At 55.8% G+C, this 56925-nt stretch carries 52 protein-coding genes, 7 tRNA genes and 1 rRNA gene (1 of these 60 only partly in view); 43 read left to right on the forward strand and 17 right to left on the reverse strand.

Going from position 1 to position 56925, the window contains the following annotated elements:
• The first annotated feature begins 229 nt into the window (after positions 1-229).
• A 5S ribosomal RNA gene (rrf, locus tag CJ260_RS07050) occupies positions 230-346 on the forward strand.
• 738 nt (positions 347-1084) lie between these two features.
• On the opposite strand, the gene CJ260_RS07055 is transcribed toward rrf, so the two are convergent.
• Complete coding sequence (locus CJ260_RS07055; protein ID WP_087478780.1) at positions 1085-2533, reverse strand: cell wall metabolism sensor histidine kinase WalK; 1449 nt, start codon at positions 2531-2533, stop codon at positions 1085-1087.
• A complete protein-coding gene (locus CJ260_RS07060) occupies positions 2517-3200 on the reverse strand; it encodes a response regulator transcription factor (RefSeq protein ID WP_087478781.1) in 684 nt (227 codons plus the stop codon). Before CJ260_RS07060 ends, CJ260_RS07055 begins: the two co-directional genes overlap by 17 nt.
• A gap of 267 nt (positions 3201-3467) precedes the next feature.
• Here CJ260_RS07060 and CJ260_RS07065 point away from each other — a divergent pair, with 267 nt between their 5' ends.
• From CJ260_RS07065 to CJ260_RS07075, 3 genes are read left to right on the forward strand one after another with little or no spacing between them, the layout of a single operon-like run.
• Complete coding sequence (locus tag CJ260_RS07065) at positions 3468-4166, forward strand: MBL fold metallo-hydrolase (protein WP_095629686.1); 699 nt, start codon at positions 3468-3470, stop codon at positions 4164-4166.
• 44 nt (positions 4167-4210) lie between these two features.
• Positions 4211-5485 (forward strand): DUF445 domain-containing protein, encoded by a 1275-nt coding sequence (locus CJ260_RS07070; RefSeq protein WP_087478783.1) that lies wholly within the window; start codon positions 4211-4213, stop codon positions 5483-5485.
• Between the two features lies 1 nt (position 5486).
• Positions 5487-6770, forward strand: coding sequence for a DUF445 domain-containing protein (locus tag CJ260_RS07075; protein WP_095629687.1), 1284 nt, complete (start codon positions 5487-5489; stop codon positions 6768-6770).
• Positions 6771-6891: 121 nt separating this feature from the next.
• Here the strand turns inward: CJ260_RS07075 and CJ260_RS07080 are convergent, their stop codons facing one another.
• Positions 6892-7149, reverse strand: a complete 258-nt coding sequence (locus tag CJ260_RS07080) for an MGMT family protein (protein WP_233127917.1) — start codon at positions 7147-7149, stop codon at positions 6892-6894.
• A 112-nt stretch (positions 7150-7261) separates the two neighbouring features.
• On the opposite strand from CJ260_RS07080, the gene CJ260_RS07085 reads away from it, so the two are divergent.
• Complete coding sequence (locus CJ260_RS07085; RefSeq protein WP_087478786.1) at positions 7262-8671, forward strand: FAD-binding oxidoreductase; 1410 nt, start codon at positions 7262-7264, stop codon at positions 8669-8671.
• Positions 8672-9091: 420 nt separating this feature from the next.
• Here the strand turns inward: CJ260_RS07085 and CJ260_RS07090 are convergent, their stop codons facing one another.
• The gene (locus CJ260_RS07090) at positions 9092-10012 is read right to left on the reverse strand and encodes a radical SAM protein (RefSeq protein WP_095629688.1); all 921 of its coding nucleotides are present in this window, start codon (positions 10010-10012) and stop codon (positions 9092-9094) included.
• 136 nt (positions 10013-10148) lie between these two features.
• Positions 10149-12038, reverse strand: coding sequence for a carbon starvation protein A (locus CJ260_RS07095; RefSeq protein ID WP_087478788.1), 1890 nt, complete (start codon positions 12036-12038; stop codon positions 10149-10151).
• 461 nt (positions 12039-12499) lie between these two features.
• Between CJ260_RS07095 and CJ260_RS07100 the strand changes: the two genes are divergently transcribed.
• The 10 genes from CJ260_RS07100 (at position 12500) to pta (ending at position 17863) form a co-directional block, all read left to right on the forward strand.
• Positions 12500-13600, forward strand: a complete 1101-nt coding sequence (locus CJ260_RS07100) for an iron-containing alcohol dehydrogenase family protein (protein ID WP_087478789.1) — start codon at positions 12500-12502, stop codon at positions 13598-13600.
• A gap of 93 nt (positions 13601-13693) precedes the next feature.
• Positions 13694-14695 carry a nicotinate-nucleotide--dimethylbenzimidazole phosphoribosyltransferase gene (locus CJ260_RS07105; RefSeq protein ID WP_095629689.1) on the forward strand — a complete coding sequence of 334 codons (1002 nt, stop codon included), beginning with the start codon at positions 13694-13696 and terminating at the stop codon, positions 14693-14695.
• Positions 14696-14736: 41 nt separating this feature from the next.
• On the forward strand, positions 14737-15579 hold the full coding sequence (locus CJ260_RS07110) for a LarC family nickel insertion protein (protein ID WP_087478791.1): 843 nt from the start codon (positions 14737-14739) through the stop codon (positions 15577-15579).
• Between the two features lie 352 nt (positions 15580-15931).
• Positions 15932-16006 (forward strand) — tRNA-Gly (locus CJ260_RS07115).
• Between the two features lie 25 nt (positions 16007-16031).
• A tRNA-Asn gene (locus tag CJ260_RS07120) sits at positions 16032-16107 on the forward strand.
• Between the two features lie 4 nt (positions 16108-16111).
• Positions 16112-16185, forward strand: a tRNA-Gln gene (locus CJ260_RS07125).
• 7 nt (positions 16186-16192) lie between these two features.
• Positions 16193-16268 (forward strand) — tRNA-Lys (locus tag CJ260_RS07130).
• A 16-nt stretch (positions 16269-16284) separates the two neighbouring features.
• Positions 16285-16360, forward strand: a tRNA-Glu gene (locus CJ260_RS07135).
• Positions 16361-16366: 6 nt separating this feature from the next.
• Positions 16367-16442: transfer RNA gene (locus tag CJ260_RS07140), tRNA-Val, on the forward strand.
• A 377-nt stretch (positions 16443-16819) separates the two neighbouring features.
• Complete coding sequence (pta, locus tag CJ260_RS07145) at positions 16820-17863, forward strand: phosphate acetyltransferase (protein ID WP_087478869.1); 1044 nt, start codon at positions 16820-16822, stop codon at positions 17861-17863.
• Positions 17864-18021: 158 nt separating this feature from the next.
• On the opposite strand, the gene CJ260_RS07150 is transcribed toward pta, so the two are convergent.
• Positions 18022-18462, reverse strand: a complete 441-nt coding sequence (locus CJ260_RS07150) for a hypothetical protein (protein ID WP_095629690.1) — start codon at positions 18460-18462, stop codon at positions 18022-18024.
• Between the two features lie 183 nt (positions 18463-18645).
• Here CJ260_RS07150 and CJ260_RS07155 point away from each other — a divergent pair, with 183 nt between their 5' ends.
• The 8 genes from CJ260_RS07155 (at position 18646) to selA (ending at position 28076) form a co-directional block, all read left to right on the forward strand.
• Complete coding sequence (locus CJ260_RS07155) at positions 18646-20034, forward strand: NAD(P)/FAD-dependent oxidoreductase (protein ID WP_087478867.1); 1389 nt, start codon at positions 18646-18648, stop codon at positions 20032-20034.
• A 47-nt stretch (positions 20035-20081) separates the two neighbouring features.
• Positions 20082-21119: a selenide, water dikinase SelD gene (selD, locus tag CJ260_RS07160; protein WP_095629691.1), complete on the forward strand. Its 1038-nt coding sequence runs from the start codon at positions 20082-20084 to the stop codon at positions 21117-21119.
• Between the two features lie 176 nt (positions 21120-21295).
• A complete protein-coding gene (gene purB, locus CJ260_RS07165) occupies positions 21296-22588 on the forward strand; it encodes an adenylosuccinate lyase (RefSeq protein WP_095629692.1) in 1293 nt (430 codons plus the stop codon).
• A 96-nt stretch (positions 22589-22684) separates the two neighbouring features.
• Positions 22685-23833 carry an aminotransferase class V-fold PLP-dependent enzyme gene (locus CJ260_RS07170; protein WP_095629693.1) on the forward strand — a complete coding sequence of 383 codons (1149 nt, stop codon included), beginning with the start codon at positions 22685-22687 and terminating at the stop codon, positions 23831-23833.
• 52 nt (positions 23834-23885) lie between these two features.
• Positions 23886-24476, forward strand: a complete 591-nt coding sequence (yedF, locus tag CJ260_RS07175) for a sulfurtransferase-like selenium metabolism protein YedF (RefSeq protein WP_095629694.1) — start codon at positions 23886-23888, stop codon at positions 24474-24476.
• A gap of 8 nt (positions 24477-24484) precedes the next feature.
• The gene (locus CJ260_RS07180) at positions 24485-24754 is read left to right on the forward strand and encodes a DUF3343 domain-containing protein (RefSeq protein ID WP_095629695.1); all 270 of its coding nucleotides are present in this window, start codon (positions 24485-24487) and stop codon (positions 24752-24754) included.
• The gene (gene selB / locus CJ260_RS07185) at positions 24755-26668 is read left to right on the forward strand and encodes a selenocysteine-specific translation elongation factor (protein ID WP_095629696.1); all 1914 of its coding nucleotides are present in this window, start codon (positions 24755-24757) and stop codon (positions 26666-26668) included.
• Positions 26669-26672: 4 nt separating this feature from the next.
• Positions 26673-28076, forward strand: coding sequence for an L-seryl-tRNA(Sec) selenium transferase (gene selA / locus CJ260_RS07190; RefSeq protein ID WP_095629697.1), 1404 nt, complete (start codon positions 26673-26675; stop codon positions 28074-28076).
• A gap of 130 nt (positions 28077-28206) precedes the next feature.
• Here selA and CJ260_RS12810 read toward each other — a convergent pair.
• Together CJ260_RS12810 and CJ260_RS07195 are read right to left on the reverse strand one after the other, a co-directional pair.
• Positions 28207-28303 (reverse strand) — tRNA-Sec (locus CJ260_RS12810).
• 68 nt (positions 28304-28371) lie between these two features.
• Positions 28372-29388 carry a LacI family DNA-binding transcriptional regulator gene (locus CJ260_RS07195; protein WP_087478161.1) on the reverse strand — a complete coding sequence of 339 codons (1017 nt, stop codon included), beginning with the start codon at positions 29386-29388 and terminating at the stop codon, positions 28372-28374.
• A gap of 128 nt (positions 29389-29516) precedes the next feature.
• Between CJ260_RS07195 and CJ260_RS07200 the strand changes: the two genes are divergently transcribed.
• From CJ260_RS07200 to CJ260_RS07215, 4 genes are all read left to right on the forward strand, one after another.
• Positions 29517-29957, forward strand: coding sequence for an acyl-CoA thioesterase (locus CJ260_RS07200; RefSeq protein WP_158221381.1), 441 nt, complete (start codon positions 29517-29519; stop codon positions 29955-29957).
• A complete protein-coding gene (locus tag CJ260_RS07205) occupies positions 29957-31015 on the forward strand; it encodes a nicotinate-nucleotide--dimethylbenzimidazole phosphoribosyltransferase (RefSeq protein WP_095629699.1) in 1059 nt (352 codons plus the stop codon). Before CJ260_RS07200 ends, CJ260_RS07205 begins: the two co-directional genes overlap by 1 nt.
• Entirely contained in the window at positions 31005-31208 is a 204-nt protein-coding gene (locus tag CJ260_RS07210) for a type II toxin-antitoxin system RelB/DinJ family antitoxin (RefSeq protein ID WP_233127918.1), read from the forward strand. Before CJ260_RS07205 ends, CJ260_RS07210 begins: the two co-directional genes overlap by 11 nt.
• Before the next feature lie 85 nt (positions 31209-31293).
• Positions 31294-31569 carry a GNAT family N-acetyltransferase gene (locus CJ260_RS07215; RefSeq protein WP_095629700.1) on the forward strand — a complete coding sequence of 92 codons (276 nt, stop codon included), beginning with the start codon at positions 31294-31296 and terminating at the stop codon, positions 31567-31569.
• Between the two features lie 385 nt (positions 31570-31954).
• Here the strand turns inward: CJ260_RS07215 and panB are convergent, their stop codons facing one another.
• Together panB and CJ260_RS07225 are read right to left on the reverse strand one after the other, a co-directional pair.
• Entirely contained in the window at positions 31955-32785 is an 831-nt protein-coding gene (panB, locus tag CJ260_RS07220; protein WP_095629701.1) for a 3-methyl-2-oxobutanoate hydroxymethyltransferase, read from the reverse strand.
• Between the two features lie 177 nt (positions 32786-32962).
• Positions 32963-33496, reverse strand: coding sequence for a GrpB family protein (locus CJ260_RS07225; protein WP_095629702.1), 534 nt, complete (start codon positions 33494-33496; stop codon positions 32963-32965).
• A gap of 197 nt (positions 33497-33693) precedes the next feature.
• On the opposite strand from CJ260_RS07225, the gene CJ260_RS07230 reads away from it, so the two are divergent.
• From CJ260_RS07230 to CJ260_RS07275, 10 genes are all read left to right on the forward strand, one after another.
• Positions 33694-34515 carry a methyltransferase domain-containing protein gene (locus tag CJ260_RS07230; protein WP_095629703.1) on the forward strand — a complete coding sequence of 274 codons (822 nt, stop codon included), beginning with the start codon at positions 33694-33696 and terminating at the stop codon, positions 34513-34515.
• Positions 34516-34559: 44 nt separating this feature from the next.
• A complete protein-coding gene (locus CJ260_RS07235) occupies positions 34560-35213 on the forward strand; it encodes a CatA-like O-acetyltransferase (RefSeq protein ID WP_095629704.1) in 654 nt (217 codons plus the stop codon).
• Between the two features lie 100 nt (positions 35214-35313).
• Positions 35314-36201, forward strand: a complete 888-nt coding sequence (locus CJ260_RS07240) for a MaoC/PaaZ C-terminal domain-containing protein (RefSeq protein WP_087478150.1) — start codon at positions 35314-35316, stop codon at positions 36199-36201.
• 295 nt (positions 36202-36496) lie between these two features.
• Complete coding sequence (locus CJ260_RS07245) at positions 36497-37261, forward strand: LamB/YcsF family protein (RefSeq protein ID WP_095629705.1); 765 nt, start codon at positions 36497-36499, stop codon at positions 37259-37261.
• 35 nt (positions 37262-37296) lie between these two features.
• Positions 37297-38493 carry an NRAMP family divalent metal transporter gene (locus CJ260_RS07250; RefSeq protein WP_095629706.1) on the forward strand — a complete coding sequence of 399 codons (1197 nt, stop codon included), beginning with the start codon at positions 37297-37299 and terminating at the stop codon, positions 38491-38493.
• A 17-nt stretch (positions 38494-38510) separates the two neighbouring features.
• Positions 38511-39248: a 5-oxoprolinase subunit PxpB gene (pxpB, locus tag CJ260_RS07255; RefSeq protein ID WP_198643501.1), complete on the forward strand. Its 738-nt coding sequence runs from the start codon at positions 38511-38513 to the stop codon at positions 39246-39248.
• The gene (locus CJ260_RS07260; protein ID WP_095629707.1) at positions 39238-40236 is read left to right on the forward strand and encodes a biotin-dependent carboxyltransferase family protein; all 999 of its coding nucleotides are present in this window, start codon (positions 39238-39240) and stop codon (positions 40234-40236) included. Before pxpB ends, CJ260_RS07260 begins: the two co-directional genes overlap by 11 nt.
• A gap of 15 nt (positions 40237-40251) precedes the next feature.
• Positions 40252-40704 carry an acetyl-CoA carboxylase biotin carboxyl carrier protein gene (gene accB / locus CJ260_RS07265; RefSeq protein WP_095629708.1) on the forward strand — a complete coding sequence of 151 codons (453 nt, stop codon included), beginning with the start codon at positions 40252-40254 and terminating at the stop codon, positions 40702-40704.
• Positions 40705-40719: 15 nt separating this feature from the next.
• Positions 40720-42075, forward strand: coding sequence for an acetyl-CoA carboxylase biotin carboxylase subunit (gene accC / locus CJ260_RS07270; RefSeq protein WP_095629709.1), 1356 nt, complete (start codon positions 40720-40722; stop codon positions 42073-42075).
• A 16-nt stretch (positions 42076-42091) separates the two neighbouring features.
• On the forward strand, positions 42092-42880 hold the full coding sequence (locus tag CJ260_RS07275) for a putative hydro-lyase (RefSeq protein WP_087478144.1): 789 nt from the start codon (positions 42092-42094) through the stop codon (positions 42878-42880).
• 66 nt (positions 42881-42946) lie between these two features.
• Here the strand turns inward: CJ260_RS07275 and CJ260_RS07280 are convergent, their stop codons facing one another.
• The 4 genes from CJ260_RS07280 to CJ260_RS07295 form a co-directional block, all read right to left on the reverse strand.
• Positions 42947-43762, reverse strand: a complete 816-nt coding sequence (locus CJ260_RS07280) for a DUF368 domain-containing protein (protein WP_095629728.1) — start codon at positions 43760-43762, stop codon at positions 42947-42949.
• Positions 43763-43819: 57 nt separating this feature from the next.
• Positions 43820-44905: a hypothetical protein gene (locus CJ260_RS07285; RefSeq protein WP_233127919.1), complete on the reverse strand. Its 1086-nt coding sequence runs from the start codon at positions 44903-44905 to the stop codon at positions 43820-43822.
• Between the two features lie 99 nt (positions 44906-45004).
• Positions 45005-45844, reverse strand: a complete 840-nt coding sequence (locus CJ260_RS07290; protein ID WP_087478143.1) for an NYN domain-containing protein — start codon at positions 45842-45844, stop codon at positions 45005-45007.
• A 70-nt stretch (positions 45845-45914) separates the two neighbouring features.
• Positions 45915-47000, reverse strand: a complete 1086-nt coding sequence (locus CJ260_RS07295) for a M48 family metallopeptidase (protein ID WP_095629710.1) — start codon at positions 46998-47000, stop codon at positions 45915-45917.
• 207 nt (positions 47001-47207) lie between these two features.
• Here CJ260_RS07295 and CJ260_RS07300 point away from each other — a divergent pair, with 207 nt between their 5' ends.
• A complete protein-coding gene (locus CJ260_RS07300) occupies positions 47208-48086 on the forward strand; it encodes a DMT family transporter (RefSeq protein WP_233127920.1) in 879 nt (292 codons plus the stop codon).
• Here CJ260_RS07300 and CJ260_RS07305 read toward each other — a convergent pair whose 3' ends face one another.
• The 3 genes from CJ260_RS07305 to murQ are packed head-to-tail and all read right to left on the reverse strand — an operon-like array spanning position 48087 to position 51464.
• The gene (locus tag CJ260_RS07305; protein ID WP_095629711.1) at positions 48087-49169 is read right to left on the reverse strand and encodes a MupG family TIM beta-alpha barrel fold protein; all 1083 of its coding nucleotides are present in this window, start codon (positions 49167-49169) and stop codon (positions 48087-48089) included.
• Positions 49170-49183: 14 nt separating this feature from the next.
• The gene (locus CJ260_RS07310) at positions 49184-50563 is read right to left on the reverse strand and encodes a PTS transporter subunit EIIC (protein ID WP_095629712.1); all 1380 of its coding nucleotides are present in this window, start codon (positions 50561-50563) and stop codon (positions 49184-49186) included.
• Positions 50553-51464: an N-acetylmuramic acid 6-phosphate etherase gene (gene murQ, locus CJ260_RS07315; protein ID WP_095629713.1), complete on the reverse strand. Its 912-nt coding sequence runs from the start codon at positions 51462-51464 to the stop codon at positions 50553-50555. The genes CJ260_RS07310 and murQ overlap by 11 nt, the downstream gene beginning before the upstream one ends.
• A 313-nt stretch (positions 51465-51777) precedes the next feature.
• Here murQ and CJ260_RS07320 point away from each other — a divergent pair, with 313 nt between their 5' ends.
• The 5 genes in view from CJ260_RS07320 to CJ260_RS07340 are tightly spaced (at most 45 nt apart) and all read left to right on the forward strand, a layout consistent with a single transcriptional unit that may run on beyond the window.
• The gene (locus CJ260_RS07320) at positions 51778-52938 is read left to right on the forward strand and encodes an amidohydrolase (protein ID WP_369831725.1); all 1161 of its coding nucleotides are present in this window, start codon (positions 51778-51780) and stop codon (positions 52936-52938) included.
• Positions 52939-52983: 45 nt separating this feature from the next.
• On the forward strand, positions 52984-53184 hold the full coding sequence (locus CJ260_RS07325; protein WP_095629715.1) for a DUF3311 domain-containing protein: 201 nt from the start codon (positions 52984-52986) through the stop codon (positions 53182-53184).
• 1 nt (position 53185) lies between these two features.
• Entirely contained in the window at positions 53186-54046 is an 861-nt protein-coding gene (locus CJ260_RS07330; RefSeq protein ID WP_095629716.1) for a S9 family peptidase, read from the forward strand.
• Between the two features lie 30 nt (positions 54047-54076).
• Complete coding sequence (locus CJ260_RS07335) at positions 54077-55540, forward strand: sodium:solute symporter (RefSeq protein ID WP_107196165.1); 1464 nt, start codon at positions 54077-54079, stop codon at positions 55538-55540.
• 40 nt (positions 55541-55580) lie between these two features.
• A protein-coding gene (locus tag CJ260_RS07340; RefSeq protein ID WP_095629718.1) for an aspartate ammonia-lyase crosses the window boundary here: on the forward strand, positions 55581-56925 show its 5' portion. The gene runs 89 nt beyond the window's last position; the window shows 1345 of its 1434 coding nt (coding positions 1-1345); it begins with the start codon at positions 55581-55583; its stop codon lies beyond the right edge, outside the window.

Consider the following 56925-nt stretch of genomic DNA (forward strand, 5'->3'; position numbering starts at 1 on the left):
AGACCGAGGGCTTGACTTAAGTAGAGAAGCGGTTTTAAAGGAGCGAAAGCGACGCGTAAAACCGACTGAATCACTTATCCTTTAGGGTAAGCAGAGAAGCGCTTACTCCCGAAGGGAGTGGGTGAGGAAATCTGGAAGCAGGTTCTGAAAAAGGAAGACCGTAACAGAGCGGAGGCTCGTTAAGGAAGTTCGTTTTATGCAGTTGTAAGGGCACGGGCCCTTAGGAAAATTCAGTGGCGATAGCTACGGGGATCCACCTGTTCCCATGCCGAACACAGCAGTTAAGCCCGCAAACGCCGAAAGTACTTGGGGGGAGGCCCCCTGGGAGGATAGGAAGCCGCTGATTACAAAAAGAGAGCAGTGCATTGGCACTGCTCTCTTTTTGCATACAACAACCTCCCATCTACCCAGGGCAAGCCCTGGGATAAGTAGCGAACCTCGTTTGAAGGAGCGAAAGCGACGCGCAAACGAGTGTGAGTCACTTATGTCGGGTCCGTGCGTAAGCAGCACATGTCATGAAGAAGTATTCATGTGTGCAGACCCGACTGATAGGTGCGACGACCGCCAGGAGGAGACGTATACGACATGTATGCGTTCTTTTTTTGTATATGTGCGGCTTTCTATCCTTCTAGGTTCCTGGGATAAGCAGAGAGCCAAGTTTGAAGGAGTGCGAAGCACGACGCGCAAACTTGTGCGAATCGCTTATGTCGGACCGCTAACGTAAAACGGGATATGTTGCAGCAACATATGCATGCGTGCCGGTCCGACTGATAGGTGCGACGACCGTCAGCAGGAGACGTATACATCATGTATGCGTTCTTTTTTTGTATATGTGCGGCTTCCTATCCTTCCAGGTTTCTGGGATAAGCATAAGCAGGGAACACCGTTTGAAGGAGCGAAGCGACGCGCAAACGGTAATGAGTCGCTTACTTCGAATCGGGACACATAAGATAGAATGCTGATAGGCTTATGCTGCAAAGCCTGCCGATTCGAAGCCTTGATGACGATACCCTAAACAGATAAACACGACGCGCAACATAAAGTATCCCCGCTGTCTTGTTTGCAGAGACAGCGGGGGTACTCTTTACTCTTCAGTTATTTCTTCTTCTTTCTTCACGGGAAATATAACGGAAATCGTCGTTCCTTCATTTAATTTGCTTTTCAGCGAGAGCTCGGCGTTATTCCCTTTTGCGATATATTGGGCGATGGATAAGCCTAGGCCGGAGCCGCCTGTTTCTTTGGCCCGGGATTGTTCGACGCGGTAAAATCGTTCAAATACCCTGTCGATATCCTTTTCGGGAATGCCGATGCCCGTGTCCGATACGGAATAGTATACGTTGTCGCCGTCGCGGCGGCAGGACAGGGTGATGTTTCCGCCGGCAGGCGTGTATTTGACTGCGTTGTCGACGAAGATTCGCAGCATTTGCTTTACGCTGCCCGGCTCGGCATAAATCGTCGCTTCGTCGTTTTCCACAATCGTGATTTTATGGTCATGATCCAGCAGGGTCACTTCGTTGTACACATCCTGGAGCAGCTTGGCCGTGTTGATATCGGCGAAATGTTTTTTTAATGTGCCGCTGTTTGTGCGGGCGAAGAACAAAAGCCGTTCGATAAGCTGCCGCATGTATTCCGTTTCCTGCTTGATAGTCGTAATACTTTCCTGCAGTACGGCCGGGTCATTTTTTCCCCAGCGGTCCAGCAGATCCGCATAGCCGGCGATGACGGTAATCGGCGTGCGCAGCTCATGAGACGCGTCGCTGATGAATTGCTGCTGCTGTTTATAGCCGTATTCGATACGGTCCAATGCTTGGTTGATCGTAACGGCTAAGTCATGCAGCTCGTTGCGGTTATCCGACAAGGTAATGCGGTTATCAAGCTGGTTGACCTCGATTGTTTCCAACGTGTCGTTGATGATGCGCAGCGGTGCCAACGACTTTTTCATCAGGTACATGCCGGTCAGAACGGTCAGGGCCAAGCAGATGAGGATAGACGCCAGCAGCTGCTTGGACAGCAGGGTAATGAAGTCGTTTTCCTTATCAGGCTGGCGGGAGAACCGCAGGTAGTAGCTCTTGCCGTCGTCGCCGTCCCATTTTTTGTAATAGGAAAACTCCGTCGTTTCGCTGCCCTGTATCGTCGTCGGCAGGGCGTTTACCGTTTTATCCTGAATATCCTCGTCGATATGGCGGTCGCTCAATTTTTTTATCGTATGAGTCGGGCAATTATCCAAAACCAATTTGCCGGCGCCGTTGTAAATTTGCAGGGTAACGAAATTGGGCAGATTGGACCGGACGAAGACGGAAGAGTCGACTTTGCCGTACGAATCCAAATAGGCTACGGTGTTTTGCGCGCTCGATTCCAAATCCTCTTTAATGGAGTCGTTCATGATGTAATGAATGCTGGCGACGGTGATGACCGATACGACGATGAGGATAAAGAATACGATGGAAGAATAGAGGAGCACCATTTTGGCGAAGAGCGGCAGGGGCGCGAAGGTCGGATGCTGCAGTATTGCCTGTTTAATCCTTTGCCACATATCCTACTCCGCGGATGGTCTGAATGTATTCCCGTCCTTTTTCCTTGCCGAGCTTGCTGCGAATATAGCGGATATACACGTCGACGACGTTCGTGTCGCCAATATAATCGTATCCCCATACTTCTTCTACGATGCGGTCTCTGGTCAGCACGATGTTTTTATTGCGGATTAAATAGGACAAGAGTTCAAATTCTTTCTTCGTCAAAATGATTTTCTGCGTGCCGATGACGACTTCGTGGCGGTCCAAATACAGCATCATGTCCTGGAGCTGCAGGAAGTTTTCGTCAGCCGGCTTATAGTCCCGTTCGCGCAGGAGCACGCGGATGCGGGCGAATAATTCCTTGCTGTTGAAGGGCTTCGTCAGATAGTCGTTGGCTCCTAAGTCCAGGCTGGCGACCTTCGTTTCGACGTCGTCCTTTGCCGACAGCATCATGATGGGGACGTTGGATAGTTCGCGGGTCCGGCGGCAGATCGTCAGGCCGTCGATGTCGGGAAGCATGACGTCCAGTAAAATCAAATCGAAATGATCCTGGCCGATGCGGTCCAGCGCCGCGGCTCCGTTCGTTTCGATGCCGCACTCGTAGCCTTCGTGTTCGAGCTCCATCTGAAGAAAACGAGCAATTTGTTTTTCATCTTCGACAATTAAAATTTGTGCTTTTTCAGCCATACCATAATCCTCCTGAATCACGAGTACATTACTTCTTATTATACCTCATCTATGACTATTTTGGTACTCGCCTTTGCGAATCGGACATAAACAAAACGAAACATATTCTTCTTAGTCATATCCATGAGAGGATGGGTTGGAGAAATCTGGAGAAAATGAAGATAATGTCGCTGCAAGCCTTCAAGAACAGGCGCAATTAATGGTATAATAATACAATAGCCTCATGATAATACCTATGGAATTTACGTACAGCAAGGAGGAATAGATATGACAGGATTAAACATTACGTTTTTAGCCCACAGCGGCTTTGCCGTTGAAACGGATACAAAAGTGCTGGTATTCGACTACTTTAAGGATCCGGCAGGAAAGGTGGAATCCTATGCGAAAGGGGATAAGCCCCTATGGTTTTTCGTCACCCACTGGCATGAAGACCACTTCAATCCCCGCATTGCCGACTTCGCCGCCCATACGGCCCATTATATTCTCAACGACGGCGTGACGCTGGAAGATGTAGACGTAAAAAAAATGCAAACTATGCGTTTATATGATACAATACATATGGAAGACGCAACGATTACCCAGTATGGCTCTACAGACGAAGGCGGTTCTTTTTTTGTGGAAACGGACGGATTTTCCATCTTCCATGCCGGCGACCTCAACTGGTGGCACTGGCTGGGCGACACGGACGAAAACAACGCCGAAGCGAAGGGCAATTTCGACCGGGAAATGAAGAAACTGGCCGGCCTGTCTGTAGACGTTGCCTTTTTCCCCGTAGACGCGCGGCTGGAAGGAGCGCGCGAATGGGGCGTAAAAGGATTTTTAGACAAGGTGCATGTGAATAAGCTGTTAGTTTCTATGCATCATTTTGGAACGGTCTGGTCGCCGTCGCCTGACTTTAAGGCGGCCTATGGCGGCGTCCCCTTGTGGATACCGTCCCGCAAAGGCGAGGAAACGACAGTTCGATAAGGCAGCAATATCTGCATATACTGGAAGCGCAGAGGAGGTATAGCATGACTGAATTACACACGGCGGCGCAGCCTAAACGCAGTCAGATTGCCAATTATATACTGGCGGCGGCGGCGATTATCCTGCTGCTGGCGTATCCGTTCCAGGACTTCTTCTGGGGCGGGTTATTGACCCATTTGGCCGGAGCGGCCCTGATCGGCGGCCTGGCTGACTGGTATGCCGTAACGGCTCTGTTCCGGCGGCCCTTGGGCATTTCCTTTAAGACGGCCCTGATTCCGAACAGCAAGGAACGGATCGCCGAAATGGCCCGTCACATGATTGAAAGCGAAATCCTGACGGTGCCCAATATGTACAACGTGCTGAAGCATCATCCGATATTGGGAGCGACCCTTGAGTATCTCCACACGGAGAAGGGCTTTCAGTCGGCGGAACGCGTATTTGGGCAAATCCTCAATACGTTTTTATATACCGTCGATATGAAAATCGTCGTCAAGGCCTTTTCCGGCGTCGGCGGCCAGGCTATTGAAAAAATCGATTTGGCCCCTATTATGAGCCGGGCTATTAAGATCGGCCTGCGCGGCGAATCGGGGAAGGATTTTCTCGATTTCATGATTCTTCATCTGGAAATACTCGTCAAGAGCGATACGATGAAAAAGTACATCGGCGAAATTTACGAGGCGTCCCTGCAGCAATATGCCGAACGGAATTTCCTCTTTGAATGGGCCATCAAGGCGGCCCTCAAGATGGACATGTTCCGGCCGGAGCACGTCGCCGAAAAATTGCAGGAAAAATGCCTCAGCCTGCTGGACGACGCGAAGCGGGAAGATTCGCCGCAGCGCAAGCAGGCCCTGAATTATTTGTGGAAGCAAACGGAACGCATCGAGTTCAACGGCGAATGGCACGAACGCATCGACAGCTACAAGAACCGCATGTATCAAAGCCTGGTTACCCGTCCCGACACGAAGGAAGCCTGGCAGCGCTATGTACAGACGCCGGAACGGCAGAAGCGCGTCTGCACCGTCGCGGCAAAATACGTCATCGGCAAGCTGGAACGGTGGCGGCAAAGCCCCGACCAGGTGGAACAGATGAACCGCACGGCCCTGGCCTTCGCCGCCCGCGAATTGAAGCGGCTCCAGGTATGGTTCGGCAAGACGGCAGAACAGGAAATCATGAAATACGACGGAAATTATCTGGCGCAGCAGCTGGAAAGCAGCGTCTGGTACGATTTGCAGATGATTCGCGTCAACGGCTCTCTCGTCGGCGCAATTCTCGGCGCCGTCATCTATCTCGTCATGTATGCCGTGAAAGGAGGCGTATAGTATGACATATCGCCAGCGGGCCAACGCTATTTTGGCCTTGTCCTTTCTCTGCTTTCTGGCCATCTTCTGGTGGTGGTATACCCACGACGTAACCTTGTGGGAAGAACTGCTGTTTTTCGTCATTCAGTCGGCCCTCATCGGCAGTATTGCCGACTGGTTTGCCGTTACGGCGCTGTTCGATAAGCCCCTGGGCTTCCCCTATCATACGGAGCTGCTGTACCGCAACCGTACGCAGATTATCGACAGCATTACGAAGATCATTTCGGAAAAACTGCTCCAGCCCAACATGTGGCAGGACAAGTTATATCAGATATCCTTTATGGATAAGTTTATCGCCTGGCTCCGCAGCCCCAGCGGCCGGGAAAAATTCCGCGCCCTCCTGTATGAGGTTGCCCAGCGCGCCTATAACCACGCCCAGAAGGGCAGCACGCAGGAATCCATCGCCGACCATATCCGCCAGTACCTGAAGCGGCAGCCGTTGGTCAGCTTCTTCCAGGACCGCCTCATATCGCTGCTGGAAGACCCGAACAGCCATATGTTCAACGACGCCGTCGGCTTGGGCCGCGAGCTGGTGCGCAGCGACGATTTCGACGCCCTCCTGGATAAGCTCATTCAGCAGTGGATGGAAGAATCGAAGCATTCGACTGTATCCATCATTACGATTAACAAGTTTATCGGCGTCGTCGACACGCGGAAAATTGCCAAGGACATCAAAAAAGGCATTATTTCCTGGCTGGACCAATGGGAACTGGCCGAAGGGGAACAGCGCGAATGGCTGTGCTGCAAGTTTGAATTGTTCCTGTATTCGATGAACGGCCAGCTGGCCTATGGCGTACAGAACTGGCAGGATCAGTTCGTCGATTCCCTGCCTATTGAAAAGTGGCTCAGCGCGACGCAGCGTTCGGCCAAGGACTACTTTACCCAGGGCGATAAGGGAAAAGAAGAGCTGAAGGATTTGCTGGAAGAACAATTCCTGCGCTACGTCGAATACTGCAGCGCTCATCCGGAAATCAAGGACTGGCTGGACGAACAAATCCGTCGGGCCTGCAACGTCATCCTGGAACACGAGCATTCGCTCATCGCCGTGGCCGTCCGCGACGTGCTGACAGGCTTCGATAAGAGGAAGTTCAACGCCTTCCTGGAAAGCAAGGTCGGCGAAGATCTGGCCTGGATTCGCATCAACGGCGCTCTCGTCGGCGGTACGATCGGTTTCGTCGTATTCGCCTTCCTGCGGCTCATTTACGAGCCCTTCTTCGTGCCCTTTATGCGGGGACTGTTTTTATAATTGAATACGAATGCAGCAAAGGGCTTGCCGTCCGTGTATCCGATGCGGCAAGCCCTTTCTTTATAGATAGGTGGCTATGGACTAATACTCCCACTGATAACGCTTCATGTCGACGCAGCCGTTAGGCTTGAACTGCACGCCTTCCTGCTCCAGCAGGACCCTCTGCCGGGCCCATCCCGGCGCTGTTTACGACGCGGTGGCAGGGGTATTTGCCGTAGCATTGGGCCATGGACAGGACCTTGCCTACGAGCCGGGCGTTGCGGTCGCGGCCGATGAGCCGGGCGATTTGGCCGTACGAAGCGACGGAGCCGGCAGGGATTTCGGCGACGACTGAGAGTATTTCGTAAATTAATTCTTCTGTTAGTACGTGTTTTGTCATAAGAGCCTCGAGGTGTGAATGGAGTCGTTAACATCATCATAGCAAGGGGAAATTAGGGCGTCAATATGGTATAATAACGTAAAATGCTTATTTTTTTCGGGGAGGGAACGAAGTGAAAGAGTATCATCATCTTACGCCGGCCTTAGTAGAAGAATTGAAGGGAATTGTCGGCGAAAAATACGTATATACTGATAAGGATAAATTAATTCCTTACGAGAAAGACGAAGGCGTCGAACGGGAATATTTCCATTTGCCCGAGGCCGTCGTACTGCCGGAAACGGCGGAGCAGACGGCGGCGGTCATGAAATTGGCCAATCGGGAACGGATTCCCGTCGTCCCGCGCGGTGCCGGCACGGGGCTGGAATTCGGCGCCGTGACCAACGATTTCGGCGGCATCATATTGAGCACGGAACGGATGAACCGCATTCTGGAGTTCGACGCCGATAAGATGTACATGGTCGTCGAGCCCGGCGTCATTACGGCGGAACTCCAGGCTCTGGCAAAATCGAAGGGCCTGCTCTATGCCGGCGACCCGTGCAGCGGCGACAGCTGCTTTATCGGCGGCAACGCGGCGACCAATGCCGGCGGCAACAGGGCCGTAAAATACGGCACGACGCGGGACCAGATATACGCTATCGAAGTCGTGACGCCGACGGGAGAGATCGCCCGTTTCGGCGGCCGCCTGAAAAAAGTGACGGCAGGCTATCCGCTGGAAAAAATCATCATCGGCTCCGAAGGAACCTTAGGCATTATTACGAAGCTGACCTTAAAGCTCGTTCCCTTGCCGAAATATACCGTAGATATTCTGGCCGTCTTTCCGACGGTGGAAAGCGCCCTGTCCCTCGTAACGGCTCTTCCCAAGGCCGGCATTGAGCCGACGTGCCTTGAATGCATGGATAACGCCGTCATCCGCGTCGTCGAACAGTACCTCGACGAAAAGCAGCCCTACTCGGACAATGGCAATTACATGGTCATTCAGCTCGACGGCAAGAGCGAAGACGACGTAGACGATATGTGCGTTGCTGTCGATGAAATCTGCCGGGCTCAGGGAGCTTTGGAAATCTTCGTCGCCGACGCCGATAAGGTGTGGAACGCCCGCAAGGCCTTTACGGAAGCGTCGGCAGCCGAATGCCCTGTAGCGGCTATGGAAGATTTTGTCGTGCCGCCGGATATGCTGGAAAAGCTGCTGATAGAGCTGGAAAGAATCGGGCAGGCGCAGGGCGTCCAATTCCGCGGCGTCAGCCATGCCGGCGACGGCAACCTGCACCTCGACGTGCTTCGCCGCGGCTTTACGGCCGACGAAGAAGCTGCGAAGATAGAAGCCTTTGAAGATGCGGCCTGCGCCGCCGTCTACGCCTTGGGAGGCAAGATTTCCGGTGAACACGGCATCGGCCAAAAGCGCAAGGCCCTCTTTGCCAAATACGAGGACCCGGCAGCCCTGGCCCTCATGAAAGCCGTCAAAAAAGCCTTTGATCCGAATCTGATCCTCAATCCGGGGAAAGTATTTGATATGGAAGAGTAATCTGAAATATATACAGCTAAATGCGAATAATGCGGCGTGACGAACAGCCACGCCGTATTACTCTTTATAGAAAAAGTGATAAAGGCATGTGAATAGAAAAGATATTGACGCTGCTGACTCGTTTAAAGCAGCAAGGAAAGATTAAGCGTGATTCAGAGAATAGAAAGACCTCTCATTGGATTTTAAAGCGCTAAATGCCTATGAATCCAATGTGTATTGGGTTGATATTGGGTTGATATTGGGTTGATATAAAAGAATAAATATTTTTAGTTATACATGTAAATACATTAAGGGAAAGGCTTTATCTGCATGACGAAGCCTTTCCCTTTTGTATTTATTCATATATAGGACGATCTAGTTTGTTTAAGAAGTTCTAATAGATGCAGTATAAGGATATGCTGCTTGTTGGGCCTTTGAATATTATATTTTTTTCGATTTCAGCACGCCTTCGCCGCAGAAGCTGGGAATGAAGGTTTCGCTGGCGCTGTCTTTTTCCTGGACGAAGCCGTCTTCGATGCCGCTGTCGAAGAGGTACTGTTCGGCTTCGTCGTACTCTTCGTCGGTGAGGAAGCGGTCGATTTCGGGATAGTCGGCGGCTTTGCCGCAGGGGACGTACTGGCGCATGAGGCTGAACAGGACTTGTCCGTCTGCGAAGTGGCTTCGCACCCAGTCGATGACGGCCTTAGTGTTTTCGACGCAGCCCGGCAGGATGAGGTGGCGGATGATGACGCCCTTCTGCAGGATGCCGTCGTCGTCGAGCTCGTAGGGGCCGACCTGGTCGTACATGCGCAGGATGGCTTCCGCCGCGGCCTGGGGATAGTCGGCGGCGCCGCTGTAGCGCTTGGCCAGAGCCGAATCCATGTATTTCAGGTCAGGCAGATAAATTTGTACCTTACCTCGTAAGGCGTCAATGGTTTCCGGCGCTTCATAGCCGCCGCAGTTGTAGACGACGGGAACGGGCAGGGGCTGCTCCAGGCTCTGCCGGACAGCCCAGGTATAGGGCGTCGGCGTGACGAGATTGATGTTGTGGGCTCCTTGCGCGATAAGTTCGCCGTAGATTTCGCGCAGCCGCTTTACCGTAATGGGAATGCCCGTGCCGCCCGTACTGATAGAGGCGTTTTGGCAGAAGCAGCAGCGCAGGTTGCAGCTCGTAAAAAATACGGTCCCCGAACCCCGCGTGCCGCTGATGCAGGGCTCTTCCCAGAAGTGCAGGGCCGCCCTGGCTACGACGGGCTGCAGGGACGTATGGCAGTAGCCGGCCATGGGCGCATGGGGCGTGTAGTATTGGCTGCGGACGACGCCGCAGCGCCGGGGACAATCGTTGCAGATATATTCGGACATAAAAACATCTCCTTGCAGTACAGTGTGCGGCAGTCTGCGCCGGCAGGCCGCCAAGGGATATACTGCATTATACCATATATAGAAAAAGGCTGCCTCTTACGAGACAGCCTTTTTACATGACAAGCAAATTTTCGAATTAATGATGAGCAATCGTCAATTCTTTGAAGCGTCTTGCTCTTGCGCCTTCGTCGTCCTGCTGAGCGACGAGCTGTTCCAAATGCTTCAGTTCTTCTGCTTCTACGGTAGCTGTAGTATCGTAGCTGGCAGGAACGGTCTTAGCCAGGTACATGCACTTCTTGAGGGAAGCGACGCTGATGATGATTACCAGGATAGCCATGATGGCCGAAACGGTAAACATGAGCATTTCGCCCTGAGGCAGATAGATTTCAAACATGTTGAGGAAGTCTGCCCAGAAGATAACGACCGTCAAAACAGCCCAGGGGAAGCCTGTTACCCAAACGTAGCGGGCTTTGCCCATGCTGCAGATAACGACGGAAGAAATAGCCAGGGTAATGATAGCCAGCAGCTGGTTGGATACGCCGAAGATAGGCCAAATCGTGGACAAGCTGCCCTGCAGTACGATGTAACCCCAAGCGCCGGATACTAATGCGGAAGCGATGATGCCGCCGGGGAGCCAATGGGGATCGCCGAACTTAGGCCATACGCGGCCGATGAGTTCCTGGAACATGTAACGGCCGACACGAGTACCGGCATCGATGATCGTCATGATGAACAATGCTTCGAACATGATGCAGAAGTGGTACCAGTAGTTCATGAGGTGGTCGAGGCCAGGAATTCGGGAGAAGATGTGAGCCATGCCGACTGCCAGGGAAACGGCGCCGCCGGGACGATGAGCAACGTCTTCGCCGACCATCTGGTTCAGCATCGGGAGGTCGACGACCTGCATGCCGAGAGCCTGGAAGTGAGCGGCTGTAGAGTTAATAGCGAAGTAGTCGGCCGGCTGGAGAGCGCAGGCTGCGATCAAAGCCATCATGCCGACGAAGGATTCTGTAAGCATTGCGCCATAGCCTACGGGGAGGATAGAGCGTTCGTTCATGAGCATTTTCGGCGTCGTGCCTGTGGAAATCATGCAGTGGAAGCCGGAAATAGCGCCGCAGGCGATAGTGATGAAGATGTACGGAAGAACCGGGCCGGTAATAACCGGGCCGCCGCCGGCGCAGAACTGCGTAACGGCAGGCATTTCAACGCTCGGGCCGACGATGATGATGCCGAGGGCCAAGGCGCCGATCGTACCGATCTTCATGTACGTGGACAAATAATCGCGCGGAGCGAGGAGCAGCCATACAGGGAGGGCAGCGGCGATGAAACCGTAGAGGATCAAGGCGATGCTGACGCCTCTGGCGCTAATGGTAAAGATAGGAGCCAATGTCGGCGAAGCCTGGACGGACGGGCCTACGACGACGGCGAGCAATACGAGGACGACGCCGATGATCGTAGCTTCCTGAATCTTGCCGGGGCGCAGGAACTGCAGATACAAGCCGACGAGAATAGCAATAGGAATCGTCATGCCGATGGTGAAGGTACCCCACGGGCTGTCGTGCAAGGCGTTGACGACGACGACGGCCATACCGGCCATAGCGAGGATATTCAGGAACAATACGGCGAAGGACGTAGCCAAGCCGATTTTGTCGCCGATCTGCGCTTTTGCGATTTCGGCGATGGATTTGCCGTCATAGCGCATGGAAGCGAAGAGGATAACCATATCGTGTACGGCCCCTGCGAGGACGCCCCCGATAAGAATCCACAACGCGCCGGGCAAATAACCGAACTGAGCGGCAATAACCGGGCCTACGAGCGGGCCTGCGCCAGCGATAGCTGCGAAGTGATGGCCGAATACGACGTATTTGTTCGTCGGAACATAGTCGTGGCCGTCTTCGAAACGGAATGCCGGCGTGACTTTGTACTGGTTCAGCGTCAATACTTTAGCGGCGATGAAGGCGCCGTAAAAGCGGTAAGCCAGTACGAACACGAGTGCAGAAACAATAACTAAATACAAACCGTTCATACAAAAACAACCTCCTTTTAAAATTTTAGGGCTGCTTTTGAGAAATGAACTGCTATAATGATTCCTACTAGAGCAAGCCCTTTAACCGACTCTAACTATATATCAATAAGATTAAAATTTCAAGGTGGGCAGGGGCACAGTTCGTCCTCCGGTGATAATAAAATCTTTTGGTGACAAAAAAATAAAAAATGGCTCAAATATACATGCCTTATCTAGTATAATGAAAGAGGTTACAAGTCATATGTAGTATGTGATGAAAAAATATCATTTTATGCAGATATGTATATCAATTGATAATATACGCCGGAGGAAAACAAAAAAACATAATGTTCGTTTACCAATAGTCAGATTTTGCTGACAGTGGTATAATATATCTGCTTTAACTTTTTCGAGCCGTATAGCATGACGGCTTCAGCTATTACTTATTTATATTTTACATAACTTGTATAGGGGGTACAATTATGTCTCAGTCTGATTACACACTGGTGCTGCCGGCCTTTACGATCGGCGCCAACGCTTACGATGCCATCGGCCAGGTTACGAAGCCTTTCGGCAAAAAAGTCGTCATTATCGGCGGCAAAACGGCCTTGTCCAAAGCGGAAAAGCCGCTCCTCGACGCCATTAAAAACACCGATCTGGAAGTTCTCGGCGTGCTGTGGTACGGCGACGACGCGACGTACGAACGGGTAGACGCCTTGATGGCTGAAGACGCCGTTAAAAATGCCGACCTCATTTTCGGCGTAGGCGGCGGCCGGGCTATCGACACCTGCAAGGTCGTAGCCGATAAAGTCGGCAAGCCCTATTTCGCCTTCCCGACGGTCGCTTCGAACTGCGCTCCGTCTACGGCCATCGCCGTCATGTACAACGAAGATAAATCCTTCGCCGGTTACTACTACCTGCCGACGCCGCCGGTCCATACGTTTATCAATATGGACATCATCGCCGACTCGCCCTTCGACTTGTTCTGGGCCGGCATCGGCGACGCCATGAGCAAGGAATGCGAAAGCGAATTGGCCAGCCGCGCAGCCGACATTTTCCATACGGTTCTCCTGGGCCGGGCTTTGGGCAAGGTCTGCACGGAACCGCTTCTCGAATACGGTGAAAAAGCCTTGGCTGACTTCAAGGAAAAGAAGGTCACCTATGAGCTGCAGCAGGTCGTATTGGACATCATCATCAGCACGGGCCTCGTTTCCAACTGCACGACAGGCCACAACGGCGTATACTATTATAACTCGTCTATCGCCCACTTGTTCTACAACTCGTCGACGGTGCTGCCGCAGGTCGTAGAAGGCCATCTCCACGGCGAAATCGTATCCTTCGGCGTACTCGTCCTCTTGACGTACGACAAGCAGTTCGAACTGCGCGACCGGATAGCCGCCTTCTACAAGAAAGCCGGCTATCCGGTCAAGTTGGCCGATTTGGATATCAAAGCCGACGAAATCGACGCGATCGTCGAAAAAGCGCCGGCCATTACGGAATGGAACTGCGTGCCGTCTCCGCTGACGAAAGAAGCCTTCAAGCAGGCGATCGTCGACACGGACGCCTTTGGCAGCGCATTATAAAACTGTTCAGCCGCATAAAAAGGGGCGACTCTCTGCAGGAGAGCCGTCCTTTTATGGTATAATAGACAAAAATGAGTAACCAGGAGGTATGCAATGGATAGTGTGCTGGAACAGGTAATCGCCGGTATCGGCCCCCTGAATCTGGAAAAGACCGGCGAGTGCTACGCGAAGCTGTCGAGCCTTGCCGTCCCTCAGGACGGGAAATTGACTTACTTGGCCGGCCGTATTGCCGGCGTCTCCGATACGCTGCAGCCATCGCTGCTGAAAAAAGCCGTCGTCTTATTTGCCGCCGACCACGCCGTCGACGGCGGGGAAAATAAAACGAAGGGCATGGGCAGCAAGGCCGCCGCGCTGGAAATCGCCGCCGGAAAGGGCCATATCAACAAGGTGGCCCATCAGATAGGAGCCGGCGTGTTGCTGCTGGATATGGGACTGGAGCAGAATATTCCCGAATCGGAAGGCGTTCAGGACTTGAAGGTCATGCACGGCAGCCATTTTTGGGCCAAAGGGCCGGCCATGACGGAAGACCAGATGCTGGACGCCATGTTCAGCGGCCTGCAAATCGGAGAAAATCTGGCCGACGAGCATTACAACGCCCTCGGCCTCGGCAATATCGGCGAACGGGGTCTGCTGACGGCCTTTATCCTCACAGCGGCCTTCTTCCGCGATTCTATGAACGACTTGCCGTCCCATATGAAATCGCAGGGCAAGCTGGAGCAGCTGACGGCTCTCATGGACCGGCTGAGACTGGATGCCGGCGATCCTCTGGATTTGCTGCGCCGCGCCGGCTCGCCCGATATCGCCGCCATGGTCGGCCTCATATTGGCGGCGGCCCATCGCCGTCTCCTCGTCGTATTCGACAACGCGGTGACGGGAGCGGCCGTACTGCTCAGCCGGGCCCTCTGCTCTCAGGTAGACGACTACGTCATCCCTTCGGCGCGATATGCCGAGCCGGTTCATCAGATGCAGATGAAAAAGATGGGCCTCAAGGCCTTCTTTGAAACGGGGCAGGATACGGATCAGGGCATGGGCTCGGTCATCGGCTTGTCCCTGCTGGATGCGGCAGTAGACATGATGAATAAGGAATTGAAATAAGACGATAGCGATGCCCCTTTGCGGCAGGAAGGAGATTATACATGAAGACCTTATACCTCGATTGTTTTTCCGGCATCAGCGGCAATATGTTCACCGGCATGCTTCTGCAGGCCGGCGTGCCCTTCGACGCCTTTCAGGACGCCATGGCTTCGCTGAAGCTGGAAGGATATTCCCTCGTCTGCGAATCCGTTTCCAAGCTGGGAATTCAATCGGTCTATTACAACGTAATTCTTGATGCGGAACGTCATCACCATGCGCACGACGGCGGGCACGATCATGAGCACCATCATCATCACGAACATCACGGTTCGCACAGCCACGAGCATCTCGTCGATACGACGGGCCATCACCATCATCACCAGCACCGCGGCCTGCAGGAAATCACGGCGATTATCGAAGCGTCGCCGCTGTCGGACAGCGTTAAGGCGAAAAGCCTCGCCGTATTCGGCGAGCTGGCAAAAGCCGAGGCAAAGGTTCACGGCGTGCCTGTCGACCAGATTCATTTCCATGAAGTCGGGGCCGTCGACTGCATCCTGGACATCGTCGGCGTTGCCTGGGCTCTCGAATATCTGGGCATAGAGCAAATCGGCGCGTCGCCTCTCCACGTCGGCAGCGGCTTCGTACGCTGCGCCCACGGCGTTATGCCCGTACCGGCTCCGGCTACGGCAGAACTGCTGGCAGGCATTCCCTATTATGCTACGGACATCCGCGGCGAACTCGTCACGCCGACCGGCGCGGCCCTCGTCAAGACCCTGGCTTCCTATATCGGCCCCCGGCCCAAGTCCTTTGTCCATGACATCACGGCTTACGGCGCAGGCACGAAAGACCTAGAAATCCCCAACGTCGTCCGCGGCTTTATCGGAGAAGCTGAATCATGGCGGTAAGGAACGGCGGCAGGACAGACACGATTCTCCCGCATGTCTTGGCTCATGACAGCTACATAAACGTAAGATAGGTAAGGCGCCGCGGAGATATTTTTTGCGGCGCTTCTTTTATGGAGAAAGTAGAGTATATCTGGTAGAATTCATCATATAATCAATTCCATCAACTATTTGCGAAAAAAATGAAAAAATCTATTGACAGATTACAGGAGGCGTGATATTATAATTAAGCGTTCTGATGAACGCGCCGACACAGAGAAGGTTAGAAAGAACGTCGCAAAAAAGTTCTTAAAAAACTTTCAAAAAATGTGTTGACAAGCACAAACGAAAGTGCTAAAATAAACTTCGTCGTCATGCGGAAGTAGCTCAGTGGTAGAGCACCACCTTGCCAAGGTGGGGGTCGCGAGTTCGAGCCTCGTTTTCCGCTCCATATTTCCTCTTAAAGAGGAAGCTATTCCTCAATAGCTCAGTCGGTAGAGCAATCGGCTGTTAACCGATTTGTCGTAGGTTCGAGTCCTACTTGAGGAGCCAATACAGGGGTATCGCCAAGCGGTAAGGCTACGGACTCTGACTCCGTCATCGTTGGTTCGAATCCAGCTACCCCTGCCAAATTTATGATCCACTAGCTCAGTCGGTAGAGCACCTGACTTTTAATCAGGGTGTCCCGAGTTCGAATCTCGGGTGGATCACCATCATTTACTCTAGCATGGCCCCTTGGTCAAGTGGTTTAAGACACCGCCCTTTCACGGCGAGAACATGGGTTCGAATCCCGTAGGGGTCACCACTATCCGGGCGATTAGCTCAGCTGGGAGAGCGCCTGCCTTACAAGCAGGATGTCAGCAGTTCGATCCTGTTATCGCCCACCAATTTTTTTACAAGACATACACTTCGGTGTATGTCTTTTTTTGCATGTATGACGGTTATTGGCCAAGACGCTGCGTACCGAATGTCTGTCGTTGCTTCCTGTTGGCATACGAAGATATCCCCTCTTTGCTGAAATTCCTCGTCTTCTGGTCAGGAACGAAACTCCCTTCGTTCTGCCGCCGGCCTTTAAGATAACACATAGACTCATGTATGATAGCATAAATGCATAATAGTATATTATAAAATGATTAACTTTCATGCCGAATTTTTCGTATTATTGCAATAAGCGGGCGAAACGTATTTGATTCGACTCCATTTTGTATTATAATAAAGCTGTCAAACATTCATTTTTAAGATTTATTTAAGGAGTGGTTCCCTCATGCGATTTACTGAAGATTTGAAAGCCCGTGTTGCGAAAGCGCAGAAGAAGATTGTTCTTCCGGAAACGAGCAGCCCCCGCGTACTGAAAGCTGCCGAACGTGTTTTGGCCGAAGGCTTTGCCAGAATTGTCCTCGTAGGCAAGCTGGAACAAATCAAAAAAGATGCTGCTAAATACCAGATTGACCTTACGGGCGTTGAAGTAATCGACCCGGCAACGTATTACCGCATGGACGAATTGTGCGCATATTTTGCAAAACGCCGCGAAAAGAAAGGCATGACGCCGGAAAAAGCATACGAAGTTATGGTTAACAACTACACCTTCTTCGCTGCCGGCCTCGTTGCTCTCGGCGAAGCTGACGGTGTCGTATCCGGTGCGATTACGACGTCTGCCGACGTTATCCGCGCCGGCCTTCAGGTCGTAGGCCCCCGTCCGGGCAACAAGACCGTATCCAGTGCCTTCATTTTGCTGACCAATACGCCGCAGTACGGCGATAACGGCATCCTCGTACTGGGCGACTGCGGTGTTATTCCCGATCCGACGGCAGAACAGCTGGCTGACATTGCCTGCATCTGCGTGGAACGTGCTGAAAGAACTGTACAGATGTTAAGACCTCGCGTTGCCTTCTTGTCCTACTCCACCATGGGCAGCGGCGCCGGCGATTCCGTCGACAAAGTTCGTCAGGCTGTACAGATCCTGAAAGACCGCGGCGTAGAATTCGACTTCGACGGCGAAATGCAGGCCGACGCCGCGTTGGTACCGGAAGTTGGCGAACGCAAAGCTCCGGGCTCCAAGGTTGCCGGTCATGCCAACGTCCTCATTTTCCCGAACCTCGATGCTGCTAACATCGGCTACAAGATGGTTCAGCGTTTTGCCAACGCAACGGCTCTTGGCCCCTTGGTTCAGGGCTTGGCAAAACCGATCCTCGACTTGTCCCGTGGCTGCTCGACAGAAGACGTCGTAGACGTCGTCGCCGTTTGCTGCTCCGACGCAATTACGACAGATATCATGAAAAAACAGGCCGCTCATCCCTTCGAAGGCTAAGAGCGACAGGCTGCGCCGTTTATAGCGGCGTGCATAAAAACAGCGCATACGATATCGTGTGCGCTGTTTTTATATTCTCAAGTATGCAGTTGATTCGTTTCGGCCTTTTGCCTGGCCTTTCGGCATAACTGTTTCCTGCCGGCTTTTTCCCGCTGCCGTCAGCGTTTTACGCGAACTCGCTTGTTGCCGACGACCATGGAACGGCTCAGTGTGCGGTAGGCCATGTACGTAAAGAACAGAAAGCCGAAGAGGAACACGAGGGCGTATTCGTCGGTCAGCTTTTCGTGCTGCGAGTAGTAATAGGCGCAGCCCAGCGTGAGGAGCAGGCTGGCGTACATCGACAGGACGGAGCACCAGGTACGCTGGCCTCGGTCGCGGACGGCGTAGAATTCGCGGTATTTGACGTACAGGGCGATAGTAGACACGACGAGGACGACGCCTGCCGCTGCCGGGACGATCGGATTGAATTGCAGATATAAGGACACTAATAGGAGGACCATGAGCAGGAAGGTCCAGAGAAAGATGTATTCCTGCAGCCGAAGCTCTTCCTTCGGGTCGTCGACAGCCTGCTGCCGTCGGTCTTTTCGTTTTTGTGCCATATGAAACCTCTCCTTGCTTGTATAGTCATGCCCTTATTATAGCACAACCTGCCGGGAAGAGCAGGGGTCGCCTTATATTGACAGGGCCCGTGCCCCATGATACGCTAAATGAGGATAGTTGATATACAATCGCAGATATCCCGACTGCGCGGCAGCAGGCCGCGGCGAAAGGAGAGATAGACGATGAACGCTGTAAAAACCTATGACGTCATCATTATCGGGGCCGGGCCGGCCGGTATTTTTACGGCTCTGGAGCTGGCTGATACGGGCCTGAGTATTCTCATCGTGGAAAAGGGGCAGGACATTCGCGAGCGCATTGCGACGAGCCGCAATAAAAACGCCCTGCCTAAGGATAAGGTCCGCAACGTCGTGTGCGGCTGGGGCGGCGCCGGCGCCTTCAGCGACGGCAAGTTGACGCTGACGACGGAATACGGCGGCAATTTGGACGACTACATGTCCAAGGCCGAGCTCATGGAAAAAATAGCCTATGTCGACGACGTATACTGCCGCTTCGGCGGCGCAGACCGCAAGGTATACGGCGACGAAAATAAGGAGTGCATCCGCCAGATGCAGCGCAAGGCCGCGGCGGCTGATTTACGGCTTATTCCGGCGCGGATACGCCACCTCGGCACGGATGTAAACGCCCAGATACTGACGAATATGCGCGACTTCCTCGACGGCAAGATCGACATCATGGCCGATACGGCTGTAGACCATATCGTCGTGGAAGACGGGCAGGTGCGGGGCGTTATCATAGCAGATCAGCTGTATGCCTGCCGCTACCTGGTCTGCGCGCCGGGCCGGGAAGGCTCGGAATGGTTTGTCGGCGAAGTAGACAAGCTGGGCCTCAAGCTGACGTCCAACGCCGTCGATATCGGTGTGCGCGTAGAAATGCCGGCAGAAATTTTAGAGACCATTACCGACATAGTGTACGAATCGAAGCTCATCTATTTCAGCAAGTCCTTCGACGATAGGATTCGTACCTTCTGCATGAATCCCTATGGCTTCGTCGTAGAAGAAAACAACGACGGCCTCTTGACGGTCAACGGCCACAGCTATGCTCACAAGCGCAGCGAAAACACGAACTTTGCCATCCTCGTGTCGAAGAAGTTCACCGAGCCCTTCCACGAGCCGATCAAATACGGCAAATACATCGCCAATTTGGCCAATATCCTCGGCGGCGGCGTCATTGTCCAGCGGCTGGGAGATCTTCTCGACGGCCGCCGTTCGACGCCGGAGCGCATTCTGCGGGGCCTCGTGCGGCCGACGATGCCTGATGCGACGCCGGGCGACTTGTCCCTCGTCCTGCCGTACCGCCACCTGCAGGACATCAAGGAAATGCTCGAGGCGCTGGACAAGGTGGCTCCCGGTGCCAATTCGCGCCATACGCTGCTGTACGGCGTGGAAGTTAAATTTTATTCCAACCGGCTGGAACTGAATCACAAATTGGAAACGAAGATTCCCAATTTCTTTGCCATCGGCGACGGCGCCGGCATTACGCGGGGGCTGGTGCAGGCCTCGGCGGCCGGCGTGACTGTCGGCAAGGAAATCCTGGAACGGGAAGGCCGGTAAACCGTATCCTGTAGGGATATGGAAGCTGAAGAAGGGAGGTGCCGGCTATGGATGAAAGGATCAAATTGACTCAAATGGCGTCCTGCTCGGGGTGAGGTGCTAAGATTGGCGCCGGGGAACTGGCGCAGCTGTTGGAAGGTATTCCAACAAGATATGACGAACGGCTGATCGTCGGCTACGATAAGAGCGACGACGCGTCGGTATACGTCGTCAGCGAGGAATTGGCCTTGGTGCAGACCGTCGATTTCTTTCCGCCCATCGTCGACGACCCGTTCTTATTTGGACAAATTGCGGCGGCCAACGCCCTGAGCGATGTGTACGCTATGGGCGGCGAGCCGAAGCTGGCCATGAACGTCATGTGCATCAATTCGCAGATGGGAAAGGAGGCCGTCCGGGCGATCCTGCAGGGCGGCTATGACAAGGCCTATGAAGCGGGCGTCCTCATTACAGGCGGCCATACTATAGAAGACAAGGAGCCCAAGTACGGCCTGTCCGTGACGGGCTTCGTCCATCCGCAGAAGCTCCTGCGCAATTCGTCGGCCCGCGAAGGCGATGTATTGATTTTGACCAAGCCCTTAGGCGTAGGCATCCTCATGACGGCGGCCCAGGGAGATATGGTGGAGGAAGGACTGCTGCGCAAGCTGTACGGCCAAATGGCCCAGCTCAACAAGGCGGCCAGGGACATCATGGTCCGCTACGACGTTGGCGGCTGCACCGACGTGACGGGCTTCGGCTTTTTGGGTCACGCCTTTGAAATGGCCCGGGGAAGCGGCCTTACGCTGCACGTCATGGCGGGAAGCGTCCCCTATTACAGCGAAGCCTGCGAAATGGCTGACATGGGCTTTATTCCCGCCGGCGCCTACCGCAACCGGGCTTATACGGACGGGCAGGTCATCGTCAGGGGTGACATCGACCGGGCTATGATGGACGTCCTGTACGATCCGCAGACGTCGGGAGGATTGCTCATCGCCGTTTCGGAACGGGACTGCATGGCCTTGCTGCAGGAATTGCAGTCGGCCATTCCCTGCGCGGAAATCGTAGGCTATGCGGCGCAGCGCGAAGACGGCGCGCTCATCATTGAATAAGGAATAAGAGAACCGCTGCAGGAGATACGGGCTCCTGCGGCGGTTTTTCCCTAAAATAAGGGCTCTTTGCCGATGAAATGCGCACTTTGCCCTACCTTTGGTATGACAAATAGTGTATAATAGCACTGGTGAGTTTTTTACAACCGTACTCATGAACTAAAAAGGAGAGATTCAACGTGATTGAACGCTATACGAAACCGGAAATGGGTCAGATTTGGACAGAATTCAACGAATGGGATACGCTGAAACAGGTAGAAATCCTGGCCAGCGAAGCCCAGGCCGAACTCGGCAACGTGCCGAAGGAAGCGGCCAAGGAAATTCGCGAAAAAGCGAAGTTTTCTGTCGAACGCATCCATGAAATCGAAGCGGAAACACATCATGATATTGCCGCCTTTGTTTCCACCCTTTCGGAAAACATCGGCGAAGCCGGCAAATATGTTCACCTGGGCCTGACGTCGACAGACGTAAAAGACACGGCCATGGGCTACATGCTCAAACAGGCTTCGGACATCCTCATCAAGGATTTGGAAGATTTCCGCGACGTTCTGCGCCGCCGCGCCGTTGAATTCAAATATACGCCCTGCATCGGCCGTACCCACGGCATCCATGCCGAAGCGACGACCTTCGGCCTCAAGCTCTGCAACTGGCTGGCTGAAACGGAACGCAACATCGAACGCATGAAACGGGCCAAGGAAACGATTGCCGTCGGCAAGATTTCCGGCGCTGTCGGCACCTACGCCGACGTCGACCCCTTCGTAGAAAAATACGTCTGCGAACACCTGGGCATCGCCGCATCGCCGATTTCGTCCCAGACACTGCAGCGCGACCGCCATGCAGAATTCGTGACGACACTGGCCGTCATTGCCAGCTCCATCGATAAATTCGCTACGGAAATCCGCCACCTCCAGCGCACGGAAGTCCGCGAAGCGGAAGAATATTTCAGCCCCAAACAGAAGGGCTCGTCCATCATGCCGCATAAACGCAATCCTATTACGTGTGAACGCATGTGCGGCCTGGCCCGCGTCATCCGCGGCAACGCCCAGGCGGCGCTGGAAGACGTAGCGCTCTGGCATGAACGGGATATTTCCCATTCGTCGGTCGAACGGGTTATTCTGCCGGACAGCACCATTGCCCTCGACTACATGCTCCAGACCTTTACGCGCGTCGTCGACCGCCTCATCGTATATCCGGAAAAGATGATGCAGGACCTGAACCTGACGGGCGGCCTCATCTACAGCCCGATTCTTCTCAACACCCTCGTCGAAAAGGGCGCGGTCCGCGAACAGGCTTACCGCTGGGTACAGCGCAACGCCATGAAACGCTGGCTCGAAGGGGAAGATTTCCTGGAAAACCTCAAAAAAGACGAAGATATTGCTAAATTCATGAGCAACGAAGACATCGAAGCCTGCTTCGACGTTCATAAGATGCTCAGCCATGTCGATACGATTTTTGCCCGCTTTGGCCTCTAATTCGCCTACAGGCAAGATAAAAGGCAGCTCCGTTGCGAGCTGCCTTTTTTTAACAAATGAAATTGGCTGGGATTTCTGCGGAAAGGAGCGATGGACATGTATTACTTTGACAATGCCGCGACGACGGCGCAGAAGCCGCTAGCTGTGGCTCAGGCTGTATACGACGCCCTCAGCGGCGGCCTGCTGGGCAATCCTTCCCGGGGCGCCCACGCCTATTCACTGCGGGCTTACGGGCTGACGCTGCAGGCGAAGGAGCTGGTGAAAACGCTGTTTCACGCCGGCGGCGAGTACGACGTGGCCTTTACGCATAATTCTACGGCGGCTCTCAACATGGTGCTGAAAGGGCTGCTCGGTCCGGGCGACCACGTCCTGACGACGACATGGGAACACAACGCCGTCCTGCGGCCACTGTATCAGCTGGAGCAGCAGGGGACGGCCGTCGATTTTATAGGCTCGGAAGCCGGTACGGGCGCGCTGCAGTACGGCGAACTGGAACAGAAGCTGCGGCCATCGACGAAGGCCGTCGTGTGCAACCATGCGTCAAACGTGACGGGCAACGTCGTGGATTTGGAGCGCGTCAAGGATTTCTGCCGCAAGCATTCCCTGATGCTCGTCGTCGATGCGTCCCAATCGGCCGGGGCCTATCCTATCGACTTGTCTGACGGCGTCGTCACGGCCCTGTGCTTTACGGGCCATAAATCGCTCTATGGGCCGGGAGGAACGGGCGGCGTCTGCATCCGAAAGGACGCGGAGGTGCGGCCGTATATTACGGGCGGCGACGGCGTCCATTCCTTTGCCCGCGAACAGCCGAAGGAGATTCCAGGCGTATTCGAAGCAGGCACGGCCAATGTCGCTGGGATTGCCGGCCTGGCTGCAGGCGTGCAGACCCTGCTTGACGAAGGCCTGGAGGCGGCAGTCCGTCATCAGGAACGGCTGGGACGCATCTTTACGGAAGGAATTCGGGAGCTGCCGAACGTTACGCTGTACGGCGACTTTTCCGGCCCTCGCGTCGGCGTATACGCCCTGAATGTCGGCGACGCCGATTCGGCCTTGGTCAGCGATATCTTATGGGATCAATACGGCATGGCGACGCGGTCTGGATTTCACTGCGCCCCGCTCATGCACGAGCAGCTCCATACGGAGCGGCGCGGCGCCGTGCGCTTTTCCTTTTCCCGGTTTACGACGGAAGACGACGTCGCGGCGGCCGTACGAGCCCTGCGGGATATTGCCGCCATGGAGACGTGAGATTGTCGGAACATGATGAAATAGAACGTATCGTATAAGGAGGAATGGCAACATGTTTAAAATCGATATGACGGGCAAGGCCTGCCCCCTTCCGGTAATTCAAACCCATAAAGCTCTGAAGGAGCACGACGTAGTGGAAACGATTGTGGACAACCGGATTGCGACGGAAAACTTGAAGCGAATGGCTGATCAGCTGGGCTGCACATATACGCTGACGGAAGAATCGCCGCAGCGCTACGTCGTCGTCATTGCCAGGAACGGGCAGACGGCGGAACCGTCTTCGGCAGCCGAAACGGCGAAGGCCGCCGACTCGTATATCGTCGTCGTCAATTCGCCGTACATGGGCGTCGGCGACGAGGCCTTCGGCAAAAGCCTGCTCAAGACCTTCCTGTATACCCTGACGGAGCAGGACGTCCTGCCCCAGTGCGTCGTCTTTTACAACGGCGGCGTGCCCCTGGTGACGGAAGGCTCGGAATCACTGGAAGATTTGCAGAAGCTGGCGCAGATGGGCGTGCCGATTTACGCCTGCGGCGCCTGCCTCAATTTCTACGGGCTGACGGATAAGGTCGCCGTCGGCGAAATCACGAATATGTACCGCATCGTCGAGCTGATGCGGACGGCCGACCGTATTGTCAAGCCGTAGGAGGGCCTATGGAAACGTATGGCATCGCTTTGTTTTACAATACGAAGGACGCGATGCAGGCTGAGGCGGAAGCCAAGCGGCGTCAGATCAAGGCCCGCATCGTGCCGACGCCGGGGAAAATTTACGCCAGCTGCGGATTTTCCCTGCGCTACGACCTGGAGGAAGAAGGGGCGCTGACGGCGCTGCTGGCGCAATGCGGCCTTGCCTGCGAGAGCTTGTATCATGCCGCGCGGGACGGGTTGAAGGTGTCTTATGAAAAACAGGGAGGCGGTGCGTAAATGGCAAGACATGTCGTCATCGGGACGGCCGGCCACGTAGATCATGGCAAGACGACTTTGGTAAAGGCCCTGACGGGTATCGATACGGATACGACGAAGGAAGAAAAACGGAGGGGCCTGACGATTAACCTGGGCTTCGCCTATTTGGATCTGCCCGACGGCACGCGCGCCGGCATCGTCGACGTTCCCGGCCACGAGCGATTTATCAAGAACATGGTCGCCGGCCTGCCCGGACTGGGCATGGTGCTGCTGGTCGTAGACGCCAATGAAGGCGTCATGCCTCAGACGGTCGAGCATATGGATATTTTGACGCTCCTGGGCATCGAGAAGTATCTCGTCGTCGTCACGAAGGCCGATACGGTCGACGAAGACATGCGGGAGCTGGTCAAGGAGGACATTCGCGCCAAGCTGGCCGATACGGCGGCCGCCGACGCCGATATCGTCGAGACGGACGCTCTTACGGGCCGGGGCCTGTCGGACCTCGTCGCCAAGATACAGGCGACGACGGAAGGGCTGGCGGAACGTGGCTCCAACGGCGCGGCCCGGCTGAATATCGACCGCGCCTTTTCCGTAAAGGGCTTCGGCACCGTCGTGACAGGGACGCTGCTGGACGGCGCTGTGTCCGTCGGCGACGAGCTGTTTTTGTATCCGGAGAAGCGAGCCGTGCGGGTCCGGAATATACAGGTCCATGAGCAAAACGTCGGACAGGCCGAGGCGGGCCAGCGGACGGCGCTCAACTTGGCCAACATAGGGACCGATGAGGTACGTCGCGGAGATGTGCTGTGCGCTTCCGCCGATTTGACGCCGACGAGAATGATCGATGCCAAGGTTTCCTGCTTGAAGCGAGCGGACTGTCCGATTCAGATGTGGGATCGCCTGCGCCTTCTCGTCGGGACGCAGGAGGTCATGGTCCGGGCCGTCCCCCTGGGAGAGGAGTCGATTCTGCCCGGACAGGAAGGCTTTGTGCAGCTGCGGCTGGAAGGGGATGAAATCGTCGTCAAAGCAAAGGATCGATTTATCCTGAGGACCTTTTCCCCGATGCGCACCATAGGCGGCGGCGAAGTGCTGGACGCCAATCCCCGCAAGCACCGCCGCTTTAAGGACGCCGTGCTGAATAGCCTGAAAGCGAAGGACAGCGGCAGACTCGACGAAGGGCTCTGCGATTATTTGCTCCACAAGGCGAAATCCTTTGCCCGTCAGGCCGACGTGCAGGCCGCTCTGGGTGCAGACGCCGCCGCGCTGGACGCCGCCGCGGCCCGCCTTTTGGCAGAGGGAATGCTGTACGAGACGGCGGCCGGCTATATCCATCGGGACGCGTATCAGAAGCTCAAAGGCCGGGCCGTGCAGCTCCTGCTGGCCTATCACAAGGAATATCCCCTGCGACCGGGTATGCCCCTCGGCGAGTTCCGCTCCCGCTTGGGCGGCTCCTTGTCGGAAAAAGAAGCCGGAGAAATCCTGCGCCTCATGGAAGGGGACGGGAGCTGCCGCATAGAGGCCTCTGTCGCAGCGGCCAGCCGGTTCCGCGTCGTATTTACGCTGGAGCAGAAAAAGGCCCGCGATGCCATGACGGCGGTCTTAGTCCAATCGGGCTATACGCCCGTAAAGATCAGCGACCTGACGGCTCCCTGGGCCGACGGCCGGGCCGTGCTGGAAGCCATGCGGGGGAAGACGGCTGTGGTCTTATCGCCGGAATATGCCGTAGCGCGCCGCTTTTATGACGATGCCGTGCGCCGCTTATGCCGCTACGTGCGGGAAAAGGGGCCCATTGAGCTGGCTGCCTTCCGCGATCTCTTAGGCATCGGGCGCAAAGGGGCCCTTCAATTACTGGATTACATGGATGAACAGCACGTGACGCGGCGCGCCGAAGGAGGGCGAGTCCTCGGCGACGGCGCAGATTGTATAGAAAGCAGGTGAGGCAATGAAACAAGATACGAGACAGCTGCTGCGGCAGCTTCCCAAGGTAGACGTACTGCTGCAGCGTCCGGTGCTGGCCGAATGGGAACAAAACCTGTCCCGCAGCCTGATAAAACAGGCCGTACAGGACGTATTGGCTGGCCTGCGCCGGGACATTTTGGCCGAACGCCGCCGCGACGTACCGGCAGAGGACGAGCTGGACGCCATGGTGCTGGCCTATTTCCGCCGGCAGAAATCCCTGCGTCTGAAAAAAGTCGTCAACGCCACGGGGACGATTCTTCACACGAATTTGGGCCGGTCTGTACTGAGCGAGGAGATTGGACGGCACGTAGGCGAAATCGCCGCGTCGTACTCGAACTTGGAATACGATCTGGACGAAGGGCGCCGCGGCTCCCGCTATGCCCACCTGCAGTCGCTGCTGAAAGAGCTGACTGGGGCGGAAGACGTACTCGTCGTCAATAACAACGCCGCCGCCGTGCTGCTGGCCCTGACGTCGATGACGCAGGGGAAGGAAGTCGTGATTTCCCGGGGAGAACTCGTGGAAATCGGCGGCCTGTTCCGCATTCCTGACGTCATCGAAGCCAGCGGCGGCACGATACGGGAAGTCGGGACGACCAATAAGACCCACCTGGCAGACTACAGCCGGGCCGTCGGCGAAGGTACCGGCGCGATTATGAAAGTCCATACGAGCAATTACCGCATCATAGGCTTTTCTGAAAGTGTGCCCGCCCAGGAACTGGCCGAGCTGGCCCACGCCAACGGTTTGCCCCTCATCAACGACCTGGGCAGCGGGTTATTCGTCGACATGCGCCGCTTCGGCCTGCCCTATGAACCGACTGTAAAGGAAGTCCTGAAGCAAGGCTGCGACGTCGTCATGTTCAGCGGCGACAAACTCCTCGGCGGGCCGCAGGCCGGCATTATCGTCGGCAAGGCCGAGTATATCGAGCCGATGAAACAGCACCAGCTGCTGCGGGCCCTGCGGGTCGATAAGATGACCCTGGCCGCCTTGGAGGCGACGCTGCAGCTGTACCGGGACGAAGACATGGCGATACGGTCTATCCCTGCGCTGCAGATGCTGGCGCGGACCCAGAAGGAATGCCTGCGGCGAGCCGATATGCTGGCCCAAATGCTGCGGACTGCCGACGCGGCCCTGCAGGTGCAGACCGTGCCGGTCCGCGACATGGTCGGCGGCGGTTCCTATCCGGAATATACGTTGCCGGGGTACGCCGCCGCCGTCGCGTCAGAAGGCCGGACGGCGGCAGAATTAGAACGCCGCCTGCGCCATGCCGAAGTCCCCGTCGTCGCCAGAGTGCAGCAAGACCGGCTGTGCCTGTCCGTACGGACGCTGCGGGACGACGAATTTCCCCTGATCTGCACGGAAATTGCCAAGGCCGTAGCCGAAGGATAACGTAAAAACAGCGAAGACCGCGACTACGGGTCTTCGCTTTTTTATCGGGCTGCTTCTATTGCAAAGGCAAACGGAGCGGCTAGATACTAAAAAAGACAAGGCGGCTTTGCGGGCTGCCTTGTCGGGTAGTTGGCGGGAAAGTGTAGGAATCGAACCTACCTAAGAAGCTCTTAACTCCTCATACTGGTTTTGAAGACCAGAGGGCACACCAGAACCCATACTCCCCCAAGATAGGTTCAGTATACCATGTTTGCCGCAGCGGCGCAACGGAATCCCCTCTCCTCCGACCGGGCCCTTAGGCTTCCGGCGACGACTGGCCGATGATTTTAATGCCCTCGGCGTAGACGACTGTCGGATTCGGCGTCTTCTTTTCGATGAGGTCGACGAGGAGATGGAGGCATTTTTCGCCGATTTCCCGCATGGGAATATCGATGCGGGACAAGGACGGAATGGCGTAATCGTTGAATTCGGCCATGTTGATGCCGATGGTAAATACTTCTACGTCGCCGGGAATGGAAACGCCCAATTCATGGCAGGCGAACAACATGCCGTGAGCCAATACGTCGGATTCGCAGAACATGGCCTTCGGCAGGCGCTTTTCTGCATAGAGCTTCTTCGTCGCGTCGATAGCGCTGGACGACGACGTGTCGCACAGGACGATATTTTCCTCCGGAACGGGATGGCCGGCTTCGGCAAAGGTGTCGAGAAAGCCTTTCATCCACATGCGCATGATGGGGAAGGTCGTGTCGTGGGTCAGCACGCCGGCGTCGTAGATGCCCTTGTCGAGAAAATGGCGGGCGACCTGGGCGCCGACTTCGTAGTTGTCCATGGTGACGCTGCTGTATTTCGGCGATTCCCTGTTGAACAGGACGACGGGATAGGAAATGTCGCAGGAGTTTAAATATTCCATGTCGGCGTTAGACATATTGGCGATGATGATGCCGTTAAAAAATTCATTCTGCGTCGTTTCCATCTGCTTTTTCAGGTTGTCGACCTCGTAGGGCACGACGGTCAGGTGGACGACCTTATTCTGCTGCATAATTTCTTTTTGAATACCCAGCGTAATACGGGCCAGGTAATTGATACGGAAGTCCGTCGCCCAATAAAACGCTATGGCGTAACTATTTTTCTGCGTAGCCCGCAGCTTTTTAGCCGACTGGTTCGGCACGTATTTCAGCTGTTTGGCGATTTGATGTATCCGGGCCTGCGTTTCCTTGGAAATTTTTCGTTCCTGTCCCTTGCCGTTCAGGACGATGGAAACGGTGGCGATGGAAACGCCGGCTTCACGAGCGATATCTTTAATCGTAGACATACTATACCCCCTCTATATTGTTTTATTTTGACATAAAAAAAACGAATTTTCAAGGCTAGAATAGGCTTATTTCCTCGCTATAGTATGATACAATAGATACATTAACGGTGAGTTGGGGAGGAATGACTATGACGGGAATAGACAAGCGCGTATCGGCGGCCCATATGGTACTGGGAAAGGACTTGAATCCGCATGATACGCTGTTTGCCGGGCAGGCGACGTCGTATATGATCGAGTGCGGCTTTCTGGCCGTGCAAAGCTTTCTGAACAGCGGCCATATCGTCTGCCTGGGATTGGACGGGCTGCGGTTTCTCCGGCCGGTCCGCAAAGGCGACACCATCGACATTTCCAGTACCGTCGTCTATGCCGGGACGACGAGCGTCGGCGCATATATCGCCATGACGCGGCGCTCCGACGGGGCCATGGCGGCGGAATGCTTCGTATCCTTCGTCCATATCGAAGAGGAAACGGGACAGGCCCGGCCCCACGGCGTAACGCTGCCGGCGCTGGATGAGCAGGGTGAGGCGCGGCGGCGCGCCTATTGGGCTTATAAAGGGATAACGGTATAATGGATTTTGCAGCGCAAGTAGACGAACGGCTCCATAACTTAGCCAAGCCGCCGGGAAGCCTGGGCCTGCTGGAGCAGCAGGTGCGTCAGGTTTTCCTGGCCTGGGGCTCCTTTCAGGAGGAACTTCGTCCCCGCCATATTATCTTTGCCGCGGACAACGGCGTCGTCCGCTCCGGCGTCGTAGCTCAGCTGTCTGATATTACGTACATGCAGAGCGTGCATATGACGGAAGGAACGTCGGCTGTGACCTGTTTCTGCCGTTGTCACGGCATTCCCTACGAAGTCGTAGACGTCGGCATCGACAGTGAAGACGCCGTCGGCGTCGACAGGAAAATCGCCAGAGGGACGGCCGATTTTTCGGTACAGCCGGCGATGACAACGGAACAATTTACCCGCGCCGCCGCCGTCGGCAGGGAACGGGTCGAAGCGGCGAAAGCCCGGGGATGCAACATCCTGTCCTTCGGTGAAATGGGCATAGGAAACACGACGACGTCGGCCGCCGTGCTGACGGCCATAGCGCCGGCTGGCAGCGCGTTTCTCGTCGGCCACGGCTCGTCTAAGGGCAATTACCGCCTTTGGTTTCACAAAGAGCAGGTCGTCAAGGAGGCGCTGCAAAAATATAAAGAGGAAATCCAGACGCCGGAGGACGCCCTGCGCTGCGTCGGCGGATTCGACTTAGTTGCCTTGTACGGCGCAATGCTGGCCTGTGCCGACGTTCATCTGCCGTTTTACATCGACGGATTTATTACAGCCGTAGCCCTGGCCTGCGCCGTGAAGACACGTCCAAACGTGCGGCAGTATGCGCTGCCGTCGCATATTTCCCGCGAGCCCGGCATGAGCGCGGCCTTGCGGCTGTGCGGTATAGATGAATACGACGTGCCTATCCACGCTGACATGGCTCTGGGAGAAGGTACGGGAGCTGTGCTGGGCGTCGTCATGCTGAAGACAATGCTGTATGCCGTAGGGCATATGGCGACTCTCGACGGCATCAACGGCGAAGCGGAAGAACGCCATCGCAGGCGTATGGAGAAAGGGGCGGAACACCAGGATGATAGATGAACAGCTGCGCAAGGAAGCGGCGGCTATCTTTGCCCGCATGGGATTAAGCGAAGAAGAAGCCGTCGCCCTGTTCTATAAGCGCACAGTAGAAGCAGGAAAAATGCCCTTCGGCCCGGCGTCAGAAGGGACGGCAAAGGCGAAGCAAAAGAAAAAGCGCATGAACGAGCGCTTTGCCGAATGGGATGCGTTTTAAGGATAAGAAGTATAACTTCTGTTGTAAAAACAACATACATGGCGGCCTTCATGGCATATACTAAAAATAAAGGAGATGATATGCCATGAAGATGTTATACAGCGACAAGCGAATTTGGATAGAAGATGAAGAAGGAAAGACTGTCGGCGAGATTGATTTCCTTCAGGATCAGAACGGCAAGTACGATATTGTCCATACAGGCGTCGACCCGTCGCAGCAGGGACAGGGGACGGCGGGAATGCTGGTGCAGGCTGCGGCGGACTATATCCGCAGTACAGGCTGTAAAACCGGTGCGTCGTGTTCCTATGCGTCGGCGTGGCTTAAACGGCATAAGGAATACGATGATATTTACGAGCCGTAGCACCCCGCATATTTGATAAGTCGGCAGGATTTACGTATAATAAACATAGAAAAAAGGCGCTGCCGGCAACGGTCAGTCCCATATCATAGGAAAAAAGAAAATCCGCCTATAGTTGGTAGCTGTGGGGCGGATTTCCTTTTATGCTTTCAATGCAATAATACAAAGTACCACTAAGAATACGAAGGTCAACAGGGCGTATGGTGTCATAAGGCATCGCCCATTTCCGGGGCTAGGATTAACGGCCTGCCGCTTTTTGCAGCGCCTAGATGGTTGGTATATGCGATATACGGGCTATGTCAAAGTCTGTCGTATATACATTTTGCATATGGATTATAAATGACTAAAAGCTATGTCTCCCATGGGATGGCATAGCTTTTTTTGTTTCCTACTGTTTTAATTTTTCAATGACTTCGTCGTCGATTTTAAAGCCGTGTTCCGGGCCGGGGAAGGCGCCTTCCTTTGTTTCCTTGATGTAGTCGGCGAAGGCCTGCTTCATGAGGGCTCCAACGTTGGCGAACTGCTTGGCGAATTTCGGCGTAAAGTCGCTGAACAGGGCCAGCATGTCCTGATAAATCAGGATTTGGCCGTCGCAGTGGACGCCGGCACCGATGCCGAGGGTCGGGATGCGCAGGGATGCCGTAATGAGCTCGGCAAGCTTGGCCGGTACGCATTCGAGGACGATGGCAAAGGCTCCGGCCGCTTCGACAGCCTTGGCTTCTTCGATGAGCTTGCGGGCCGCTTCTTCGCTCTTGCCCTGTACTTTAAAGCCGCCTAAGGCGTTGACCGACTGGGGCGTCAGGCCGATGTGGCCGACGACGGGAATTCCCGCTTCGACGATGGCTTTAATCTGCGGGCATACGCTCATGCCGCCTTCGAGCTTGACGGCGTGGCAGCGGCCTTCCTTCATGAGCCGGCCGGCGTTGTATACGGCGTCGTAAATAGACGTCTGGTAGGACATGAAGGGCATGTCGCCGACGACGAAAGCGTTTTTTGCGCCCCGCGATACGGCTTTGGTGTGATGGATCATGTCTTCCATCGTGACCGGCAGGGTGTCTTCGTAGCCGAGCATAACCATGCCGAGAGAATCGCCGACGAGCAGCATGTTGATGCCCGCTTCGTCCATGAGCTTGGCCGTCGAATAGTCGTAAGCCGTGAGCATGGTAATCTTGTCGTGGTTGTCCTTTTGCGCCTGCAGCGTAGCGATGGTATTTTTCATAGGGCAAAACTCCTTTCGTACGATGCCGTAATGGCATTATTTGATGTTATAGGGCATGATAGCATTTAAAGACAAAACATAACGGACATAATTATTTATTATGTAAAGAAAAATAACGGATATAACGCATGTGTTTAACGTATCTGATTTTTACTATATCATCTGGACGGCACCTCGTCAAATAGATGAAGGTGCGTTCTGTTTCCAACGCAATGCCTGCCGTTCCAGGTCTTTTACAAAGGCCTCTTTGCCGTCGCAGTAGCCTTCGATGTCGTAGGGATATTGGCGGGCCAGGGTTTCCTTCAGCGCGCCGTACTGCCGGGCGATCTCGCCGTGGGCCCGCAGGAAATCGCGGACAGCCAGATGGCGTTCGATATTGGCTCTGTCCGTTTCCTGAAAGATATGGACCTGGTGCGTCCGCTCGTCGCCGCCTTTGCGCAGGTAGCGCCGGCGGGCCATGCCGAATTCGCCTAAGTATTCGTAGCCTATTCCTTCGAAGGCGCCTTGCTTTTCGTCTACAGCGGCTATGTCGCGGACGACGGGCATGATGTCGATAATGGGCTTGGCTTTCAGTCCTTTGACGGCGGTGCTGCCGATGTGGAAGATTGCCGTGCAGTTTTCGCCCAGAATGGCGCGTATGGTTTCCGCTTCGGCCAGGTATTTCTGTTCCCAGCAAGGGTCGTAGTCGACGACGATGATGTGTTGTGCCATGAAGCTGCCCTCCTATATGGTTTTTATTTGATGATAGCTGATTTTAGGATACATCGCAACGTCGGCCTGAGTGATTCGGATATTTCGAGGAATTCTGCCATATCAACGGATAGGGGAATTTATCTGAATAATTCCCGCAGATAGTTATTGCCATAGCAAAGCGTCGTGCCGTACCATTAGAGGGAGAGGTGAAAGCGATGAAGACACAATTTGGAAATATACTGCTGCGCCGCCGCAAGGAGCTGGGTTTTACGCAGGAGTATATCGCGAAGGCCCTGCACCTATCGGCTCAGGCCATTTCCAAATGGGAGCGGGGCGAGACGATGCCCGACATCCTGCTGCTGCCGGCCTTGGCGGATTTGCTGCAGACGAGCACCGACGAGCTGCTGGGGCATCATCGGCAGTATGGAAAGACTGTCTATGCCGACCGGTATCAGGCCGACGAGTTTTATTGGGGCCTGGAGCCCAATGAGATGTGCTACGATATCCTGCGGCTGAAACCGCCGTCGCAGCGGCGTCTTGTCCTGGATATGGGATGCGGCGAGGGAAAGGACGCCGTGTTTCTGGCGCGGTGCGGGTATCGGGCTGTCGGCTTTGATTTAGCCGCCGAAAGCATTGCTAAGGCGAAATGGCTGGCGAGCCAGTATCCGACGGCGGCGGCAGAATTCTTCCGGGCCGACATGCTGGAGTATGTGCCGCAGCAGGAATATGATATACTGTTTGCAAGCGGCGTGCTGCACTATCTTCCGCCGGAGCGGCGAGGCGCCATCCTGCAGGAGTACCAGCGCTGCATCCGGCCCGGCGGCTTGTGCGCCCTGAACGTATTCGCCCAGAAGCCTTTTATTCCGCCTCCGCCTGATGAAGAGATCGACGGCGGTTATTGGCGGTCAGGCGAGCTGTTTTCGCTGTTTGCCGATTGGAAATTCCACCGCTGCGAAGAAATTATCTTCGACTGCGTCAGCGGCGGCACGCTGCATCAGCATGTGATGGATATACTGATTGCCGAAAAAATCGTATAAGGCCGTCCGCTGCGCCATATCTGGATAGTGAGGAGAGATTGCTTATGTTTCATCCCATCGACTGGGAAACGTGGCCCCGCAGGGACCATTTCAATTATTATTACAATCAAATCAAGTGCCGCTACACGCTGACGGCCCACATCGATATTGCGCCGCTGCGGGAGTTTCAGAAACAGCGGCAGCTGCGGTTTTTTCCTCTTATGTTGTATGCGATCATGCGGGCCGTCAATGAGAACAGGGAATTCCGCATGAGCTTTGACGGCGACGGCCGGCTGGGATACTGGGATGTCGTCGTGCCCTGTTATACGGTCTTTCACGAAAGGGATAAGACTTTTTCCGATATTTGGAGCGAGTACGACGCAGACCTGCAGGCCTTTTACGACGGCGTTGCCGCAGATATGGAGACTTACAAGGACGGCGAAGGCTTCGTCAAGGCCAAGCCCAATCAGCCGCCTAATTTCTGCCCCGTGTCGGCGGTGCCGTGGCTTCACTTCACGTCCTTTTCTCAGGATACGTACGCTGAAAACTCCCTCCTGTTTCCCCTCATCCGCTTCGGGAAATTCGAGGCTGCCGGGGAAAAGGTGCTGCTGCCGCTGGCCGTCTCAGTTCATCACGCCGTGGCCGACGGGTATCACACGTGCAAGCTGATCAACGACATCGAGGCTGCCGCCGCCCGTCTGGACAGGTATTGGCAATAAAAGTCCAGCCAGGGGGCATACGGTCCTGTAGATATTCCCTTGTGCATCGTGTACAATAGTACGTAGATACTAGACGCGAGAACGCATAAAGGAGTGACGTATGATGAAGCTGAAATTGGATGAAATCCTCGTAGGAAAAAAGATGGAGCCGCGCTATCTGGAGTACAACTGGCGCGACGTCGTATTGTACGCTTTGGCAGTCGGAGCCAAGCGGGACGATTTGATGTATACCTATGAGAAGTATTTGAAGGCCATCCCGACCTACGGTACCGTGCCGTACTGGGGGACGGTCAACGTCCGGCCGTATCAGTGGATGCCTCTGCCGGCGTCTATGCTGGCCAATGACATCATCAAGCCGACTATTTCCTTCTTGAACATGGACCACGAAATTATCATGCACCGGCCTATCGATCCGATTAAGGGAACCTTCCAGTACCAGGATGTTATTACAGACGTATACGACCGCGGCGAAGGCAAGGGCGCCGTCGTGCGCACGCGCATCGACGTGCGCGACGAGGCGGGCAACGACGTATGCACCAACTACTCGACGACCTTTTTTCACGAAGCCGGCGGCTTCGGCGGCGCGCCCATGCCCAAGAGCCCCGTCCAGATTCCCGACAGGGGTCCCGACGTTGAAATCGACGATTATATCAGCCCCGTGCAGAACCTCCTGTACCGCTTGACCGGCGATACGAATTTAGTGCACGTCGACCCGCAGTACGCCCAGAAGATGGGCTTTGAAACGTCGTTCATGCAGGGCCTGTGCTCCTTCGGCTTTGCCTGCCGCATGGCGATAGGCGCGCTGATTCCGGGCGAGCCGGAACGGATGACCCGCATGGCGGCGCAGATGACGTCAGTCTTGTTCCCCGATACGCCGGTTATGCTGCAGCTTTGGAAGATGGGTGAAGGAACGGCTTACTTCAAGCTGGTCAACAAGACGACGGGGAAGGCTGTCCTGAACCGCGGCGTTTTCGAATGGCGCAATTAAATTTCATTTGAAAATAAAAACGCAGGATTATAGCGATAAAAATAAAAAAATTTATATTGATGCAATAAAAATCTTTAAAGTATGTGAAAATATGTAATGTACCGCCAGAACGGAAGATAGGCCCTGTTTTTATTAAAAATTTAAGAAAATAGTCGAAATGACTATATATTGACAAGGGTTTCCGTGGTATATTATAATGAATTATAAATATACTTTACTGGATAAAAGCGCTGAGTATGTTTAATATTCAGCGCTTTTTTGTATAAAATATGAAAATAAACGGGAGGAATTTCATATGATGAAAATCGATTTAAACAGCGATTTAGGCGAAAGCTTCGGCATGTATACCATCGGCAACGACAGTGACGTCTTAAATTACGTCAGCTCGGCGAATATCGCCTGCGGCATGCATGCCGGCGATCCCTTCGTCATGCACAAGACGGTGCGCCTGGCACTGGAACGGGGCGTGGCAGTCGGCGCGCATCCGGGTTTTATGGATTTGAACGGCTTCGGCCGCCGCAATATCGCCATGAAGCCCGATGAAATCTACGATTTAATCGTCTATCAGGTCGGCGCCTTGTCGGCCTTTGTCAAGGCCGAAGGCGGCAGGCTGCAGCACGTTAAGCCCCACGGTGCCCTGTACAACATGGCGGCCAAGGATCAGGCCATGTCCGAAGCGATTGCCAAGGCCGTGTACGACGTTGACCCGCAGCTGGTGTTGTTCGGCCTGGCCGGCAGCTGGCTGGTCAAAGCCGGGGAAGCGGCGGGATTGCAGACGGCCAGCGAGGTATTTGCCGACAGGACCTATCAGGAAGACGGGTCGCTGACGCCGCGGACGCAGCCGAACGCCATGATTACAGACGACGCCGCGTCGATACGGCAGGTGCTGACGATGATTACCGAAGGCAAGGTCCGTACGGCGACGGGCAAGGACATTCCTGTCAAGGCCGATACGGTCTGCATTCACGGTGACAGCCCGAAGGCCCTGGCCTTTGCTAAGAGCATCGGCGAGGCGCTGCAGAAGGAACAGATTCAAATAACGTCCTTTATACATCGGTAACGGTGTCTTGAGATGAAGGGGGAAGAGGCGAGAATATGAAAACTAAAAAAGGATTTGATTTCAGCGTGCTGATGGGCGCAGCCTTCCTGATGGCTACGTCGTCTATCGGTCCGGGATTTTTAACGCAGACGACCGTATTTACGGAGCAGCTGCTGGCCAGCTTTGGCTTCGTCATCTTGACGTCTATTATTTTGGATATCGGCTCACAGCTCAATGTATGGCGGGTCATCGGCATTTCGGGAAAGCGCGGCCAGGACGTGGCCAATATGGTTCTTCCCGGCTTGGGATACGTCGTGGCGGCGCTGATCGTCATGGGCGGCCTGGGCTTTAACATCGGCAACATTGCCGGCGCCGGCATGGGCTTCAGCGTCATCTTCGGCATGGATACGGTAACCGGTGCGGCCATCAGCGCAGTTATCGCCATTTCGATTTTCGTATTTAAAGAAGCGGGCGTACTCATGGATAAATTCACCCAGGTCGCAGGCGTCGTCATGATCGTGCTGACCTTGTACGTCGCCGTTTCTTCGGCCCCGCCTGTGGGAGAAGCCGTCATGAAGACCTTCGTGCCCGACGTCATCGATCCCTTGGCGATCGTCACCCTCGTCGGCGGCACCGTCGGCGGGTATATTACCTTCTCCGGCGGCCATCGCCTGGTCGACGCCGGCGTTGTCGGCAAGGAAGCGCTGCCCCAGATTACGCGCAGCTCCGTTACCGGCGTCTGCCTGACCGGCGTCATGCGCGTATTCCTGTTCCTGGCGACGCTGGGCGTCGTAGCCAGCGGCCTGCAGCTCGACCCGGCCAATCCGCCGGCTTCGGTATTCAAGCTGGCTGTCGGCGATATCGGCTACAAGGTCTTCGGCGTCGTCATGTGGTCGGCGGCTATTTCGTCGGTTATCGGCGCGGCCTATACGTCCGTTTCCTTTATCCGCACCTTCAGCCCTAAAATCGAAAACAACTACCGCTGGTTTGTCATCGCCTTCATCGTCTTTTCGACGGTCGTCTTCGCCTTCGTCGGCCAGCCCGTCAAGACGCTGATCCTCGTAGGGACGCTGAATGGTCTGATCCTGCCGGTTACGCTGCTGGTCATGATCATCGCGGCCCATAAGAAATCGATCGTCGGCGATTACAAGCATCCGGTGTGGATGAGCATTTTCGGCGTCATCGTCGTTATCATGACGGCGTACATGGGCGTGCTGACTATTATGAAGCAGCTGCCTAAATTGTTTATGTGACAGGGAGGCTGTTACGCTTGAACCATGAATTTACGATAAAACCGTTAGGCGAAGCCGGCGTCCTCGTGAATTTCGGCAGTACGATCAGCCCGGAAATTCACTGCAAGGTCAAGGCGCTGGCCGATTATTTGGAAACCCATCCCTTCGCCGGGATGATAGAATACGTCATTTCGTATACGAGCCTGGCCGTGTACTACAATCCCTTCGTCGTCAAAAAGCAGGCCGGTAAGTATAAAAGCGACTCGGCCCTGGAGATTACGTCGGCGTACCTCTGCAGATGCATGGAACAGCTGGCCGACGTACAGAAGGAAACGGCCCGGGTCGTGCAGATTCCCGTATGCTACGGCGGAGAATACGGGCCGGATATCGACTATGTGGCCCAGTACAATCATTTGTCTGTAGAGGAAGTCATCGCCATCCATACGGAGCCGGAATACCTGGTGTACATGATCGGCTTCTGTCCGGGATTTCCCTATTTGGGCGGCATGGACAAGCGCATCGCCACGCCGCGCCGCGATACGCCGCGCGTAGCCATACCGGCCTGCAGCATCGGCATTGCCGGCGAACAGACCGGGGGATATCCCCTGAGCACGCCCGGCGGCTGGCAGATTATCGGGCGCACGCCGATGGATATGTTTTCCTTGAAGAAGGAAGACGATCCGAGCCTGCTGCACGCCGGCGACATCGTGAAGTTTTACGCCGTATCGGAAGAAGAATTTGCAGCCTTAAAGGAGGAATACGGCCATGAGTCTTAACATTATCCGCCCGGGCCTGCTGACGACGATTCAGGATACGGGACGCTATGGATACCAGAAGATCGGCGTCATCCCTTCAGGGGCGATGGACGTGTATTCCCTGCGGCTGGCGAATATACTGGTCGGCAATGATGAAACCGAAGGGGCTTTGGAAATCACCCTCATGGGGCCGACGATCGAGTTTACGTCGGATACGCTCATCGCTATTACCGGCGGCGATTTCGGCCCGGTGATCGACGGCCAGAAGGTGCCCATGCACCGTCCCGTCGCCGTCAAGGCCGGCGCGATCCTGCGCTTCGGCCCCTGTGTCGTCGGCTGCCGGGCCTATCTGGCCGTGGCCGGCGGGTACGACGTGCCCGTCGTCATGGGCAGCAAGAGCACCTATCTGCGGGCTCAGTTCGGCGGGTTGGAAGGGCGGGCCCTGCGCCGCGGCGATTTGCTGAATACGAAGGAGCCCAGCGAGTACGGCCAGCAGATGATGTTCAACCTGCTGACCCGCGGTGCCCATTCCTTTACGCACGCCCGCTGGAGCATCAGCAAGGTTCACACGACGCCGGAACGGCTGCGCAAGCCGATCAAGGTCATGGCGGGCTTGCAGTACGACGAGTTTACGGAAAAGGCCAAGTACGACTTCTTCGGGACGGACTTTCTCATTACGACCCAGTCCGACCGCATGGGCTATCGCCTGAACGGCCCGAAGCTGGAAATGAAGCGGCCCTTGGAAATGATTTCCGAAGTCGCCGGGCTGGGAACCATACAGGTACCGCCCAACGGCATGCCCATCATCCTGATGGCCGACCACCAGACGACGGCGGGCTATCCCGTCATCGGCCAGGTCGCCCAGGTTGACGTGGCCCGCGTGGCCCAGCTCAAGCCGGGCGACCGCATGTATTTCAGGCTGATCAGCAACGAAGAAGGCGAGCGCCTGTTTATCGACATGGAACGCTGCATGGAAAATATAAAGATTGCCGTCGCAGGCATGCTATAACTAGGAGGGATTTGTTTGTTATCGTTAGAAGAAATCAAGGAATTAGTACGGATTCTTGAAACGTCATCCCTGAATAAGATGGAACTGGCCTATGAGGACGGAAAGGTCCTGCTGGAAAAGGGCGGCGCGCCCGTAGCCGTCGCCGTGCCGCAGCCGATGATGCCGGCTGTCCAGCCCGCCGCCGCTCCGGCTGAAGCCCCGCAGCCCGGCGAGCACATCGTCGAAATTACGGCGCCTATCGTAGGCACCTTCTACAGCGCACCGGACCCCAAGGCGCCTCCCTTCGTAAAGGTCGGCTCGGCCGTGACGCCGAATACGGTCGTCTGCGTATTGGAGGCGATGAAGCTCTTTACGGAAGTCGAAGCGATGGTAGAAGGCGAGATTACGGAAGTGCTGGTAAAAGACGGCGAGTTCGTCGAATTCGGCCAGCCGTTGTTCAAGGTGAAAAAAGGCCATGTCGGCGCATAGAAAGGGCTTGGGCATATGTTTAAGAAAGTATTGATTGCCAACCGCGGCGAAATTGCCGTGCGTATTATCAAAGCATGTCACGAGTTGGGAATCAGCGCCGTCGTCGTATATTCTGAAGCCGACCGCGATTCCCTGCCTGTCCGCCTGGCCGACGAAGCGTACTGCATCGGACAGGCTCAGGCCAAGAAAAGCTATTTGGATATTGCCCGCATTATCGAAACGGCGAAGGCGGCTAAGGCCGATGCCATTCATCCGGGCTATGGATTTTTGTCGGAAAACGCCGATTTTGCCGACGCCTGCGCAAACTATCACTTCACCTACATCGGAGCCAGCGGTGAAGCTATCCGCCACATGGGCGACAAGGCCATGGCCCGCAGCACGATGAAGCGCGTCGGCGTGCCCGTCATTCCGGGAACGGAAGACGTCATCTGCGATGAAGACGAAGCGCGCCGCACGGCAGAAGCCATCGGCTATCCCGTGCTGATCAAGGCTACGGCCGGCGGCGGCGGCAAGGGGATGCGCATCGTCGAAGACAGCACGGAGCTGGTCAAGGCCCTGCGGCAGGCTTCACAGGAAGCGGAACGCTCCTTCGGCAACGCCGGCGTGTATTTGGAAAAATACTTATCCCATTCGCGGCATGTAGAAATTCAGATCATGGCCGACAATTACGGCAACGTCGTCTACCTGGGCGAACGGGACTGCTCGACGCAGCGCCGTCATCAGAAGGTCATTGAGGAAGCGCCGTCGCCCGTCGTGTCGCCGGACATGCGGAAGAAGATGGGCGAAGCCGCCGTCATGGCCGCCAAAGCCGTCGACTACAGCGGCGCAGGCACCATAGAATTCATCGTAGACGATACGGGAAATTTCTATTTCATGGAAATGAATACGCGCATCCAGGTTGAACATCCCGTCACGGAAATGGTGACGGGGACGGATCTGATCAAGGCGCAAATACTCGTCGCGGCAGGGGAAAAGCTGCCGTGGACGCAGGCCGATATCCGCATGAACGGCTGGGCCGTCGAATGCCGCATCAATGCCGAAGACCCGATGCACAATTTCATGCCCTGCCCGGGGAAAATCACGCGCTACACGCCTCCTTTCGGCCGCGGTATCCGCGTGGACAGCGCCATGTACAGAGGCTGCGTCATTACGCCGTTTTACGACTCGATGATTGCCAAGCTCATCGTATGGGCCCCGACGCGGCTGGAAGCCATCGACAAGATGGAAAAAGCCCTGGCTGATTTTAAAATCGAAGGCGTGACGACGAATATCCCCCTGCAGCGGAAGATATTGATGACGGAGGCCTTCCGCTGCGGCCAGGTCAACACGAATTATTTGGAAGAGCATCTGGAAGAGATTTTAAATACGTAGAAAGAAGGGAACTGTCATGGATTTAGCGAAAGCATCTCCGGCAGAAGTGCGAAGCCTCATCCGGGCCGGAGAATTGGATAAGCCGACGAGCGGCATGTGCGCTCCCTACGCCCAGGCCAATATGGCCGTGCTGCCGAAGGAGCTGGCCTTTGATTTCCTGCTGTTCACGCAGCGCAACAAGGTACCCTGCCCCGTATTGGACGTGACGGAAGCCGGCTCTCCCGTTCCGAAGCTCGTGGCTCCCGAGGCCGACCTGCGGCACGACATACCGCGGTACCGCATTTATCGCCATGGCGAGCTGACTGACGAAGTGACCGATGCCGCGCCGTTCTGGCGCGACGATTTGGTGGCCTTTTTGCTGGGCTGCAGTTTTTCTTTTGAAGGCCCTATGATAGAGGCGGGCCTGGAAATCCGCCACATTACGGACAACCACAACGTGCCCATGTACAAGACGAATATCGAGTGCGTGCCGGCCGGCGTATTTCACGGTCCCATGGTCGTGTCCATGCGGCCCATGAAGCCTGCCGATGCGATCCGGGCCGTGCAGATTACGACGCGCATGCCCTTCGTCCACGGCGCGCCGATCCACATCGGCGATCCCGAAGCCATCGGCATTTCCGACATCGATAAGCCCGACTTCGGCGAACGGTCCGACATCAAGCCGGGCGAAGTGCCCGTCTTCTGGGCCTGCGGCGTCACGCCTCAGGCCGTGGCCATGGCCGTGAAGCCTGAGTTCATGATTACCCATGCGCCGGGATACATGTTCATTACAGACGTCCTGAATTCGCAGCTATCCATCATGTAAGAGCATACTAAAAAAGCTGAATGCATACGCCTATAATGCGTGCATTCAGCTTTTTTTATAAAGTATTTAGGAAAGCTCTTGCTTTGAAAGGGTGTAGATGACGGCGAAGCCGGCAGCCAGGGGAACGGCGGCGGATACGAGGGAGAGCAGGTCTGTCGGGACGCCGGGGAACAGCTCCCACATGGAGCCGAGGACGAAGCCTAAGATGATGAGATACGTCGCCTGGGGATAGCGGTTCATGGCCTTTTCCAGCAATTTCGTCGTCGCCAGGATGCCGGCGATGACGCCGCCGCCCAAGGGGATGAGCAAGGAAAAGGACAGGCTGCTGATGGCCAGCAGTATCTGGTCGTATACGCCTAAGAGATACAGCAGGTACGATACGCTGATGCCTGGCAGAATGAGGGCGATAGAGGCGACGAAGCCCGTCACGATCCACAGAATGAGGAAGAACAGGCCGCCGTCGGTCTGGGCGTGCAGCCCGTCTATAGGCGCGGCGGCAAACAAGGCGACGATGACCACGCCTAAGAGGATATACAGGACGGCCTTGGCCGACAGGCTGGAAATATTTCCCTGACGGAAGGTAATGGGGACGCTGCCGGCTACGGCGCCCAGGAAGAAGTATGATGTGGGAATAGGATACGTTTCCATGAAGTGGAGCAGCGGTTTGGCGAAGGCGATGATGCCGAGGCCGCCGCCGGCGGAGAAGGCGCACAGGAAGATGAAGGAGGCCTTATCGAGCCGCGTCAGGGCGCTGACGGCGTGAATGAGCTTGTCGTATATGCCTAATACGATGGCCATGGAGCCGCCGCTGACGCCGGGGACGAGCATCGTGCCGCCGACGATTAAACCTTTGAGAAACGTAACTATAGGAGAGTGCTTCATAATCAATATCGTGTCCTTTCTGTAAAGAGGGCGTATGTCGGTGTGTGAAGTACAGTCTTATTCCAGCATCATGCTGTGGGCGTAGCCCGTCGCGCCGTCGTATTCGCCGCCGAGGATTTTTACGAGGACGAAGCCTTTTTCATCGGCCGGGCTCAGTGATTTTACGCGCGTTGGATTCATAAAGACGATGACCTCGTCGGAGCGCACCATCTGGCGAATCAGCTCGACGTCGTGGTTTTGAAAGGCGTCGAGAAATTCTGGAATAGTCCTGGCGTCGCAGACGATGTAGGTGCCGCGGAGCATCAGGTACTCTTTATTCGTCTCGATGGCTGGAAAGGAGGGCTTTTGCTCCGGCGGCACGGCCTTGACTGACGAGTACTGCGAAAAGTCGACGTGAGTCTTGGCGTTTTCCTGCAGCGAGTATAGATAGTAGCCAGCCAGAATCAGGCACAGCAGGACGAAGGGCAGGAAGAGGCGCTGCATATAGTGAGCGGCCTGTTCTAGTGTTTTGTGCGCATCAGCCTTTCGCTGCGTTTCTTCCTCCGTCGGTTCGTGGAGCGCGCCGGCCATGACGGCCGACAGGGGCAGCCCGTAGTTGCCGATGGGATACAGATTTTCCATCCAGTTCATGCCGCATGCGCAGGCCATGGCCCGGCTGAGGGAATTGTCCAGGTCTACAGAAATGTTCATGTAATGCATAATCGATAAAAAAGAAAAGTTTTCCAAGTCGGCAATATAGGCCGCGGCGAGAAATTTCAGGTCGCGGACGTAGGCGTCTTCCATGGAAAAGGGCTTGCCGCTGGCTTCGTAGCTGGCCTTGATGGCCAGGAAGAGCTGTTCTGACGAATACGCCGAAAGGACGGCGTTTTTCAGCAATATCTTGATTTCACCGTCCCAGACGTCGGCGAAGGGCTGGCAGTCGGCGACCATGTCGGCCGTGATTTTGCGGCACGTAAACTCGTCCGTCGGCGGCTTGATCAAGAAGGTGAGACCGTGGACGCTGCCGTCGCTGATCCATGCCAGGGACAGGCGGCAAATGCTGTTTAAGTTGTCGTTGGCCAAATCGGCCGTCACGGCGATGGGCCGGTTCGGATGCTTTCGGGACAGCGATTCGAGCGTTTTCTGCATTTGTTCGTCAGACATGGGAACCCTTCCTTTCGTCTGTATTTCCAAGGGAGCAGGCCGATAGGAAAAACGAGGTGCCATGGAACGGGATGGGCCGTTCCATTGTACTTCGCCGTATTAGCGGTAATTCTTGTGATACGGATGGGACGAGCGGGCCGGACGGTACGACGTCTGCGACTTGAGGCGGAAGTAATTGTGCTTTACCGTCTTGTTCTTGTCGTCCGTAATGGTGTTTACGTCGAACAGCTTCAGTGATTCGATAAAGGGGACGAATTTCTTGTAGCCGAAGTTGCGCACGTCGAAGTCGGAGAACTGCTTGCTCAGCAAATTCCCCAGGGTGCCGGAAAAAATCCAGCCGTTGTCGTCGGAGTTTTCTTCGGTCAGCTTGATGAGAGCCTGCTTGATGGTCAGGAAATCCTTGCCCGGCGTTTTTTCGTGAGCCGGTACGTAAGGCTGGGCCGCTACGGCTGTATCCGGCGTTGAAACAGGCTTAGCTTCTTCGCTTTCGTTTTCTTCCGCTTCTTCCAGCAGGACGTCTAAATACAGAAACTTGTTGCACGCCGAGATGAAGGAGCGGGGCGTCTTGCTTTCGCCCATGCCGAGAACGTATTTCTGCGATTCGCGCAGGCGCGATGCCAGGCGGGTAAAGTCGCTGTCCGACGATACGATGCAGAAGCCGTCGAGATGGCTCTGATACAGCAGGTCCATCGTGTCGATGATGAGGGCCGAATCGGACGAATTCTTGCGCGTCGTGTTGCTGTACTGCTGCACGGGCTGGATAGCGTTGTCCAGAATGGTGCTGCGCCACGAGGCCATCTGCGGCGTCGTCCAGTTTCCGTAAATGCGCTTGTATATGACGTCGCCTAAGTTGTTGGCTTCCGATAAGATAACGTCGATGTATTTATTGGAAATATTTTCCGCGTCGATGAGGACGGCTAATTTCATTTCATGATCCATAAGTGTGATTCCTCCTGCCTGCTATTGTATCATTTAGGCAGGGAAAATAAAAGATACTGTGTTATGCCGATTACAGCAGGGCCTGCAGGCGTGCCGTCACGGCGGCTGGGTCTGGCTCGGCGCTCAGGTCGGCAATGGGCTGGGCCCCGACGTAGAGCATCTGTCCCTGTGTATGGACGGAGGCCGTCGGCCGCTTGTTCTGGTGGTAGACGGCGGCCAGGTTGCCGGCAACCAGGTAAGCCTGCTCCCGGCCGCTCATAGAGGCCGTATCGGCCGGGGCGAACCATTCTTTGCCGCGGATGGAAATCATGCCCGTTTCGGCGTCGACCTTGACGACGTTGTTGCTCCATTTCGTCAGGGTCTTGCTGTACGTGTCGCGGCGGCTGACGTTGGTCGGATGGTCGTTGAACAGCTCCATGACGCCGCTCGTCTTGACGGAGCCGCCCTTTTCCAGCATGCGCTGCCATAAGGCGGCTCCTGCGCCGGGATTGTAGCCTGCGCCGACGGCGTATTCGAAGGCCAGCTTGTCCGCTTCCTTTTCCATGGGCTTAGTGACCAGGTTAGCCGTGCCGATTTGTGACAAGATAGCCGAACCGAGCTGGGCTGCGCTGCCGTTGGCTCCGGCCAGCGATGCCAGCAAATCGAGGGGCATGGATTTCTTGACGCCCTCGATGGGATGGTTTTCCTGGCCGTGACCCATTTCGTGAGCCAAGACGAAGGCGACTTCGTTTTCATTGTAGTTCAGGGGCTCGAAGAGGCCGATGTTGACGCTCATGTTGTGGCCGATGGTACAGAAGGCGTTGAAGGACGTGTCGTTGTTGACGAAATAATTGTACGGCTTATCCAGGATGGACGGGTCGATGGCCGCGACGGAGCGGGACAGGTTTTCCATGACGCGGGCCGTCATGGCGTTGGCCTGGGGATCGTAATTGACGCCGTACTGGGCCTTGACCTGCTCCATGAATTCGTCGCGCCCTTCGTTGTCCAGGTAGCTGAGCTGCTTGTTCAGGCTGGCGTACTGGACGCCGGCTCCGATGAGGGTGCCGATGGTTCCGAGGTTGATGGCCTGAACCGGCACGGCCGGTGCGGCGACTGTGCTGAGGGTGATGCAGATGGCGGCGCGTATGGCCGCTCGTTTCCATGATAATGCGGACATGAGAGGTATCTCCTTTCTCCTGCGCAGGCAGGGCGGCAGAGGCGGTATCGGCGAAGCAGATACCGTGACTATACATCGTGCATATACATGTAGTATACCATGCCATAGGCGCGCGGCGATAGCGGCGCGCTTATGGCAGCGTATTGACAATGAGACGAAAGTCTTTTACTATGAAACGCATAACAAAGGGAAAAGAAGGGATGGACTATGACTATACGACTTGACGGCAAGACGGCGCCGTTTTTTATTATCGCCGCCGGCATCTGCTGGGGCGTCATCGGGATTTTTTCCCGTCAGCTGGCGGCGCTGGGATTTTCGCCGGTCCAGATTGCCTTCGGCCGCTCCTTTGTGACGGCAGTGGTCATGGTGCTGTTCATGGCCAGCACGAGGGCGTCGGAGCTGGCCATTGCCAAACGGGATATATGGATGTTCCTGGGGACGGGCCTGTGCAGCATCGTCTTTTTCAACATCTGCTATTTCACGGCGATTCAGCTGACGACCTTGTCCATGGCGGCCATTTTGCTGTACACCGCGCCGAGCATCGTCATGGTCCTGTCGGTCCTGTTGTTTAAAGAAGCCTTCACGCCGGTGAAAGCCCTGTGCCTGGTCCTGGCCTTTGCCGGCTGCGTCTTGGTCAGCGGGCTGGGCGTAGGGAAAGTCAACGTTCCCGGCGTCCTGGCTGGGCTGGGGGCCGGCTTCGGCTACGCCCTGTATTCGATTTTTGCCCGCTACGCCTTGGCGAAGTACACGCCCTTTGCCGTGACGACATGGACCTTTGTCGTCGCTGCGGCCGGGCTTATCGGCTTCAGCCATGCCGGACAGATTGCCGCTGTCGTCCTGGCAGTGCCCGAAGCGGCGGCCCTGTTCGTCCTGCTGGGCGTCGTGTCGACGGCCCTGCCCTTCGGCCTGTATACGCTGGGGCTCAACAAGATGGAAGCGGGGAAAGCGTCCATTCTGGCATCTGTAGAACCGCTGACGTCGACCCTCGTCGGCGTCGCCGTATTTCACGAACCTCTTACGGCAGCCGGTCTCGGCGGTATCGCCTGTATTTTGGGAGCCGTCGTGCTGCTGAACTGCAGATCCTAATCAGCGGACGAATTCTAAGCGGAATCGCCGTCCCGGCGTGATGTATTTCAGTAAAAATCGTTCTTCCGGCAGGATTTGGGCGGCGATCATCGTCTTGTCGTCGTCTTCGGCGTCGGCCGTCATAATCGCCATTTCTCCCCGGTACCGCAAGTACATATCCGTGTCGATGGTTACGTCACCGCGCCGCAGGCCGCGGCGGGGGCAAGCCTCGTCTCTTACAATGGAGCTGCTCGCGTGAGAGCGGCTTTCCTGCGTCCGTATCATATCGCGGGACGGGTCCAGGCGGGACGTAAAGGTATAGGACAGGAAATCGCGGATCCAGGGCTCGCGGCTGCAGAGGCGGGCCTTTAAGACGACGACGTCCTTTTCTTCGCGGCCCGCTGCGGCGAGGGCTTCCAGCTCTGCGTCGGACGGCTGGGCATCGCCGATGAAGACCGACTGGACGCCTAAGGCGGCCAGGTGCCGGGCCGTCAGGCTGACGTCGAGGCGGCGATGGTCTTCCAGCGTCGGCAGCCCTTCAAACAAAGGCCCGCGCCGGCCGTGCTGGCTGGGAATGAAGGCTCCGACGGACAGGCCATCCTGCTGCAGCCGCGCCGTCTGGGCGGTAAAAAAGGCTTCGCTCAGTCCCGTATGGGGCCGGGGATAGAAGTTGTGCAGGCAGTCGATGCGGGAAAACTCCGCGCCGGCGTCGCGCAGGGCGTCTATGTACTCGGGCTGCACCGTCGAGGCGTTGAGCTGGACGGGCATGACGCGGCTGAACAAGGCCGTCTTTCGCACGTCGAAGCCGTAGTCCAGGCGGGCTGTCGTGATGCCCAGTTCCACCAGCTGCTGCGGCTGAAGGCTGTCGGCGCCGAGGATGGCCGCCGTTTGGGGCGATACGTCGGCGACGACGTCTAGGCCGCGCCGCCGTGCCGTCTGCAGCAGGGCGCGCAGTTCCCTGCGCAGCGCCGCAGTGTCTGCTTCGGGAATATGCAGGGACGTAAACACGCGGCTTATGCCTGCGTCTGCGGCCTTTTCCAATAATTTCATATGTTCTTCTGCCGCGCCGTGCAGGCCCGGGTACAGGGAGATTCCCGTTTTCATGATGTCGTTCCTCCTTATGGCTCGGGGTCGTCGAAGCCGAGAATCCAGGCGGCGAGGAAGCCGGCGGCGTAGGATACGGCCAGGCCGAGCAGGTAGATGGGAATATTATCGGTGCTGGCCGCCAGGGGCAGGCCGGAAATTCCTAAGGCGGCCGAGCCGACCATGTAGTAGGCCTGGACGGCACCGCCGCAGGCTCCGCCGATGCAGGCGCCGATAAAGGGCTTGCCTAAGGGCAGGGTGACGCCGTAGATGAGGGGCTCGCCGACGCCCATGATGCCGACGGGAAGGGCGGTGGCGATGGTTTTGCGCAGCCCTTTGTTTTTCGTTTTGACGTATACGGCTAAGGCTGCCCCGACCTGACCGCCGCCGGCCATAGCCAGGACGGGCAGGAGAATCGTCACGCCGTAGCGGGACAGCAGCTCGGCGTGAATCGGCGTAAGGCCCTGGTGTACGCCGGCCATGACCATGGGCAGGAAGGCTCCGCCTAACAGGAATCCCGTGACGGCTCCGCCGGAACGGATAGATTCCGTTGCCGCCGCGCCGATGGCCTCCGATATGAAGCCGCCGACGGGCTGGCAGATGCAGAGGGCCGCGAAGGTGGAAACGAGGACCGTAATGAGGGGCGTCGCAAAGAGGTCGAACATGTCCGGAATATGGCGATGGAGCTTTTTTTCCAGCCAGGCGGCGAACAGCGACACGAGGAGGACGGCGACGACGCCGCCCCGGCCGGGCGCGAAGGCGATGCCGTCTGCTGAAATCGACGCCAGAGACGGATGGCTCATGACGGCGGCCAGCACGCCGCCGAGCATGGGCGAACCGCCGAAGGTCTTTACGGCGTTGATGCCGACGAATATATTCAGGCCGAAGAAAGCGGCGCTGCCGGCGACGGCCAGCATTTGCGCAATAGGCGACGCCGCCCACGACGGTTCTATTTTCAAGGCGACGTTCAGCAGTCCCGTAATGAGGCCGCAGGCGATGAAGGCCGGAATGATGGGGACGAAAATGGCGGAAATTTTCTTTAAGGCCAGCTTAGCCGGCGTGGCGTTCTTTTTTTGTATGGCGTCGTGGAGCTCTTTCCCGTCGCCGACCGACGCGGCCTGGGCAAGGGAGGAAATCGTGCCGCCGTCGGACTTGGGCGTCGCGCTGTCTTTTTCCAGAAGGGCTTTAAACTCCTTCGTCACCTTGGTGGCCTTGCCGGGGCCCAGGACGATCTGCCATTCGTCGCCGGACTTGTTGACGCCTAAGACGCCGGGAATTTTTTTGATTTCCTCGGCAGGGATGCCGCCGTCCTTGACGTGAAGGCGCAGGCGGGTCATGCAGTTGTAGGCGTGGACGATGCGCTCGGCCGGCCCGACGGCGGCCAGCAGCTGTTCCGCTAATTCTTTATCGGTCATGAGGCGTCTCCTTGCATACCCGGTCTATGTATCCGCCGTGCGCGGCAAGCCGCTGCTGCGCTTCGGCGGCGGACACGCCGAGGCGCAGCATGACGATGGCCGTTTTAGCCTGCCCGCGGCATTGAAGCAAGGCCTGTTCGGCGTCCCTTCGTCCGCATTGGGCCGCCGTCATGACGATGCGGCAGGCTCGTTCTTTCAGCTTTTCATTAGAGGCCTTTACGTCGACCATGAGGTTGCCGTATACCTTGCCGAGCCGTATCATGGCCCCTGTAGACAGCATGTTGAGGATCATCTTCTGCGCCGTGCCGGCTTTCATGCGCGTCGAGCCGGTGATGACCTCCGGGCCGACGAGGGCGCATAAGTCGATTTGTGCATACTGGGCGATAGGGGCCTGAGGCGAGCAGTTGATGGAAATCGTCGCTGCGCCGACGGAAGCGGCGTACTGAAGTCCGCCGAGGACGTAGGGCGTCCGTCCCGACGCGCTGAGGCCGACGACGACGTCTTTTGCCGTCACGGCCTTGGCTGCCAGGTCGGCCCGTCCCATGTCCTGTGAGTCTTCGGCACCTTCCTTGGCCCGGAAGATGGCTTCGTACCCGCCGGCGATGAGGCCCTGGACCATGTCGGGGTCCGTGCTGTACGTCGGCGGACATTCGACGGCGTCGAGTATGCCCAGCCGTCCCGACGTACCCGAACCGATGTAAAATAACCGCCCTCCTTGCCGCAGCCGGCCGGCAATCAAGTCGACGGCGTCGGCAATGGCCGGGGCGATAGCGCCGACGGCGAGGGCAGCCTTTGTATCTTCTTCGTTGATAAGGCGTATCATATCCAGCGTAGACAGCCGGTCTATATGCCGCGTCTGTTCGTTGCGCTGTTCTGTTGCGATAGCGTGGAGATCAATCATATGCAGAGGTCCTTTCTTTACTTATACCTTCCATTATAGAAAGGATGGCATAGACGCGCAAGCCTTACTTTTTCTAAACTATTTCTAACTATTTTGTAAAAAATACGGGGCTTTTATTGACAAGGCGAAAGGGAACCCCTATAATGGCTTTAATTTCATAGTACGTGCGGCAAAGGCGCTGTTGAATCTGCATTCAACGGCGCTTTTTTGCGCGGCTGGAGGGAAAACGGAGCCGCGCGGCGCGTAGTGTGAAAGAATCTGAACGGCAGAGGGGGAACTACTGATGAACGACGCCGATATGATTAAAACATATATGAAAACATACGAAGGACAGATTCGCCAGTGGCGGCGGCAGTTTCACGAATATCCGGAAACGAGCTTTCAGGAACGGCGGACGACGCTGCGAATCGTCAATATCCTGGAAGACATGGGCATTCCGTGCGAAGTGAATCCGGAGCAGCATACGGGCGTAGTCGCCAAGATTGAAGGGGATCATCCGGGAAAAGCTGTGGCCCTGCGGGCCGACATAGACGCCCTGCCCGTACAGGAAGCAAACGACGTGCCCTTCAAATCGCGCTGCAGCGGCTGTATGCACGCCTGCGGCCACGACGGCCATATCGCCGTGTTATTAGGGGCGGCGCGTATGCTGGTCAACATGAAGGACCGGCTGTACGGCACGGTGTATTTGATTTTTCAGCCCGGCGAAGAAACGGGGCGCGGCGCGCCGTATATGATACGCTTTGGAAACTGGTATGAAGAAATTGGCTCCATTTTCGGCGGCCATCTTTGGATCGACGTGCCGTCGGGGAAGGTGTCCGTCGAAAAAGGTGAACGGATGGCGGCGGCCGATGAATTCACCATTCTCGTACACGGCCTGGCAGGCCACGGCTCGCAGCCTCAGCAGACCGTGGACGCTACGGTCGTCGCATCGGCTATCGTCCTGAATTTGCAGAGCGTCGTGTCGCGTCATGTCAGCCCGCTGGATTCGGTCGTCCTGACGATCGGGACCATGAAGAGCGGCACGCGGTTCAATATCATTTCCGGCGAAGCGGAGCTGTGCGGCACGACGCGGTATTTCAAGAAAGAAATGGCGGAGGACATCAAGACGACGATGGAACGGATTGTTCAGAACACGGCGGCGGCTTACGGCGCCTCGGCAGAACTGCAGTACCGGGTCATGGTACCGCCCGTCGTCAACGAGGAAGGCTGCTCGGCCATTGCGGAAGACGCCGTCAGAAAGATTTTGGGCGGCGACTCCGTGACGACGCTGGAAAAGACGACAGGCGGCGAAGACTTCGCCTACTATCTGGAGAAGAAGCCCGGGTGCTTCGCCCTGATCGGCATTTATAATCCCGACGTCGGCGCCGTGCATTCCCATCACAGCGATACCTTTACGCTTGACGAATCGGCGCTGCCGGGAGCGGCCGGCATCTACGCCATGTACGCCGTAGACTGGCTGCGGCTCCATTCATAAAAGCCGCGCCGCAGAGTGTTTGGCAGCGAAAAGGGGGAACATGCTATGAAATGCCTATTGACGGTGATTCCGTTTATTTGGATTATTGCGGCCCTGCCGTTTGTGAATACCTTTCACCCGCAGATTGCCGGGCTGCCCTTCCTGGCCTTTTGGATTCAGGCCGGCGTCATCGTAACGGTGGCTTGTATCCATACGCTGTGGGTGCTGGATAAAAAAGACCGGATGCGGTCTAAAAAGGAGATGTAATATGACGCTGCATTTGGAATATATGTATCAGGACCCGCCTTGCCGTCCCGGAGAAATACCGCCGGCTTTGGAAGGGCTGAGTATTCTCAGCGGCGGCGGGGACGCCCATATATACGGGACGGTGATGACACCGGGAAGGCCGCCGGGGGAACGGCGTCCCTGCGTGATCCTCCTGCACGGGTATCCGGGGTATACGTCGCTGTTCGATATCGGCCAGGGGCTGCGCCGGATGGGTGCCGTTGCCGTAAGCATATCGTATCGCGGCTGCTGGGGAAGCGAAGGCCAGTATACCTTGTCGGGCATCATCGAAGACGCCGTGGCTGCGGCGGAATGGGCACGGACAACGGAAACGGCTTCTGCATACGGTATTGATACGGGCAAGATGTTCTTTATCGGCCACAGCATGGGCGGATTTGCCGCCGTGAACGCCATGCGGCGTCTGCCGTGGATTTGCGGAGCCGCCGTCATGGCTCCTTACGATTTTCCGTCGTTGTTTGAAAAGGGCGACGAAGAATCGCTGAAGGAGCTGCTGATTCAGGGAACCGACGTCCTGCGCCTGTCCAGTATGAAGGACTTATATGAAGACGCCCAGTATTGTCTTCACGCCGAGTTCGGCCTTCGCCATGCCGCCGAAGACCTCAACGACAGGAACCTGTACTTCATCGGCGCGGCGAAAGACGACGTCGCGCCGGCGGCAGACATGATCGGGCCGCTGTGGCGGCAGCTGCAGCTCCATGAAACGGCGGCTGTGCAGCAGTTCGATATGCTGGAGGCCGACCATGCTTTTGATGAAACACGTCTGACTGTCGGCGCGATGCTCGGCCAGTGGATGCAGGCCGTGCTCGATAAGGCGACGTCGTAAAGTATATTTGTTCGCGAGGGGGAATGTATTATGGAGGCAATGAGCGCACTGGTTATTTTATTTGTCTTCATCATCGGGATCGCCGTGCTGGGCGCAATTCCCGGATTGAAAGATAAGCACATGAACGCCGAGAACTGGGCCGTCGGGGGACGGAATTTCGGACGCTGGCTGAACTGGTTTATCATGGCAGGCGAGGTGTATACGGCCTTTGCTTTTTTGGGGGCCAGCGGCTGGGCCTACGCCAAGGGCGGCCCGACCTTCTATATCCTGGGCTACGGGGCGCTGGCCTACGTCGTCGGCTATCATATTCTGCCGAGGGTCTGCCAGTACGGCCATCGCCATCAGCTCGTCACGCAGGGCGACTTGGTCGAATACCTGTACGACAGCCGGCCTTTAGGTATTTTAGTATCCTGCATCGGCGTCGCCTTTCTGCTTCCGTATTTGCAGCTGCAGCTGACGGCGCTGGGCCTTATCGTAGAGGTCACGTCCCTGGGCGCGATTCCGCGGGTATACGCCATGGTCATCGCCTTCGTCATGGTCGCTTTGTTTGTATTTTTGAGCGGCTTGAAAGGCGTCGCGTCGACGGCTGTCGTCAAGGACGTCATGATGATGGGCTCCATGTTGTTCTTCGGCTTATATCTGCCGTACCATTACTGCGGCGGCATCGGCGAAATGTTTGCCCAGGTCGAAGCGATGAAGCCGGGGTTTATGATGTTTCCCGGAGGCACAGGCAATCTGGATATCATCTGGGCTATGACGACCCTCGTCGTCATGGCGGCGGGGTTTTACATGTGGCCGCATTTTTCGACGAACACCTTCAGCGCCAAGGATCCCGATGTGCCGCGGCATAACGCCGTATGGCTGCCCGTGTGCCACCTGTTTCTCATCTTCCCGATGATCGTCGGCTTTACGGCCGTCCTGGTATATGCGGACAATCCGATTCCCGTCGCCGACATGGCCTTCTTATACATGGTCAAGGATTCCTTCCCCGTATGGGTGCTGGGAATTATCGGAGGGGCCGGCGCCCTGGCCTGCATGATTCCTGCGGCCGACCTGCTGCTGTCCACGTCCCTTCTCATTTCCCGCAATATATACATTAAAGGGCTGCGCCGCGGCGACGAAGGGATTTCGCCGGAGCACATGAAGCGGACGGCGCGATACTTGATTCTCATTTTGACGGCGGCGGCGCTGTATCTGTCTATTTTCCACTCCAATCTGCTCGTCAACCTGCTGCTGACAGGGTATTCCGGCGTCACCCAGTTTTTCCCGCTGCTGGTTTTGGGGATGTTTTGGAAGCAGGCCAGTAAGAAAGCCGCCCTTTGCGGACTGGTCGTCGGCGAAGTACTCGTGTTCTATCTCATGCTGAATCAGATGGACCCGCTGCCGGTGCTGGGCGGACACTTTAACGCCGGGTTTATCGCCTTAGCGGCGAACTTCGTCGTATTTGTTCTCGTCAGCGCCGTGACGAAAAACGGCAAGACGCGGTTAGTTTAATATTTTGTATTTTGCTTGCTGTATCATTGGAGGGACACCTATGCGGAAAGAACATGATTTTTTAGGGACGATGAACGTACCGGATGACGTATACTACGGCGTGCAGACGATGCGGGCCGTTAAGAATTTTCACATTACGGGCGAACGGCTGGATCCGGACTTTATTAAGGCGATGGCGACTGTGAAAAAAGCGGCGGCATTGGCGAATATGGAAACGGGGCGGCTGAATGCTATCGTCGGGAAGGCGCTTACGCGCGCAGCCGATGAAATTATAGAAGGACGGTGGCTCGATCAATTTCCTGTCGATCCGATTCAGGGCGGCGCCGGCACATCTATCAACATGAATATGAACGAAGTCCTTTGCAATCGGGCTCTGGAAATCTTAGGCAAGCCGAAGGGACGATACGACATCATCTCGCCGAACAACCATGCCAATATGGCCCAGTCGACGAACGACGTATTTCCGACGAGCATCAAAGTATGTCTTGCCGCAAAAGGGAAGGCCTTGGCCAGTACGCTGCGGACGCTGGAATTTTGGCTGGATGAAAAGGCCGATGAATTTAGAAACGTATTGAAAATGGGCCGCACGCATTTGCAAGACGCCGTGCCGATTACGTTAGGACAAGAAATGGCCGCCTATGCGTCCGCCGTTCGCCGCGCCCGCAGGCGAATCGAAACGTCTCTGGACGACGTGCATGTCGTCAATATGGGCGGCACCGCTGTCGGCACAGGGCTGAACGCCGAACCGGAATACAGCAAGCTGGCCGCGGCGAAGTTGTCGGAGCTGACGGGGGAAATGTTCGTTACGGCCCGCAATATGGTCGATGCCACGAATAATACAGATGTATTTGCCGACGTATCGGGAAGCATGAAATCGGCGGCGCTGGTACTGATTAAAATGGCAAACGACATACGCCTTATGGCGTCCGGACCGAGATGCGGCCTTCATGAATTGAACGTGCCGCCCCGTCAGCCCGGGTCGTCTATTATGCCGGGCAAGGTGAATCCCGTTATCGCCGAAGTGCTGGATCAGACCTGCTATCAGGTTATTGGCAACGATATGGCGATTACGCTCGGCGTTGAAAACGGCCAGTTTGAATTGAACGTCATGGAGCCGGTCATGGCTTTTAATCTCTTTCATTCTATGGACTATTTGACGAATGCTGTACAGACCTTTGTAGATTACCTTCTGAAGGACTTGCAGGCGAATACGGACGGCTGCCGGCATTGGGTGGACCGCAGCGTAGGCGTGATTACGGCGCTGCTGCCGCATATCGGTTACGAAGAAGCTGCAATGCTGGCTAAAGAAGCGTACAGCACGGGACGGCCCGTCCGGGACATCATTTTGGCTCACGGCACCTTGACGAAAGAACAGCTCGACGTCA

The organism is Megasphaera sp. ASD88 (genome assembly GCF_002287425.1).
Lineage (GTDB): Bacteria > Bacillota > Negativicutes > Veillonellales > Megasphaeraceae > Megasphaera > Megasphaera stantonii.

What these genes read in the sequence shown, in the direction of transcription:
- CJ260_RS07055 (WP_087478780.1), bottom strand. Translation starts at nt 2,533, where the DNA reads ATGTGGCAAAGGATTAAACAGGCAATACTGCAGCATCCGACCTTCGCG.
- CJ260_RS07060 (WP_087478781.1), bottom strand. Translation starts at nt 3,200, where the DNA reads ATGGCTGAAAAAGCACAAATTTTAATTGTCGAAGATGAAAAACAAATT.
- CJ260_RS07065 (WP_095629686.1), top strand. Translation starts at nt 3,468, where the DNA reads ATGACAGGATTAAACATTACGTTTTTAGCCCACAGCGGCTTTGCCGTT.
- CJ260_RS07070 (WP_087478783.1), top strand. Translation starts at nt 4,211, where the DNA reads ATGACTGAATTACACACGGCGGCGCAGCCTAAACGCAGTCAGATTGCC.
- CJ260_RS07075 (WP_095629687.1), top strand. Translation starts at nt 5,487, where the DNA reads ATGACATATCGCCAGCGGGCCAACGCTATTTTGGCCTTGTCCTTTCTC.
- CJ260_RS07080 (WP_233127917.1), bottom strand. Translation starts at nt 7,149, where the DNA reads ATGACAAAACACGTACTAACAGAAGAATTAATTTACGAAATACTCTCA.
- CJ260_RS07090 (WP_095629688.1), bottom strand. Translation starts at nt 10,012, where the DNA reads ATGTCCGAATATATCTGCAACGATTGTCCCCGGCGCTGCGGCGTCGTC.
- CJ260_RS07095 (WP_087478788.1), bottom strand. Translation starts at nt 12,038, where the DNA reads ATGAACGGTTTGTATTTAGTTATTGTTTCTGCACTCGTGTTCGTACTG.
- CJ260_RS07100 (WP_087478789.1), top strand. Translation starts at nt 12,500, where the DNA reads ATGTCTCAGTCTGATTACACACTGGTGCTGCCGGCCTTTACGATCGGC.
- CJ260_RS07105 (WP_095629689.1), top strand. Translation starts at nt 13,694, where the DNA reads ATGGATAGTGTGCTGGAACAGGTAATCGCCGGTATCGGCCCCCTGAAT.
- CJ260_RS07110 (WP_087478791.1), top strand. Translation starts at nt 14,737, where the DNA reads ATGAAGACCTTATACCTCGATTGTTTTTCCGGCATCAGCGGCAATATG.
- pta (WP_087478869.1), top strand. Translation starts at nt 16,820, where the DNA reads ATGCGATTTACTGAAGATTTGAAAGCCCGTGTTGCGAAAGCGCAGAAG.
- CJ260_RS07150 (WP_095629690.1), bottom strand. Translation starts at nt 18,462, where the DNA reads ATGGCACAAAAACGAAAAGACCGACGGCAGCAGGCTGTCGACGACCCG.
- CJ260_RS07155 (WP_087478867.1), top strand. Translation starts at nt 18,646, where the DNA reads ATGAACGCTGTAAAAACCTATGACGTCATCATTATCGGGGCCGGGCCG.
- CJ260_RS07170 (WP_095629693.1), top strand. Translation starts at nt 22,685, where the DNA reads ATGTATTACTTTGACAATGCCGCGACGACGGCGCAGAAGCCGCTAGCT.
- yedF (WP_095629694.1), top strand. Translation starts at nt 23,886, where the DNA reads ATGTTTAAAATCGATATGACGGGCAAGGCCTGCCCCCTTCCGGTAATT.
- CJ260_RS07180 (WP_095629695.1), top strand. Translation starts at nt 24,485, where the DNA reads ATGGAAACGTATGGCATCGCTTTGTTTTACAATACGAAGGACGCGATG.
- selB (WP_095629696.1), top strand. Translation starts at nt 24,755, where the DNA reads ATGGCAAGACATGTCGTCATCGGGACGGCCGGCCACGTAGATCATGGC.
- selA (WP_095629697.1), top strand. Translation starts at nt 26,673, where the DNA reads ATGAAACAAGATACGAGACAGCTGCTGCGGCAGCTTCCCAAGGTAGAC.
- CJ260_RS07195 (WP_087478161.1), bottom strand. Translation starts at nt 29,388, where the DNA reads ATGTCTACGATTAAAGATATCGCTCGTGAAGCCGGCGTTTCCATCGCC.
- CJ260_RS07200 (WP_158221381.1), top strand. Translation starts at nt 29,517, where the DNA reads ATGACGGGAATAGACAAGCGCGTATCGGCGGCCCATATGGTACTGGGA.
- CJ260_RS07205 (WP_095629699.1), top strand. Translation starts at nt 29,957, where the DNA reads ATGGATTTTGCAGCGCAAGTAGACGAACGGCTCCATAACTTAGCCAAG.
- CJ260_RS07210 (WP_233127918.1), top strand. Translation starts at nt 31,005, where the DNA reads ATGATAGATGAACAGCTGCGCAAGGAAGCGGCGGCTATCTTTGCCCGC.
- CJ260_RS07215 (WP_095629700.1), top strand. Translation starts at nt 31,294, where the DNA reads ATGAAGATGTTATACAGCGACAAGCGAATTTGGATAGAAGATGAAGAA.
- panB (WP_095629701.1), bottom strand. Translation starts at nt 32,785, where the DNA reads ATGAAAAATACCATCGCTACGCTGCAGGCGCAAAAGGACAACCACGAC.
- CJ260_RS07225 (WP_095629702.1), bottom strand. Translation starts at nt 33,496, where the DNA reads ATGGCACAACACATCATCGTCGTCGACTACGACCCTTGCTGGGAACAG.
- CJ260_RS07230 (WP_095629703.1), top strand. Translation starts at nt 33,694, where the DNA reads ATGAAGACACAATTTGGAAATATACTGCTGCGCCGCCGCAAGGAGCTG.
- CJ260_RS07235 (WP_095629704.1), top strand. Translation starts at nt 34,560, where the DNA reads ATGTTTCATCCCATCGACTGGGAAACGTGGCCCCGCAGGGACCATTTC.
- CJ260_RS07240 (WP_087478150.1), top strand. Translation starts at nt 35,314, where the DNA reads ATGATGAAGCTGAAATTGGATGAAATCCTCGTAGGAAAAAAGATGGAG.
- CJ260_RS07245 (WP_095629705.1), top strand. Translation starts at nt 36,497, where the DNA reads ATGATGAAAATCGATTTAAACAGCGATTTAGGCGAAAGCTTCGGCATG.
- CJ260_RS07250 (WP_095629706.1), top strand. Translation starts at nt 37,297, where the DNA reads ATGAAAACTAAAAAAGGATTTGATTTCAGCGTGCTGATGGGCGCAGCC.
- CJ260_RS07260 (WP_095629707.1), top strand. Translation starts at nt 39,238, where the DNA reads ATGAGTCTTAACATTATCCGCCCGGGCCTGCTGACGACGATTCAGGAT.
- accC (WP_095629709.1), top strand. Translation starts at nt 40,720, where the DNA reads ATGTTTAAGAAAGTATTGATTGCCAACCGCGGCGAAATTGCCGTGCGT.
- CJ260_RS07275 (WP_087478144.1), top strand. Translation starts at nt 42,092, where the DNA reads ATGGATTTAGCGAAAGCATCTCCGGCAGAAGTGCGAAGCCTCATCCGG.
- CJ260_RS07280 (WP_095629728.1), bottom strand. Translation starts at nt 43,762, where the DNA reads ATGAAGCACTCTCCTATAGTTACGTTTCTCAAAGGTTTAATCGTCGGC.
- CJ260_RS07285 (WP_233127919.1), bottom strand. Translation starts at nt 44,905, where the DNA reads ATGTCTGACGAACAAATGCAGAAAACGCTCGAATCGCTGTCCCGAAAG.
- CJ260_RS07290 (WP_087478143.1), bottom strand. Translation starts at nt 45,844, where the DNA reads ATGGATCATGAAATGAAATTAGCCGTCCTCATCGACGCGGAAAATATT.
- CJ260_RS07295 (WP_095629710.1), bottom strand. Translation starts at nt 47,000, where the DNA reads ATGTCCGCATTATCATGGAAACGAGCGGCCATACGCGCCGCCATCTGC.
- CJ260_RS07300 (WP_233127920.1), top strand. Translation starts at nt 47,208, where the DNA reads ATGACTATACGACTTGACGGCAAGACGGCGCCGTTTTTTATTATCGCC.
- CJ260_RS07305 (WP_095629711.1), bottom strand. Translation starts at nt 49,169, where the DNA reads ATGAAAACGGGAATCTCCCTGTACCCGGGCCTGCACGGCGCGGCAGAA.
- CJ260_RS07310 (WP_095629712.1), bottom strand. Translation starts at nt 50,563, where the DNA reads ATGACCGATAAAGAATTAGCGGAACAGCTGCTGGCCGCCGTCGGGCCG.
- murQ (WP_095629713.1), bottom strand. Translation starts at nt 51,464, where the DNA reads ATGATTGATCTCCACGCTATCGCAACAGAACAGCGCAACGAACAGACG.
- CJ260_RS07320 (WP_369831725.1), top strand. Translation starts at nt 51,778, where the DNA reads ATGAAAACATACGAAGGACAGATTCGCCAGTGGCGGCGGCAGTTTCAC.
- CJ260_RS07325 (WP_095629715.1), top strand. Translation starts at nt 52,984, where the DNA reads ATGAAATGCCTATTGACGGTGATTCCGTTTATTTGGATTATTGCGGCC.
- CJ260_RS07330 (WP_095629716.1), top strand. Translation starts at nt 53,186, where the DNA reads ATGACGCTGCATTTGGAATATATGTATCAGGACCCGCCTTGCCGTCCC.
- CJ260_RS07335 (WP_107196165.1), top strand. Translation starts at nt 54,077, where the DNA reads ATGGAGGCAATGAGCGCACTGGTTATTTTATTTGTCTTCATCATCGGG.